At 41.3% G+C, this 56101-nt stretch carries 68 protein-coding genes and 2 tRNA genes (2 of these 70 only partly in view); 43 read left to right on the top strand and 27 right to left on the bottom strand.

Annotated elements, in window-relative coordinates:
• From rpsO to KSMBR1_RS11155, 10 genes are all read left to right on the top strand, one after another.
• Positions 1-65, top strand: the end of a protein-coding gene (rpsO, locus tag KSMBR1_RS11115; RefSeq protein WP_419470088.1) for a 30S ribosomal protein S15. 199 nt of this gene lie to the left of the window's left edge; 65 of the gene's 264 nt are visible here — the last part of the coding sequence; the start codon falls outside the window, past its left edge; its stop codon occupies positions 63-65.
• Between the two features lie 117 nt (positions 66-182).
• Positions 183-2300, top strand: a complete 2118-nt coding sequence (gene pnp / locus KSMBR1_RS11120) for a polyribonucleotide nucleotidyltransferase (protein WP_099325398.1) — start codon at positions 183-185, stop codon at positions 2298-2300.
• A 200-nt stretch (positions 2301-2500) separates the two neighbouring features.
• Positions 2501-2707: a cold-shock protein gene (locus KSMBR1_RS11125; protein ID WP_099325399.1), complete on the top strand. Its 207-nt coding sequence runs from the start codon at positions 2501-2503 to the stop codon at positions 2705-2707.
• Between the two features lie 79 nt (positions 2708-2786).
• Positions 2787-3533 (top strand): two-component system sensor histidine kinase NtrB, encoded by a 747-nt coding sequence (locus KSMBR1_RS11130; RefSeq protein WP_099325400.1) that lies wholly within the window; start codon positions 2787-2789, stop codon positions 3531-3533.
• Positions 3508-3609 carry a hypothetical protein gene (locus KSMBR1_RS23445; protein ID WP_420886564.1) on the top strand — a complete coding sequence of 34 codons (102 nt, stop codon included), beginning with the start codon at positions 3508-3510 and terminating at the stop codon, positions 3607-3609. Before KSMBR1_RS11130 ends, KSMBR1_RS23445 begins: the two co-directional genes overlap by 26 nt.
• Entirely contained in the window at positions 3596-4957 is a 1362-nt protein-coding gene (locus KSMBR1_RS11135; protein ID WP_099325401.1) for a sigma-54-dependent transcriptional regulator, read from the top strand. The genes KSMBR1_RS23445 and KSMBR1_RS11135 overlap by 14 nt, the downstream gene beginning before the upstream one ends.
• Positions 4958-5187: 230 nt before the next feature.
• Positions 5188-5565, top strand: coding sequence for a hypothetical protein (locus tag KSMBR1_RS11140; RefSeq protein WP_099325402.1), 378 nt, complete (start codon positions 5188-5190; stop codon positions 5563-5565).
• Positions 5566-5665: 100 nt separating this feature from the next.
• On the top strand, positions 5666-6181 hold the full coding sequence (locus KSMBR1_RS11145; protein ID WP_419470089.1) for a peroxiredoxin: 516 nt from the start codon (positions 5666-5668) through the stop codon (positions 6179-6181).
• A 344-nt stretch (positions 6182-6525) separates the two neighbouring features.
• A complete protein-coding gene (locus KSMBR1_RS11150; RefSeq protein WP_099325404.1) occupies positions 6526-7062 on the top strand; it encodes a hypothetical protein in 537 nt (178 codons plus the stop codon).
• Positions 7063-7064: 2 nt separating this feature from the next.
• A complete protein-coding gene (locus KSMBR1_RS11155; protein ID WP_099325405.1) occupies positions 7065-8327 on the top strand; it encodes a carboxypeptidase regulatory-like domain-containing protein in 1263 nt (420 codons plus the stop codon).
• An 83-nt stretch (positions 8328-8410) separates the two neighbouring features.
• Here the strand turns inward: KSMBR1_RS11155 and KSMBR1_RS11160 are convergent, their stop codons facing one another.
• Positions 8411-10540 carry a molybdopterin-containing oxidoreductase family protein gene (locus tag KSMBR1_RS11160; protein ID WP_211436267.1) on the bottom strand — a complete coding sequence of 710 codons (2130 nt, stop codon included), beginning with the start codon at positions 10538-10540 and terminating at the stop codon, positions 8411-8413.
• A gap of 154 nt (positions 10541-10694) precedes the next feature.
• On the opposite strand from KSMBR1_RS11160, the gene KSMBR1_RS11165 reads away from it, so the two are divergent.
• Positions 10695-12251: a hypothetical protein gene (locus KSMBR1_RS11165; RefSeq protein WP_099323647.1), complete on the top strand. Its 1557-nt coding sequence runs from the start codon at positions 10695-10697 to the stop codon at positions 12249-12251.
• Between the two features lie 196 nt (positions 12252-12447).
• Here the strand turns inward: KSMBR1_RS11165 and KSMBR1_RS11170 are convergent, their stop codons facing one another.
• Together KSMBR1_RS11170 and amrB are read right to left on the bottom strand one after the other, a co-directional pair.
• Positions 12448-13422 carry a glycosyltransferase family 2 protein gene (locus KSMBR1_RS11170; protein WP_099325406.1) on the bottom strand — a complete coding sequence of 325 codons (975 nt, stop codon included), beginning with the start codon at positions 13420-13422 and terminating at the stop codon, positions 12448-12450.
• 45 nt (positions 13423-13467) lie between these two features.
• Positions 13468-14271: an AmmeMemoRadiSam system protein B gene (gene amrB / locus KSMBR1_RS11175; RefSeq protein ID WP_099325407.1), complete on the bottom strand. Its 804-nt coding sequence runs from the start codon at positions 14269-14271 to the stop codon at positions 13468-13470.
• 261 nt (positions 14272-14532) lie between these two features.
• Between amrB and KSMBR1_RS11180 the strand changes: the two genes are divergently transcribed.
• Positions 14533-14609 (top strand) — tRNA-Met (locus KSMBR1_RS11180).
• Positions 14610-14709: 100 nt separating this feature from the next.
• Here KSMBR1_RS11180 and KSMBR1_RS11185 read toward each other — a convergent pair.
• Both KSMBR1_RS11185 and KSMBR1_RS11190 read right to left on the bottom strand, forming a co-directional pair.
• The gene (locus KSMBR1_RS11185; RefSeq protein ID WP_099325408.1) at positions 14710-16149 is read right to left on the bottom strand and encodes a UDPGP type 1 family protein; all 1440 of its coding nucleotides are present in this window, start codon (positions 16147-16149) and stop codon (positions 14710-14712) included.
• A gap of 629 nt (positions 16150-16778) precedes the next feature.
• Positions 16779-17573 carry an MBL fold metallo-hydrolase gene (locus tag KSMBR1_RS11190; RefSeq protein ID WP_099325409.1) on the bottom strand — a complete coding sequence of 265 codons (795 nt, stop codon included), beginning with the start codon at positions 17571-17573 and terminating at the stop codon, positions 16779-16781.
• Positions 17574-17695: 122 nt separating this feature from the next.
• Here KSMBR1_RS11190 and KSMBR1_RS11195 point away from each other — a divergent pair, with 122 nt between their 5' ends.
• Positions 17696-19864, top strand: coding sequence for a tetratricopeptide repeat protein (locus KSMBR1_RS11195; RefSeq protein ID WP_099325410.1), 2169 nt, complete (start codon positions 17696-17698; stop codon positions 19862-19864).
• Between the two features lie 91 nt (positions 19865-19955).
• Here the strand turns inward: KSMBR1_RS11195 and KSMBR1_RS11200 are convergent.
• Together KSMBR1_RS11200 and KSMBR1_RS21590 are read right to left on the bottom strand one after the other, a co-directional pair.
• Positions 19956-20029, bottom strand: a tRNA-Ile gene (locus KSMBR1_RS11200).
• The gene (locus KSMBR1_RS21590) at positions 20007-20255 is read right to left on the bottom strand and encodes a hypothetical protein (protein WP_099325411.1); all 249 of its coding nucleotides are present in this window, start codon (positions 20253-20255) and stop codon (positions 20007-20009) included. Before KSMBR1_RS21590 ends, KSMBR1_RS11200 begins: the two co-directional genes overlap by 23 nt.
• Positions 20256-21107: 852 nt before the next feature.
• Between KSMBR1_RS21590 and KSMBR1_RS11210 the strand changes: the two genes are divergently transcribed.
• On the top strand, positions 21108-22037 hold the full coding sequence (locus tag KSMBR1_RS11210; RefSeq protein WP_099325412.1) for a methylenetetrahydrofolate reductase: 930 nt from the start codon (positions 21108-21110) through the stop codon (positions 22035-22037).
• On the opposite strand, the gene KSMBR1_RS20990 is transcribed toward KSMBR1_RS11210, so the two are convergent.
• The 17 genes from KSMBR1_RS20990 to aroB form a co-directional block, all read right to left on the bottom strand.
• Positions 21956-22615, bottom strand: a complete 660-nt coding sequence (locus KSMBR1_RS20990) for a hypothetical protein (protein WP_157820538.1) — start codon at positions 22613-22615, stop codon at positions 21956-21958. The genes KSMBR1_RS11210 and KSMBR1_RS20990 overlap by 82 nt on opposite strands.
• 335 nt (positions 22616-22950) lie before the next feature.
• Positions 22951-23454, bottom strand: coding sequence for a ferritin-like domain-containing protein (locus KSMBR1_RS11220; RefSeq protein WP_099325414.1), 504 nt, complete (start codon positions 23452-23454; stop codon positions 22951-22953).
• A 33-nt stretch (positions 23455-23487) separates the two neighbouring features.
• Complete coding sequence (locus tag KSMBR1_RS11225) at positions 23488-24747, bottom strand: Glu/Leu/Phe/Val family dehydrogenase (protein ID WP_099325415.1); 1260 nt, start codon at positions 24745-24747, stop codon at positions 23488-23490.
• 560 nt (positions 24748-25307) lie between these two features.
• Positions 25308-25832 (bottom strand): cysteine dioxygenase, encoded by a 525-nt coding sequence (locus KSMBR1_RS11230; protein ID WP_099325416.1) that lies wholly within the window; start codon positions 25830-25832, stop codon positions 25308-25310.
• Positions 25833-25962: 130 nt separating this feature from the next.
• The gene (locus KSMBR1_RS11235; RefSeq protein WP_099325417.1) at positions 25963-26727 is read right to left on the bottom strand and encodes an SDR family NAD(P)-dependent oxidoreductase; all 765 of its coding nucleotides are present in this window, start codon (positions 26725-26727) and stop codon (positions 25963-25965) included.
• A 54-nt stretch (positions 26728-26781) separates the two neighbouring features.
• A complete protein-coding gene (locus tag KSMBR1_RS11240; RefSeq protein WP_315850555.1) occupies positions 26782-27792 on the bottom strand; it encodes a DUF6529 family protein in 1011 nt (336 codons plus the stop codon).
• A 31-nt stretch (positions 27793-27823) separates the two neighbouring features.
• Positions 27824-28927, bottom strand: a complete 1104-nt coding sequence (locus tag KSMBR1_RS11245; protein ID WP_099327037.1) for a 6-phosphofructokinase — start codon at positions 28925-28927, stop codon at positions 27824-27826.
• Between the two features lie 276 nt (positions 28928-29203).
• A complete protein-coding gene (locus tag KSMBR1_RS23450) occupies positions 29204-29290 on the bottom strand; it encodes a c-type cytochrome (RefSeq protein ID WP_420886565.1) in 87 nt (28 codons plus the stop codon).
• Between the two features lie 13 nt (positions 29291-29303).
• Positions 29304-29510, bottom strand: coding sequence for a c-type cytochrome (locus KSMBR1_RS11255; protein ID WP_099325420.1), 207 nt, complete (start codon positions 29508-29510; stop codon positions 29304-29306).
• 111 nt (positions 29511-29621) lie between these two features.
• The gene (locus KSMBR1_RS11260) at positions 29622-29963 is read right to left on the bottom strand and encodes a c-type cytochrome (RefSeq protein WP_099325421.1); all 342 of its coding nucleotides are present in this window, start codon (positions 29961-29963) and stop codon (positions 29622-29624) included.
• A gap of 100 nt (positions 29964-30063) precedes the next feature.
• Positions 30064-30258, bottom strand: a complete 195-nt coding sequence (locus KSMBR1_RS11265; RefSeq protein WP_099325422.1) for a hypothetical protein — start codon at positions 30256-30258, stop codon at positions 30064-30066.
• 27 nt (positions 30259-30285) lie between these two features.
• On the bottom strand, positions 30286-30651 hold the full coding sequence (locus KSMBR1_RS11270) for a class II SORL domain-containing protein (protein WP_099325423.1): 366 nt from the start codon (positions 30649-30651) through the stop codon (positions 30286-30288).
• 379 nt (positions 30652-31030) lie between these two features.
• Positions 31031-31207, bottom strand: coding sequence for a 4Fe-4S binding protein (locus KSMBR1_RS23455; protein ID WP_099325424.1), 177 nt, complete (start codon positions 31205-31207; stop codon positions 31031-31033).
• Positions 31208-31293: 86 nt separating this feature from the next.
• Positions 31294-31698, bottom strand: coding sequence for an Hsp20/alpha crystallin family protein (locus tag KSMBR1_RS11280; protein ID WP_099325425.1), 405 nt, complete (start codon positions 31696-31698; stop codon positions 31294-31296).
• Positions 31699-31718: 20 nt separating this feature from the next.
• On the bottom strand, positions 31719-32168 hold the full coding sequence (locus KSMBR1_RS11285) for an Hsp20/alpha crystallin family protein (protein ID WP_099325426.1): 450 nt from the start codon (positions 32166-32168) through the stop codon (positions 31719-31721).
• 540 nt (positions 32169-32708) lie between these two features.
• The gene (dprA, locus tag KSMBR1_RS11290; RefSeq protein WP_099325427.1) at positions 32709-33767 is read right to left on the bottom strand and encodes a DNA-processing protein DprA; all 1059 of its coding nucleotides are present in this window, start codon (positions 33765-33767) and stop codon (positions 32709-32711) included.
• 114 nt (positions 33768-33881) lie between these two features.
• A complete protein-coding gene (gene aroB, locus KSMBR1_RS11295; RefSeq protein ID WP_099325428.1) occupies positions 33882-34970 on the bottom strand; it encodes a 3-dehydroquinate synthase in 1089 nt (362 codons plus the stop codon).
• Positions 34971-36487: 1517 nt separating this feature from the next.
• Between aroB and atpD the strand changes: the two genes are divergently transcribed.
• From atpD to KSMBR1_RS11405, 26 genes are all read left to right on the top strand, one after another.
• Positions 36488-37852, top strand: a complete 1365-nt coding sequence (atpD, locus tag KSMBR1_RS11300; RefSeq protein ID WP_099325429.1) for a F0F1 ATP synthase subunit beta — start codon at positions 36488-36490, stop codon at positions 37850-37852.
• Positions 37849-38253: a FoF1 ATP synthase subunit delta/epsilon gene (locus KSMBR1_RS11305; protein ID WP_099325430.1), complete on the top strand. Its 405-nt coding sequence runs from the start codon at positions 37849-37851 to the stop codon at positions 38251-38253. Before atpD ends, KSMBR1_RS11305 begins: the two co-directional genes overlap by 4 nt.
• Positions 38253-38531, top strand: a complete 279-nt coding sequence (locus KSMBR1_RS11310; protein ID WP_099325431.1) for an AtpZ/AtpI family protein — start codon at positions 38253-38255, stop codon at positions 38529-38531. The genes KSMBR1_RS11305 and KSMBR1_RS11310 overlap by 1 nt, the downstream gene beginning before the upstream one ends.
• The gene (gene atpB / locus KSMBR1_RS11315) at positions 38528-39193 is read left to right on the top strand and encodes a F0F1 ATP synthase subunit A (protein WP_099325432.1); all 666 of its coding nucleotides are present in this window, start codon (positions 38528-38530) and stop codon (positions 39191-39193) included. The genes KSMBR1_RS11310 and atpB overlap by 4 nt, the downstream gene beginning before the upstream one ends.
• Before the next feature lie 12 nt (positions 39194-39205).
• Entirely contained in the window at positions 39206-39472 is a 267-nt protein-coding gene (gene atpE, locus KSMBR1_RS11320; RefSeq protein WP_099325433.1) for an ATP synthase F0 subunit C, read from the top strand.
• Positions 39469-40209 (top strand): F0F1 ATP synthase subunit B, encoded by a 741-nt coding sequence (gene atpF, locus KSMBR1_RS11325; protein WP_099325434.1) that lies wholly within the window; start codon positions 39469-39471, stop codon positions 40207-40209. The genes atpE and atpF overlap by 4 nt, the downstream gene beginning before the upstream one ends.
• On the top strand, positions 40210-41706 hold the full coding sequence (locus tag KSMBR1_RS11330) for a F0F1 ATP synthase subunit alpha (RefSeq protein WP_099325435.1): 1497 nt from the start codon (positions 40210-40212) through the stop codon (positions 41704-41706).
• A 2-nt stretch (positions 41707-41708) separates the two neighbouring features.
• On the top strand, positions 41709-42548 hold the full coding sequence (locus KSMBR1_RS11335; protein ID WP_099325436.1) for a F0F1 ATP synthase subunit gamma: 840 nt from the start codon (positions 41709-41711) through the stop codon (positions 42546-42548).
• Between the two features lie 234 nt (positions 42549-42782).
• Positions 42783-43574, top strand: a complete 792-nt coding sequence (locus KSMBR1_RS11340) for an LOG family protein (protein WP_099325437.1) — start codon at positions 42783-42785, stop codon at positions 43572-43574.
• Positions 43571-44977 (top strand): MBL fold metallo-hydrolase RNA specificity domain-containing protein, encoded by a 1407-nt coding sequence (locus KSMBR1_RS11345; RefSeq protein WP_197705176.1) that lies wholly within the window; start codon positions 43571-43573, stop codon positions 44975-44977. Before KSMBR1_RS11340 ends, KSMBR1_RS11345 begins: the two co-directional genes overlap by 4 nt.
• The gene (locus KSMBR1_RS20995; RefSeq protein ID WP_157820539.1) at positions 44974-45120 is read left to right on the top strand and encodes a hypothetical protein; all 147 of its coding nucleotides are present in this window, start codon (positions 44974-44976) and stop codon (positions 45118-45120) included. The genes KSMBR1_RS11345 and KSMBR1_RS20995 overlap by 4 nt, the downstream gene beginning before the upstream one ends.
• A 500-nt stretch (positions 45121-45620) precedes the next feature.
• A complete protein-coding gene (locus KSMBR1_RS23460; protein WP_099327039.1) occupies positions 45621-45782 on the top strand; it encodes a UPF0175 family protein in 162 nt (53 codons plus the stop codon).
• A 252-nt stretch (positions 45783-46034) separates the two neighbouring features.
• Positions 46035-46253, top strand: a complete 219-nt coding sequence (locus tag KSMBR1_RS11355) for a DUF4258 domain-containing protein (protein WP_261341100.1) — start codon at positions 46035-46037, stop codon at positions 46251-46253.
• A gap of 10 nt (positions 46254-46263) precedes the next feature.
• A complete protein-coding gene (locus KSMBR1_RS11360) occupies positions 46264-46548 on the top strand; it encodes a type II toxin-antitoxin system MqsA family antitoxin (RefSeq protein ID WP_099325439.1) in 285 nt (94 codons plus the stop codon).
• Positions 46549-47016: 468 nt separating this feature from the next.
• Positions 47017-47370 (top strand): hypothetical protein, encoded by a 354-nt coding sequence (locus KSMBR1_RS11365; protein ID WP_099325440.1) that lies wholly within the window; start codon positions 47017-47019, stop codon positions 47368-47370.
• 37 nt (positions 47371-47407) lie between these two features.
• A complete protein-coding gene (locus tag KSMBR1_RS21000) occupies positions 47408-47575 on the top strand; it encodes a hypothetical protein (protein WP_157820540.1) in 168 nt (55 codons plus the stop codon).
• Positions 47569-48507 (top strand): ISAzo13 family transposase, encoded by a 939-nt coding sequence (locus tag KSMBR1_RS11370; protein ID WP_099325441.1) that lies wholly within the window; start codon positions 47569-47571, stop codon positions 48505-48507. The genes KSMBR1_RS21000 and KSMBR1_RS11370 overlap by 7 nt, the downstream gene beginning before the upstream one ends.
• 158 nt (positions 48508-48665) lie before the next feature.
• Positions 48666-48830: a type II toxin-antitoxin system RelE/ParE family toxin gene (locus KSMBR1_RS11375; RefSeq protein ID WP_230405822.1), complete on the top strand. Its 165-nt coding sequence runs from the start codon at positions 48666-48668 to the stop codon at positions 48828-48830.
• An 801-nt stretch (positions 48831-49631) separates the two neighbouring features.
• Positions 49632-49943 carry a hypothetical protein gene (locus KSMBR1_RS21005; protein ID WP_164995626.1) on the top strand — a complete coding sequence of 104 codons (312 nt, stop codon included), beginning with the start codon at positions 49632-49634 and terminating at the stop codon, positions 49941-49943.
• Positions 49940-50116 (top strand): phosphoheptose isomerase family protein, encoded by a 177-nt coding sequence (locus KSMBR1_RS21010; RefSeq protein ID WP_157820542.1) that lies wholly within the window; start codon positions 49940-49942, stop codon positions 50114-50116. The genes KSMBR1_RS21005 and KSMBR1_RS21010 overlap by 4 nt, the downstream gene beginning before the upstream one ends.
• Positions 50117-50277: 161 nt before the next feature.
• A complete protein-coding gene (locus KSMBR1_RS11385) occupies positions 50278-50739 on the top strand; it encodes a PIN domain-containing protein (RefSeq protein WP_099325444.1) in 462 nt (153 codons plus the stop codon).
• The gene (locus tag KSMBR1_RS11390) at positions 50723-50914 is read left to right on the top strand and encodes a hypothetical protein (RefSeq protein ID WP_099325445.1); all 192 of its coding nucleotides are present in this window, start codon (positions 50723-50725) and stop codon (positions 50912-50914) included. Before KSMBR1_RS11385 ends, KSMBR1_RS11390 begins: the two co-directional genes overlap by 17 nt.
• A 73-nt stretch (positions 50915-50987) precedes the next feature.
• Positions 50988-51122 (top strand): DUF433 domain-containing protein, encoded by a 135-nt coding sequence (locus tag KSMBR1_RS23465; RefSeq protein ID WP_099325446.1) that lies wholly within the window; start codon positions 50988-50990, stop codon positions 51120-51122.
• A 251-nt stretch (positions 51123-51373) separates the two neighbouring features.
• Positions 51374-51673: a transposase gene (locus KSMBR1_RS22005; protein ID WP_197705178.1), complete on the top strand. Its 300-nt coding sequence runs from the start codon at positions 51374-51376 to the stop codon at positions 51671-51673.
• 21 nt (positions 51674-51694) lie between these two features.
• Positions 51695-51985 carry a hypothetical protein gene (locus KSMBR1_RS22010; RefSeq protein ID WP_197705179.1) on the top strand — a complete coding sequence of 97 codons (291 nt, stop codon included), beginning with the start codon at positions 51695-51697 and terminating at the stop codon, positions 51983-51985.
• Positions 51986-52301: 316 nt separating this feature from the next.
• The gene (locus tag KSMBR1_RS11405) at positions 52302-52505 is read left to right on the top strand and encodes a hypothetical protein (protein ID WP_099325447.1); all 204 of its coding nucleotides are present in this window, start codon (positions 52302-52304) and stop codon (positions 52503-52505) included.
• 378 nt (positions 52506-52883) lie between these two features.
• Here KSMBR1_RS11405 and KSMBR1_RS11415 read toward each other — a convergent pair whose 3' ends face one another.
• Complete coding sequence (locus KSMBR1_RS11415) at positions 52884-53030, bottom strand: transposase (protein WP_099325448.1); 147 nt, start codon at positions 53028-53030, stop codon at positions 52884-52886.
• Positions 53031-53337: 307 nt separating this feature from the next.
• Between KSMBR1_RS11415 and KSMBR1_RS11420 the strand changes: the two genes are divergently transcribed.
• Positions 53338-53538: a hypothetical protein gene (locus KSMBR1_RS11420; protein WP_099325449.1), complete on the top strand. Its 201-nt coding sequence runs from the start codon at positions 53338-53340 to the stop codon at positions 53536-53538.
• 9 nt (positions 53539-53547) lie between these two features.
• Here the strand turns inward: KSMBR1_RS11420 and KSMBR1_RS23470 are convergent, their stop codons facing one another.
• Both KSMBR1_RS23470 and KSMBR1_RS22020 read right to left on the bottom strand, forming a co-directional pair.
• Positions 53548-53958, bottom strand: a complete 411-nt coding sequence (locus tag KSMBR1_RS23470; protein ID WP_197705418.1) for a transposase — start codon at positions 53956-53958, stop codon at positions 53548-53550.
• Positions 53949-54584, bottom strand: a complete 636-nt coding sequence (locus KSMBR1_RS22020; protein ID WP_197705180.1) for an IS630 family transposase — start codon at positions 54582-54584, stop codon at positions 53949-53951. The genes KSMBR1_RS23470 and KSMBR1_RS22020 overlap by 10 nt, the downstream gene beginning before the upstream one ends.
• Before the next feature lie 767 nt (positions 54585-55351).
• On the opposite strand from KSMBR1_RS22020, the gene KSMBR1_RS11435 reads away from it, so the two are divergent.
• Positions 55352-55615: a UPF0175 family protein gene (locus KSMBR1_RS11435; protein ID WP_157820543.1), complete on the top strand. Its 264-nt coding sequence runs from the start codon at positions 55352-55354 to the stop codon at positions 55613-55615.
• Positions 55615-56101, top strand: partial view of a PIN domain-containing protein gene (locus KSMBR1_RS11440; protein WP_099325451.1) — the 5' portion only. 17 nt of this gene lie beyond the right edge of the window; only the first 487 of its 504 coding nucleotides appear in the window; its start codon is at positions 55615-55617; its stop codon lies off the right edge, out of view. Before KSMBR1_RS11435 ends, KSMBR1_RS11440 begins: the two co-directional genes overlap by 1 nt.

The raw sequence follows: 56101 nt of genomic DNA on the forward strand, positions 1-56101 counted from the left end.
ATTTATCAAGAACAGACCGCGAAAGATACAAAAAACTAATAAATAAACTAGGTTTACGCAAATAAATCTAAATTCATGGAGGAATCAATATACATACCCACACCAATGCATAAGACAATTAAAACTAACCATTCCTTTGCTGGTCAATGGAAAATTTAAAGAACATAGATTGAGAGGTCAAAATGGCACAATTTAAAGTGGAGAAGTTGATCGGCAATAGAGCGCTTAGCATAGAAACAGGCCGGGTCGCAAGGCAGGCTGATGGTGCCGTATTAGTGCAATATGGCGAAACTATAGTATTGGTTACAGCGGTTTCTGCATCAGAAGAAAAGGGAAACGTAGATTTTCTTCCACTTACCGTCGATTACCGGGAAAAGACATACGCTGCCGGGAAATTTCCTGGCGGTTTTTTCAAGAGAGAAGGAAGACCTTCTCAAAAAGAAATCCTCACCATGCGGTTGATAGACCGCCCTATCAGACCACTCTTTCCGGATACGTACTTCCGCGAAGTGCAGGTTATGTCAATAGTGCTTTCCGCAGATAAGGAAAATGATCCTGATATACTTGCGATGGTGGGCGCTTCCGCCGCATTATCCATTTCAAGCATTCCCTTTAGCAAACCTACTGGCTCGGTAAGAGTTGGGCAAATTGAAGGGAAATTTATTATCAACCCCACACATGCCGAGTTGGCACAAAGCAGCATGGATATTGTTGTCTCCGGGACAGAGGATGCCGTTATGATGGTTGAGGCGTCTGCAAAGGAAATTCCCGAAGAACAGATGGTGGATGCCATTATGTTTGGACATGCGGCTATAAAAGAAATCATAACTCTTCAACACGAACTTATTGAAAAATGCGGAAAAGAAAAGCAAATTGTTGCTCCTTCCATGATGAATAAAGAACTCATGGAAGAAGTTAAACAAAAATATTATACCGCTATTGTAGAAAAGAATCTGACTCCTGGAAAAGGATACCGAAAAGAAGCGCTTGATGAAATACTTGCGGCCATAATTAATGAATACTGTGTAGAAGGCGTCGAAAATGCACCTACACCAAAAGAAATTAAAGCAATATTTGAGACAGTTGAAACAATTGTAGTCCGGGAACAAATAGTGTCTAAAGGATTGCGACCCGATTCCCGCGGATTGAAGGATATAAGACCTATTACCTGTGAGGTTGGCATTCTCCCCAGAGTACATGGCTCTGCTTTGTTTACAAGGGGAGAAACACAGGCAATTGTTGTGGTAACCCTAGGTACCACATCGGACGAACAAAAAGTGGACGGACTTGAAGATGAATATTCAAAGAAATTTATGCTGGATTACAATTTTCCGCCTTTTTGTGTTGGTGAAACAAAGCCGTTGCGAGGTCCTGGCAGGAGAGAAATCGGGCATGGCGCATTGGCGGAGCGGGCACTGGCAGAAGTCCTTCCACCACCGAACAAATTCCCTTACACAACCCGTGTGGTGTCTGATATAACCGAATCTAACGGGTCTTCTTCGATGGCATCAGTTTGCGGCGGGACGCTTGCTTTAATGGATGCCGGTGTGCCTATAAAAGCTCCTGTAGCCGGCATTGCTATGGGTTTGGTGAAAGAAGAGAACAGTGTATGTATTTTATCTGACATATTAGGGACCGAAGATCACCTGGGAGATATGGATTTTAAGGTTGCAGGCACCGCGCAGGGCGTAACTGCTTTGCAAATGGATATAAAAATTGCTGGAATTACTGAGAAAATAATGCGTGATGCACTGGCGCAAGCCAGGGAGGGCAGGCTTCATATTCTTCAGGAACTGGAAAAAGTCATTGAAAAACCGAGAGAAAAAATTTCTGTATACGCGCCAAAAATTGTACAGATTAAAATTAACCCGGAAAAAATCGGAATGATTATTGGCCCTGGCGGAAAAAACATAAAGAAAATACAGGAAGAAACCGGGGCAAAAATTGAAATTGAAGATGATGGAACGGTAATCATTTCCGCAACCCTTGGTGAATCGGCAGAAAAAGCAAAAACATGGATTGAAAATATGACGAAGGAAGTTGAGGTTGGAAAAACGTATAAGGGAAAAGTTTTATCAATAAAAGAATATGGGGCGTTTGTTGAGATAATTCCCGGGCACGATGGCTTGGTACATATTTCCGAGCTTTCTTACGAATATGTTGAAAAGGCGGGTGATGTTGTGGAGGTAGGCCAGGAAATAATGATAAAAGTAATCGGCATAGATGACCAGAAGAGAGTCAAATTAAGCAGGAAAGCTGCTTTAAAGGAAAGCGAACAACCCCTTACTCCTAAGAATTAAAATTAACTATAATTGGGTATAATATTTGAGAAAATTTCAAAAAGGAGGACGTATTAGAGATTCTGTAAACAAATAATATATCTATTTTATATCTTTTTTATCTTTTTAGGAGGATGTAGAATCGTACGGTAAAGAAAAATGTTGCTAAGTTTGTTCGTTTTTTTAAAGTGGTAAGTATTAAATATAAGGAGAATGAGATAATGGCGATTGGCAAAGTCAAGTGGTTTGATGCAAAAAAGGGTTTTGGTTTTATCGAGCAAGATGGCGGAGGAGACGTCTTTGTTCACTATTCCAATATTGGCGGTGACGGATTCAAAACACTCGAAGACGGAGAAAAGGTAGAATTTGAAGTCGTCGAAGGAGCGAAAGGCCTGCAAGCCCAAAAAGTTAATCGCGTAGCTTCTTAAAAAATATATAAAATATCATTTAACGAGCCGGGAGGAAGCACATTCAGCCATCTTCCTGGCTCTTTTTTTTAATAAAAAAGTGATTCAATATCTGATCGGCGCTATTGCATCTGTAATAATCGTAGTTCCGTTAGCATATTACTATTATAACAGGGGAATAATCCGTAAAACAAAAGAACTGGAAAAACGCACGATTGATTCTGAACGATTGGCGTTTGCCGGAACGTTGGCAGGGGGACTTGCCCATGAGATTAAAAACCCGCTAAGCACCCTAAACATTCATCTACAACTCCTAAAAGAAGACCTGCAAAATATCATTGGCGCTTCAGGAGACGACACCCGGAAAGTTTATAGAAAAATAGAGATTATCCAGAAAGAAGCACTAAGATTAGAAGAAATCCTGAATGATTTTCTCCGGTTTGCCAAAGGACAAAAACTGGAATTAGAATACTGTGCTGTTAATGAAATTCTGGATGAAGTAATCAACTTTGCAACACCGGAAATTAAACAAAAAAATGTCGTTGTTCTTAAAAGCTATCATCCTGGTTTGCCTTTATGTTATATTGACAGTAAACTTATAAAACAAGCCTTTCTTAATGTTATTATCAACGCGCAGCAGGCTATGGAGCACGGAGGGGAACTTATGATTCGAACCTCAAAAGTAAAAAAGTCGGTACAGATAGATATCACCGATACAGGCCATGGCATTTCCAACGATTCGCTCAATAAAATTTTTCAGGTGTACTATTCTACAAAAACTGCCGGGACCGGACTCGGGCTTCCTACTACGAAAAAAAATTATAGAAGAACACAGAGGCACAATTAGCGTTCAAAGCCAGGAAGGCAAAGGTACAAATTTTACCATACAATTACCCATAAACCTCGAAAATGTCTCAGTATAATACGACAATTCTGATCATCGATGATAACGAAGAACACGCGAATGCTACGGCGGAAGCAATACAAAAGGTAGGATATAAATGTATTGTTGCTACCAGTGGCAAAGCGGGATTGAAGATTATTGAAACAGAAGAGATAGATGTCGTAATTACCGACCTGATTATGCATGATTTCAGCGGCATGGAAATTCTTAAAGCGACTAAGGAAAAATTGCCCGAAGCGGAAATTATTTTGATAACAGGATACGGCACTGTTGAAACAGCCGTTGATGCCATGCAAAAAGGTGCCGCTACCTTTCTTCTGAAACCAATTAATATTAACCATCTGCGCGCAGAAATTAATAAACTCGTTGAAAAACAAAATCTGGTAAGAAATAACATATTGCTCCAGAAACAGCTTGATGAAAAATATGGCCTTACAGGAATTATTGGCAACAGCGCCAGTATGCAAAAGGTATTGACCATGGTAAATCAGATTTCCGGAACGAATGCCACTGTATTGATTACCGGGGAAAGCGGCACAGGGAAGGAATTGATAGCAAAAACCATACATAATAACAGCCTGAGGAAACACAATCCTCTGGTAATTCTTAATTCTGCCGCAATTCCGGAAAATATTCTGGAAAGCGAATTGTTCGGACATGAAAAAGGGTCATTTACCGGGGCGTTGTATCAGCGGAAGGGGAAGTTTGAATACGCACACCGCGGCACTTTCTTTCTTGATGAAATAGGCGACATGCCTCTTTCCGCACAAGCGAAACTGTTGCGTGTGTTAGAAGACGGAATGATTACGCGCATCGGCAGCAATGAGTCCATTGAAGTAGATGTGCGCTTAATCGCTGCCACGAATCAGGAACTTGGAAATCTTATAAAAGAAGGAAAATTCAGGGAAGACCTGTACTTCAGATTAAATGTTATTCGCATCAAACTGCCTCCTCTCCGCGAACGGCTTGAAGATATTCCATTGCTCCTTGATGCATTCATTCGCGAATTTTCCAGATTATATAGTAAGGAAATTTTGCAAATTACCCCTGAAGCCAGAAAAATATTATTAAGATACCAGTGGCCGGGCAATATCAGAGAACTAAAGAATTGCATAGAAAGCATGGTAGTTATTACCACAAAAAAATATTTAGATGTAGAAGACCTGCCCGATCATATCGAAAAAAAGAGCGACGAGATGCCAGTCTCCCATGGTTTGATGGCGGGAATGACTATGGAGGATGCAGAAATAGAACTCATTAAATGCACATTAGCCAGTGTGGGAGGCAATAGAGAAGAAGCCGCCAGAATGCTTGGGATTGGCGAGAGAACTCTTTATAGAAAGCTAGACCTTTACCGCTTGAAATAAAAAAGATGACAACAATTCAGTACCTTATCGATAACTTCTTTGCACACTTCCATTCGTCAGTGCGTGCTTTTTGGCAAAATATTTAATTGTCCCTTCTGCAGTCGGCAATCTACAATCGGCAGATTGCAGACTGAGGAATGCTGGCTATGCCAGTTTAGGTAACACTTGAGTCTTTTTCAAAAAACTAAATTGTTACAAAATATGAAAACCTTTCGAATAATTAATCCCCTATGTTAGAAATCAGAGTATGCGCCAATTGCAAAAGAAGTCTTTCAAAAATTGATATTGAATCAGGAAATGCATTGTATCAGGAAGGTGGAACGGTAATCTGCGGCGCTTGCTTTGCCGGACAAACAAAAACGGAAGAAAAATATGAAGAAAATGACTATATCATGGAATCTATATTACGCGAAGTAAAGAATATTAACCGCACTCTTACCTATGAACCCGCCTCCTGGCTGCCAATCCTGGCCTCTGTAATACAGTGCTTTGTATTTGGCTCCCTCATTTTTGCCTACCTTCACCGTAACGGAGATGTTCATTCCTATCTATTACTAGCCATTGTTTTTCAAGTAATGGCACTGACCTTTTTCGTGATAAAAAAATAAGAACGAAATATTACTTGACTTTCATATTCAGTGTTATATAATCAGCAATCATTATTGAATGGTAATATTTTCATATTAAAGAATGGAGGGAAATATGGGTATACAAGTAGGACAATGTGCGCCTTGTTTTACACTGCAAGGTGTTGTGGGTGAAAAATTTGAGGATTTTAGTCTGGATAATTATAAGGGTAAGTGGGTGGTGCTGTTTTTCTATCCCTTGGATTTTACCTTTATTTGTCCAACGGAAATAACAGAATTTTCAAAGAAAGACGGAGATTTTAAATCGCTCAATGCCCAGGTATTCGGGGTAAGCATTGACAGCGTATTCTCACACAAGGCCTGGCTTAAGGATCTTGGTAAACTTAATTACCCGCTGCTCAGTGATATCACAAAAGAAGTCTCTAGAAAATATGGAGTGTTGATTGAGGATAAAGGTATTGCGTTAAGGGGCACATTTATTATTGATCCTGAAGGAAAAATAAAATACCAACTTGTTCACGATTTAGGTGTTGGAAGAAGTGTTGAAGAAATTCTGAGAGTGCTTAACGCTTTACAGACCGGAGAACTTTGCCCGGTTGAATGGAAACCGGGAAAGAAGACCTTGGGTAAGGGTTAATATAAATCTAAAGGCAACTATTCAGTGCAAATATATTGCGTTGAATAGTTGCCAAATATTTTTCAATGCACGATTTTTGATGAAAGCTCCGTTATCTATAATGTTCAATACCACGAAGAAAAGTCTTTTGTCGTTCCTCATACATCACGCCTCTTTTTTTACCTTTTCAAGATTATTGATGGTCGCCTGAGATACCCTTGGATTTCATAGTTAATGTAACCTGATAAATATCTTTTGCCTGGCATGTTCATGCAGAATAACCGCTCCAATATTATTAGGTATGATGTCGCTATGATTTTTTTGCAGATATCGAAAAAATATATTTAACCTGTCAGGAGGAAATTATGATAAAAACATCTTTTGCCGCAGTACTCGCAGCCGTACTATCTATTTGTGTTTTCACGAATCATGCACATGCCGTTATGACCGGACTCAGTACGGAAGAACTCACAAAATCATCGCATGCCGTTATCACGGGCACTGTTGAGGATGTTCAATCGTACTGGAGCAGTGACAGAAAAACTATTTTTACCACCGCCTCAATAAAGATAAGTGAGGTTATCCGCGGTAAAGCCGTTCAAAACACCATTACCGTTGAATATGAAGGGGGAGAAGTGGACGGCATAGGACTAAGGATATCGGATATGGCTGTTCTCAGCAAAGGAGAAAAAATACTCTTATTCCTTAAAACAGTGAAAAGCAAAAAGGCGGAACAGAAAGAAGACGTATTTCGCATCGTCGGAAAGGCACAGGGAAAATATCATATCGACAACCAGGGCATAGCGAGAAAAAGCGGTTTCTCTGTTATTGATGGTAAAGAGGTAATCGACAATGAAGTGTCCGTAGAAACCCTCATAAACAAGATAAAAGGAGTCGAATAATTATGACAAAAACAAGATGGAACTATATTATTCCCTTTATCGTAATCATAGCATTAAATCTTTGCTGTTTAAAAATATATGGATTTGAAGTCAGTACCACAAACAGTGGAAAAGAAATAAAATGGAAAAAAGATACGGTAACGTATCTTATCAACACTACTGACGGTCCTTCCGGCAGCCTTGACGCTCTATTGGCGTCAATGCAGACGTGGACAGACGTTGACACCTCTTCTTTTACTTTCGTAGACGGTGGAACAACCTCAAAAAATAGTCACGGAGAACAGGATGGCATTAATATTATTGATTTTGGGGTTATTAAGGATGAAGGGGTATTGGGGCAAAATTCTTTCTGGTTTTATACGTCTGGAGAGATGATTGACAGCGATATACGTTTTAACACCAAAAATACCTGGAGTACAGACGGCTCGTCAGATAAATTTGACGTGCAGAATGTAGGCACGCATGAACTCGGCCATTCCCTCAGCCTGGAGGATCTCTATGATAAAAGCGATTCGGAAAAAACTATGTATGGCTACGGTTCTCCCGGAGATACCAGCCAAAGGACGCTGCATCAGGACGACATGGATGGGATTACTTATTTGTATCCTGCAAATACATCAGGTCAAAATCCGACACCTGTGGTATTGCCAACGCCTGGCGTAGCAACCGGTACGCTGGCAGGGTTTGTAACGGATAATGATAGAAGGTTGAGAGTAGCAGGAGCAACGGTGCGTAATCAGTCCGGGATGTTCACCGCTACGACAGGTGCGGATGGATATTATCAGATTGATAATATCCCCGCCGGAAGTTATACGTTCATTGCATTAGCTACCGGATACACTTTGAAAACAGTAACGGGTGTAACGTTAACGGCGGGAGAAACAGCCACGCTTGACTTTGCGCTGTCGGCTGTCGTTGTTCCAACACCGCCTCCATATGAATGCCCCGATACTTTAGAGGTTATGGCAACGTCTGCGTCTGTTGATCCGGATACCTTGATTCTTTCAAAAGGCAGCAGCGAAGAAGTTACAATTATTGTAACTGATAATGATGGATGTACGGCAGAGGGCGTGAAAGTAACACGGAAGCTTTCTTCGGCTAACAGGAAAATGATTAACGTAAAACCTCTCAGCGCAAAAACAGATGCAAGTGGACAGGCAACGTTCACCATAAGGGCGAAGAAGGATAAAGGAAAAGCCGATGTGAAGTTTAGCGTAGGCGGTGTGAAAGATAAACCAAAAGTAAAGATTGCCCTTACGAAGTAAGATAGCGCCAGGACAAAGTTTTTCTCTGTAACACTTTAGATTTTTCAAAAAGCTAAAGTGTTACAATTATTCAGGATTGTTTCTCATGTTTTTTCCTTTTCAATAGCGCACAACAAACCTCTTAGTTGATAAGACCCAAAGGCGGGGTCGTAAGGGGGTTTGTTGTTTGTTAATACGTTGGCGTTCGATTCCCAAACACCGAATTCCGGACCCGCTTTTTCAGGAAACCACCATCCATGTTCCACGCTTATCACCCGTGGATGAATATCTTCCGTTACCTGCGCCTTCATACGGATGCTTCCCCGCGGAGAACTCACAATGACCCAATCACCATGGTTTATTCCCTTTTCTGCGGCAACCTCCCGATGCATTTCTGCCTGGGGATGCGGCCTCCGTTTTCTCAGAGAGGGTATCTGTCTGTGTTCGCTCTGGAAAAATTCTTTCTTACGGCATCCCGTAATGAGCACATAGGGAAATTGTTCCACCAGTTCAGGCGATTGCACCGGGCTTTCCGGGGGTTCTTTGTATGTTGGCAGAGGATCGTACCCCAATCTCTGTAATGATTTTGAATAAAGTTCTACCTTTTTCGAAGGAGTTCTGAACCCTTTTTCCTCATACCTTTTGTATTGATGCGGCGGATAAAAGAATCCTGAGGTTTTTAACTTCTGATAATCTATTCCCAGAGGTTCCAATTGATAATTCATTACGTCTTCCAGGCTTTCTTCGCTTCCTGGCAGGTGAAGCCGTTTGGAGAGTTCATTGATTATCCATTCGTCCTGCCTGCATTCTGCGTGTTGCGTGATTTTTTGTTGAGCCATGACCATGTTTTCTACCACCAGGGGATATCCAATTACCTGTTCAACTTCAGGCCAAAATGCCGCGGGAAGGACATAATCCGCCAGTGCAGCAGTAGGCGTCATAAAAAGATCAGTAACCACCAATAGTTCCAGCCTTTGCAAGCTTTCATATACCTCTCCCGGATTTGCTACTGTAGTCAAAGGGTTGTTTCCAAAGATAAGAAGCGCCCTTATTTGATAAGGATCGCACGTTCTCATTGCCTTAAATAATGCAGGGATGTGCGCAGACGGCATGAACGCCCTCCAGCCACCCAGGAGTTTAAATGTATCCGCCCCTAAGCGCTTTTTCAACATGCCTTCCGGTAATTTCTCTTTGAGGGTAGGGTAACTGCGGATGATATTTTTACCAATAATATCACCGCCAGGGTTGTCGATGTTGCCTGTTAATGCGCGTAAAATGGCAATGCTTCTGACGGTTTGCAGGGAGTTTGTATTCTGTTCAATGCCCAGCCCCCATTCTAATATTGCAGGTTTATTCAGGGCATATGTCCGCGCAGCATTTACGATGTCACATGCAGCTACCCATGTAATCGTCTCCGCCCATTCAGGGGTGAACGCTTTTACATGTTCCCTAAGCTCAGAAAACCCATGCGTCCATTTCTCCACAAATTCTTTATCATAAATATTTTCCTTTATAATAACGTGTATCATTGCCAGTGCTAATGCAGCATCAGTTCCTGGTCTGACAGGCAGCCATTGCTTGCAGCGTTTTGCAGTCTCCGATCTCCTGGGATCAACGGCGATGCCGATTGCCCCCTTATCCAATGCCCTTTTGACGGAAATTGCCAATTCACCGTCCGGCCCCGATACCAGTGGATTGTGCCCCCAGAATAAAATACATTTTGGCGGTACGTCTCCATAGTAATCCCCGACAACAAAACCGCCATACATAATATTGCTAACTGTAATTCTCGGGATAAAACACTGCGCTAAACCAGGTTCATACCAGTTAGGCGTACCCAGCGCATTTGCGAACCGCACGACATGCATGTAATGGTGTCTTCCCGTTCCTTGTCCCAGTGCAATCGATTCCGCACCGTGTTCTTTTTTCAAGGCGTCCAGTTTACGGGCTATCTCTTCCAGCGCCCTTTCCCATGAAATGCTTTCCCACTGCATGCCCCCTCTTTTGCCTTTACGTAAAAGGGGAGTCCTTAATCGGTCGGGATGATTTGCTATTTCGGGAGTCATTACTCCTTTAATGCACATCCAGCCCTTGTTCATCGGTGACGCCGGATCGCCCTTTACCTTTACCACCTTGCCATTTTGGACAGATACAATGACGCCGCAGCCGCCGTGACAGATTCTGCAGATACTTTTATAGGTTTTTTCGATATTGTCTGTCAATGTTATCTCCATAACCCTCCAAGCCGGAGAGGTTGGAATAAAGGAGTAAAACCACGGAACACCTAGCGCGGCCTTTGGCCGCAACCAAAAAGGTGATTTTTAGTTTATTATAAAGTATAGTAGTATCCTCGTAAATAGTAATCAGACAATTTGGAGGACACTACTTATGAATAAGTTGATGGAATTATATCGAGACAGGATCGTGGGTGCAATAAGCGGTCTGGACAGGATTCGTTTTCGCGGGACATTGCGGTGGTTGGCCAGTGAGCGTGGGATGGGAACATTCATGAACCAAGCGAGAATTCTGCTTAAGGATTTTTCCGGTTGGGTCAATGGGCTTACGGCACAGGTGCGAGACAGTTGTGAATCGCGGGCGAAAGATTTGGGTATCGAGGTGCGGTATTTGATGAGCAGCGGTGTTGATAAGGAGAAGTTGGCTCGCCAGATCGCGGCGGATAAGAGGATTACGGAAGGTTCCATCTGCCTGTTGAGTGTGGTAGAGCCTTGTATTGCGCCGATGGTCAAGGGCAACAAGGCCAGCAAGAAGCTCGAGTTGGTAATGGCGCCCCGCAAGTGTGTCTTTGTGTATCATTATTTTAACGATCCAGTGTTTGGTTTTGGTCATGTTCGTATCCAGAGTTGGGCGCCGTTTAATATTTTCATTTGTCTCAATGGTCGTCATTGGCTGGAGCGGCAACTTCAGAAGCAAGGTATTGATTATGTTAAGGACGGCAACTGTTTTGTGCGTATAGAGGATATTGCGGCTGCGCAGGTTCTGCTCCATGAGCAGCTTAAGACTGACTGGGCGAAGCTGCTGAACGGGCTTGCGTTGGGCAGTTGCCCGGCATTGTCGCAGATTCTTCGTCCGTTGGAACCGGAGTATTACTGGTCTGCGGATGAGACGGAGTGGGCGACGGACATCATGTTTAAATCGGTTGAGGCATTGGAGGAGTTGTTTCCATCGTTTGTTCATCATGCGATGCGGGTTTGCGACAGTTCTTCGGTGATGAAGTATTTGGGTAGGCGTAACCTTGCAGGCGCTGCCCCTGATGAGGTTATCAGCGACTATCGAAGACGCTATGAAGGTATACGGGTCAAGCACAGTGTGAATTATAATTCAGTGAAGATGTATAACAAGAGCGGTAGTCTCTTGCGTATTGAGACAACGATCAATAATACGCGGGACTTTAAGGTCTTTCGGAGTCCCAATGATGATGAAGGCAAACCGGCGTCATGGCAGAAGATGCGTAAGGGCGTAAGCGATCTTCATCGACGGTGTGAGGTGAGCCAACAATGCAATGATCGTTATGGGGATGCTTTGGCGGCGGCTCAGGTAGAGGAGAAACTGAAAGAAGTGGTGAGCAGCGCTTGTAACAAGGTTGTCAAAGAGGGCAAGAGGTATCGAGGTTTGAATCCCTGGCAGCAGGATGATTACCAGATGCTGATGTTCCTGTCCAAAGGCGAAAACGCGATAAATGGATTCCGCAACCATGATTTGCGTAAGTGGCTTTACCGGGAATCCGAACAATCCGGCAAGGATCAGCAAAAGAAATATTCCGGACGAACGACCCGACGGATAAAGATGCTGCGGGCACACGGTCTAATCCGCAAAGTTCCGAGGGCCAACCGCTATGTTTTGACGGAGAAAGGCCAGAAGTTCTCTTGTTCACTGATGACCGCTTCAGCCCTTGATATTAAAGCACTTACGGAAATGGCGGCATGAAAAACACGCATAAAAAACAAGAAATTGATGGATAGTAGTACGGAATACACGGAAATTTATTTTACAATACATTCTCATATAACCTCATTTAGCATACGATTCTTCTTCCAACAAAATTTTCTCCATTCTCACTCATCATCCTCTTCCAAATTCTTTTTTTCCGTGTATTCCGTGGTTACCATATTTTAATTATAATTTAATAAAACCGTGTTCGCACCATTCCCCATAACATTCCAAATCCCAGAGCACCTGCCCTGAGAACAAGTAAAAAAGGAACACATAATCCAACGAAGTAATCTTTTCTGACGCCCAATATCATTAAAGGCAGAGATAGTATGAAGAAAAATACGCCTGCGCCAAATGCCGCATACAAGCCAGTGGGGGAAAAAACAGAAAAGGAAATGCTCATTAGGAATAAAAACAGAAAAAGAATCTGTAATTTTAATGTTTGAGGGGTGTAGGTATCTTTAAGCATCTTGCCGGGAAATTTTTTATATACTACCGTCCGCCAGTACCCCCTCCAGAATTTAAGCCTTGCATACCTTTTTACCGAAGCGGGATGGTCTAAATGAAAAACAATGGCGTTTGGATTGAACACCATTTTAAATCCCCGCGTTGACATGCGGTACGACAATTCCGTATCTTCATTGTTCGCAACGGGAAAACTCGTATCAAAACCGCCAAGCTGAAGAAACGCATCTTTACGAAAACCCGCGGAATACGTGTCAACCATGTCGATTGATGCAGCCTTTTTCAGCATTTCAAACCGCTCTTCAAACTCAAGCTGGGCGAAACGGGCTACAATACTTTTCTGCCTGTTCCTATATGCCCCTTTTACCGCCATTACGCTTTTATCGTTGAACGGCGCAGCCATTTCCCTTATCCAATCAGGTTCCGGCACACAATCGGAGTCGGTAAATAAAATAATTTCTCCCTTTGCCACTATTGCTCCCTTGTTCCTTGCCGTCGCAGGCCCGCTATTTTCCTGCCGGAGATATTTTATATCATACGTCCTTGCAATTTCACCCGTTGCATCTTTTGAACCGTCATCTACCAAAATTACTTCATATGAAGCGGATGGATAATTTTGTTGTTTCAGGGCATGTAAGCATTGCCCGATTGTTTTTTCAGCATTATAAGTTGGTATTATGACTGATATGGAAAATGGCATACAATATTTTCGTCTCTGAATGATTTTCAAAGGGCTAACCAGAAGCTATCGAATGATAATTCCCGCATACCCTACCACCTGATCATAATCGCCGGTGACGTCCCCGCTCGTTGCGTAGCGTACGAGTATTGCTTCTTTTGCGCCACGTTCTTTGGAGCAAGTAAGCATAATCACTGCAGGGTATATTCCGCACATGGAAATGCGTAATTCGCGCACCTTGTTGTATAAGCCGTCTTCGTTAAGCGCTAAAATTTCATTGATGGCAATGTTATCTTTCTTGTTTGCAGACGCCTGCGGCTCGTGATGCGTCATATCGGAAGATGCCACTACGAGCGCATCGGGGTGCAATTTCTGCAGCATCTGGGACATGCACTTCCCTATGGTTTTCAAGTCCTGAATTTTTCTGGAGGCTATGGTCATTACAACTATCTCTGTTTTCTGATTAAAATATTGAATAAAGGGTATTTGTACCTCTGCAGCATGTTCATACAAATGAGCCTCCTTGTCTCTTTCTATAAGGTGGCAACTATTAACCAATTCATCCACCGCTTCCTCATTTACTGCTATCTCTCCAAAAGGGGTTATCCAGGAACCTCCTGGCCAAATTGAATAGGGCTTGCCATATCCGGTATGATTTGGTGACAATATCACTACCAAATCCGGTATCGTAATGTGCGAATATAAACTTCCGGCAATACTGCCGGAGTACATATAGCCCGCATGAGGAGAAACTGCCCCCAGAGCAGATTGTTTTTCACAATCCTTGATGATAAAAGTATCGATCTCATGTTGTAACCGGCTTTTATCCCCGCTGTAAAAAGACCCCGCTACTGCTGGTTGACGTATCATTTTATTTCTCTATTAAATTTAGTTGTTAATAAAAATAAATTGTACAAAAAATATCAAAAACACGTTAGCTTTTATGGGGCAATGACGTATGTTACTGCTTTTCCCCCGGTTGGCTAAATAGTTGCCATAATTAGAGAAAATTCCTTGAAAACGATGATAACAGATGTTATCTTTTTTATATAAATACCATTTCGATTCATCTGTTCCACAATTCTTCTTAAACAACCCTTCCCAAATCAGATTTGAAGAATCTAAACAAATGGCGGTGTAGCTCAGATGGTTAGAGCAGCGGACTCATAAGCCGCAGGTCGGGGGTTCGATTCCCTCCGCCGCTACCATACTTCCGGTCTTATGCGATGGAACATTGAGCATTAACTTCCAAAACCGTGTAACTCATGTTACGCAATAAGAAAAATGTTCAATATTCAAATTTCAATACTAAAGATTCAAAAAACCTCTAAATTCCAAATCCTTATCCACATTTTTTATTAAGTCCTCCTCATTAAATGCAAAACAGGGATTGATTTCAATAAGTCCCTTTACATTATCATTAGAATCCTTCGGGATGGCAACCCCCGCCTTTCGCAACCATTGGCCAAATATATTTACCATGTCTTGTTGCGCTGTTGCGGGAGAATCGTCTCCTTCTGCATTTTTTACCGGAGAAAATTCCTCCTTGCGGATAACTTCCATAAGTACACCATTTTTCACGTGCTTTAAAACGTCAAATATAAATGTTTCAAATTTAATGGCGTTATTTTCTTTCGGGGTAATCAAATTGCCGTTCAAATCAATAAAAGGAACCTTTTTTATTGCGATATGATACGGAAGGTAGGTTTCCATTTGAAACAGCTTTTCAAGAAAGGCGATGCTGAATATGTGAATCGCAATATTTCCTGCATTATATTTTAAAGTGCCATCATTGTTTTTTGCATATTTGTCCTCCTGGCTCAGTTCCGAATACTCAACCACGTGCAAGTGTCCGTCAAGAGAAACAATCACTCCTACTTTTTCATCAGGGCTGCGTTTTTTAACCACCTTTGATGACACATCCGCGCCATCCATAAGATGATAGCCAATAAATACAGGGTCTGCCATTTTTATAAGCACGTTATCCACCTGGTGATAAAAGATGTGCCTGACCCCCCGTTCTTTTATATCATTTATAATACTTTTTTCCTGAAGCGCAATAATTGTGCCCCCATGACCGTTCGGGCTCATTACAATATTTGACTTTGCATTCATCAAAATTTTTCCGTTCATATCTACTGTGGGAATCATTCGTTGGGTAAAGAAATATACCCGTTGTTGGTCAAGCCCGAAGAATTTGTTTGAACGGAAAAACTCCTGCGTGTCGTGATCATTTGTTTCGCTTGTCATAATATACCAGGGAAACATTGCGTTGTATTTCGTTTGAAGAGCGCGTATTTTCTCGGCATGAAGTTGAAAAATGCTTTTTTTGTTGATTGGCGATATGGGGAGCATGCCCTTTGGTCCATCGATTCCCAGCCGTGTTCCCTGTCCCCCCGCAACGGTAAGGATGGCAATTTCTCCATTGCACAAGGACTCCTCCCCCACCTGTTTCGCCTTTTCAGCAGCTTTTTTTCCAGTAATATTTTCCGGAATGCCAATAATCGGTGGGGGTTGTAAATTTTTCTGAAACATGTCAGAAGCTGAAATAAAGCTTTCGTGAAAAAGTTTTTGTAAAAGCGTAAAATCTATTGAAGATATCTGTTTCAAAAGATGCAGCTTTTCGGCAGTAGTAATCTCGTTCCACCAGCTAAAAATGTGGGACTGGCCAGTTTGAAATGCCTTTTCTATAAGGTGTTTATAATCAGGATATGCTTTTTCAATATGGTCTTTGTTTACGGTATTCATAATTTAATAGTAAAGGAATTTTCATTTTGCATGTGAGTTTTCAGGGTGGTGCAAACAAGAGAAAAACGCAGGATTTAGTGTCCCTGCTTAGTGCCCCTCCTTCCGGTTGATTAAGTCGTCCATGACTGAACCGAAACGTTTTGTATGTTTCATAATGCCTGTCGGCAATCAAAAACGACAGACCAATGAAACAATGAACTTTATTATACGCTATTTTTTAAAATGTAAAATATTTATTTTCCCTCATTTTTTCTGCTTATGATTTATTATTTTTTATCCTCAAAGGTATAAGCAAAAAGATGAAGGAAAAGTAACATTTTAGTAACACTTTAGTCTTTTGAAAAAGCAAAACGTTCGTTCCCTAGCTTCCCAGACTGGGCCAAATGAACTCTGTTATCTCAAAAGTAAGGGGTAACTCCTCATATTTTATGGGAATGTAATTGCATTGGAAGCTCCTGCATCCACTCTATAAGAAATATGGAGGATCTTTCAGGCGGGTCCATGTTTATAACCTGAACACGCCTGGCGTAGCGATATGCTTTCTGTCCTTCAGGCCTGTTGTAGGGGCGAAGCATTTGCCATAAATCTTCATAAATGCGTTCTTACCCAAACCGGCAGATGCTTAGCCCCTACTTTTTTAAATTAAATCGCATCCCGTCGCTTGCGGCTATAATGTTGAGTCCTGTTTCCGCTGATAATTGTTCGGCAACCTTGTGGGGGTGAGCCTTGAGCATGGTCATTCCAAAATGATTCAATAATGTAGTTTTTGGTTTTAGTGTGGTAACTATTTCTCTGACGTCTCTTATTGTCAGGTGATACAGCCACTTTCTTGTATCGCGGTCAGCGTTATAGCGGACAACGTTGATAATCAATGTGTCGCCATTGTAGCACTTCAATAAATCCGGAAAGTAACGGGTATCGACGATGTGTGAAATGGTATATTCAGGGGTAATGAAATTAATGCCGTATGTTTCACTTGGATGCTGATGTTTAAGTGGTGTTTCAAAGTAGACACCGTCTGACAGTTGATAACGCCCGCCTTCCTTTATGATAATTATTTTAGTGATATAGTTTCTTACATAGTGGAAAACAACCGGATCTTCCGTTAATGCATCTTCGGGGGCGTAGAGTGTTCCTCTTTTCTTAAATCCTCCTTCAGTCATTGCTTCAATCATAACATTCACATCTGCGGCATGATCCAGATGCCTGTGGGAGAGGATAATTGCATCCAGTTGCATCGGGTCCATTTTTGGCCTGCTTGAAAGGCATCTTACAAGGCATCCAGGACCCGGATCTACCAAAACGTTGAAACCGTGCAATGAATACCAAATGCCCCCTGATGCGCGGAGTTGTTTCGATACGACAATCCTCGCCCCGGCCGTACCGAGGAATTTTATAAAATCTGTTTGAATGGTCGTTTCCATAGTATATTTAAGAGAGTTTGTAAAAATATTTTGTTTCCGATATTTTCATATTATATTATAGGAAGACGTTTTTTGTAGCGTAATGTTGATATATTTTTATTAAATGATAGGAAACGCCTTTTTTGTTCATCAAATCAAATTCAAAACGTACCTCCCTTTTTTCCTGTATTCTTGTCTTAATACCGGTCTTTTCCCTTCTGCTTTATATAAATGCCACTCACGGGAAATTTGTTTATGATGATTTCAAGGTTATCGTGGACAACGGTTTTATCAAGGACTGGAAGTATTTTCCCGCATTGTTTTCTGCAGATTATTTTATCATTTCAGGGGAGATGAGTTACCGGCCATTTGTGACCTTTTCTTATTTTGTTGATTATAGCCTCTGGCAGCTCAACCCTTTTGGTTTTCATTTGACAAACGTTTTATTACATGCAGTAAATACCACGCTTTTTTATCTTTTCTTCCGCCAGGTGATAAAAAATAAAAAGATACTGTGGCTTTCCACACTTTTTTTTATCACACATCCGATTCTTACGGAAACAGTAAATGCTATTGGATATCGCGAGGATCTTCTTTCTGCAACATTTATGCTTATCTCTCTCATCTGTTTTGTAAAATCTGACACATTGCTGTTTGAAAGCAATGGGGAGAAAAGACGTTTTATCATGTATTATTGCCTCTCTCTCCTTACGTATTTTCTTGCGCTTTTTTCAAAAGAAATGGCCATAACCCTGCCGGCTATTTTATTCTTATTTGTTATCTTTTCAGGCCAAGGCATGCGGCAAGGCATTTTGCGAAGGCTTAAAGGTATTTATATTGGATATTTTGCCGTTTCACTGTTTTACATCGTGATACGATTTGTAGTATTAAGAAATCCGGCAGTGCAGGCGGAGTATCAGCCTGGGGGATTCTGGCTGAATATTTTTACGATGCTTAAGGTGCTGGCATCCTATATCAAGGCGTCTTTCTTTCCGTTTAACCTGAATGCGGACTATGTGGTGCCCCTTGTAAAATCTTCTCTGGAGTGGTCAGGCATTCTCTCCGTCTTGTTTTTATGTGCCGTTTTTGTCATCCTTGCGAAACTATGCAAAGTGAGGCATTTCTTTGCCTGCTGGATGGCCTGGTTTTTCATCACGCTCCTGCCGGTTATGAATATTGTTCCTATCGGAAATATTATGGCGGAAAGATATCTGTATCTTCCCGTTATGGGCTTTTGTGTGGTAAAGGGGATACTTATCTACCGTATTACCGATACAACGCTGTCTTCCCGTGCTATTCCTTTAAGAAAAGTGGTGCAACTGGTCATCATAATTTTTATGGTAGGCAGCAATGGCTTTTCTATTATAAGGAAAAACGGAGACTGGCGGGATGAATTTTCATTGTGGACAAAGACCCTGGTAAGGTCTCCGCAAAGCCATCGTGCGCATTGCAATCTTGGAAACGTTTATTTGGAAAAGGGGAATATTGAACGGGCCCAAAAGGAATATCAGGCCGCATTGCTCTGCAATGCTGAAGACGCCAGCATACACAGCAATCTTGGCATAGTATATACGAAACAGGGATTAGAACAAAAGGCAGAGGCAGAATACATAGAGGCAATCCGGCTTGACAGATATTACGCGCAGCCGCACAACAATCTAGGCAATATTTATTACAACCGGGGGCAGCTTGATAAGGCAAAGGAGGAATATCTTGAGGCGCTCAGGATAAAACCGGATTATTCGCATGCGCACAATGGGCTTGGCAGTGTTTACAATTCAATGGAAAAGCTTGATGAAGCCCTTGAGGAGTTTCGAGAATCCCTTCTGTACGACAGCAAATATATCCTTGCCATAAATAATGTAGGGGTAAACTATGCAAAGCGGGGGAAGATGCATGATGCTATTGAGTATTTTGAAAAAGCGGTTGCGTTAAACCAAAATCAGCCGCAGAGTTATTACAATCTTGGCTTTGCTTATGAAAACCTGGAAGAGGGAGAAAGGGCTGTTCAGGCATACCGCAGGGCGGTTCAGTTAGACCCGGACAATTTTAATGCCCTCCTTGCGCTGGGCAATCTTTGCTACAGGATGGGTATGGCCGATGATGCGATAAACGTATTTCAACATATGATTGTTCGTTACCCCGGTGAGGTAAATGCTTATAAAAGGCTTGTATTTTTGTATCTTGTCAATAAGCGGGATGCCGAAAAATCAAAAAGTTATTTACTGGAACTCTTAAAAATAGACCCCGGCCAGGCCGCGCGGGAGGACATGAAGCAGGTTATCGAGTATTTTAAGCTGTCGGGAGAGTAAGCGTGCAGTCCGGCAATCGGCAAATTGCAGATTGTAGACTGCTGATTGCCGACTGGAAACTGTAGACTGTGAATGGGTTGGAAAGTAAAAGTGGGCCCACAAGGATTCGAACCTTGGACACGCGGATTATGAGTCCGCTGCTCTAACCAACTGAGCTATGGGCCCCTTTATTGATGTTTGGAATTATACCACAAATTACTACCATTTCAATTTCAAATTTATAGTCAAACAAATCGTAACTATTCAGCGTAAACATTACACGACTCCTGGCGGGTTCAGGTTTGTAACCTGAACCTATGAGTTTATGCGTATAATGGGGCCATGTACTGTGGTAAAATGCCAATTCCCAAATCACAAAATCCCTGTTTGGAATCTGGAATTTATTTGTCATTTGTTCTGCTAATAGAAGGCTGGATTGAAAGTATAAAACGTTTGGTTAAGGTTACAAACCAATGTCATTAAGTTAAGCAACCTGCCTGAAGAGCCTAAAAAACAATGTAGCCCCTTTAGGGGCGGTCTGTTTGTAGCGCAATAAAATTCAACAGGTAAATAGCTCCATAGGAGCGGCCTGTATATGATTGACAGGAAGACAGGCCGCTCCTGACGGAGCTAATATCTGTTATGGTATCCTATCTACTACTACAAACAGGTTGCTCCTACGGAGCTTATCGGTAATACGTTTTTTTTAAACCAAAGTGTTACAATAATTCTTAACTTAATGACATTGGGTTACAAACCTTAACCCGCGAATGTAGTTTCCCTTGCCATTACGTTCCCAAACAGATACTTCACTATGTTCAGTACAAGGTTTGAGAACGAGTTGTGCTTCGATAGTTTAATAGATTACGCTGAATAGTTACAACAAATCATGGTATTAGAAAGATGAATAATTAAGTATTATTGTGGTGGATTCGGTGCAAAAAAGCCGCATCTTAATCCACCCTGGATGTTTGAAGCACCAAGAATGGAACAAGGAAAAGATGCTTGTATAAAATAATTGCTTACTGGTATAATCTCAAAGTTTTACAGTGGAAAAGTAACTTCTCAATAAGTTGAGGCAAAGAACTCTCTTACAGTCGGCAATCTGCAATCTACGATCGGCAAACTGCAGATTGCAGACTGTGGAAGGTAGAAATTATTATAAAAACCTCAACTTATTGAGAAGTTACCGTGAAAACAATTACGCCCTGGCAATGTTTTTGTAAATAGGTATTGTTAACTATATTAGGAAATGAGCGAAACCATGAAATCTGGAAGCAATCTGGAGAAATTACTTCGTGACGGAAAATTTGCAGTAACAGCGGAACTCGGCCCTCCAAGGGGTGCGGACAGAACGGTAATTGAAAAAAAAGCGGTGATGCTGAAGGGATATGGCGATGCCTTTAACATTACCGATTGCCAAACCGCCGTGGTAAGGATGTCAAGCATCGCTGCAGGCAGAATTGTGCTTGATTCGGGTGTGGAACCCATTGTTCAGATGACATGCCGGGATAGAAACCGTATTGCCATACAGAGCGATCTTTTGGGCGCTGCGGCTTTGGGGGCAAAAAACGTGCTTTGCCTCACGGGAGACCATCAGAAATTTGGCGACCATCCGATGGCAAAAGGCGTATTTGACATTGATTCCATTCAACTTATTCAAATCGTAAAAGCACTTAGGGACGAAAGGTTATCCCAGTGCGGACAGGAATTGAAGGCGGGGAGTCCCGCGTTTTTTATTGGTGCAGCGGAGAACCCATTTGCAGACCCTTTTAAATATCGTGCGGCGAGACTTGGTAAAAAAATTAAGGCAGGTGCGGATTTTATTCAGACTCAAATTATCTACAACGTAAACAAATTTAAAGAATGGATGAAAATGGTTACTGATATGGGACTTCACGAAAAGACCTATATACTTGCCGGTGTAGCGCCCCTCAAATCAAAGGGCATGGCAAAGCATATGAAATATAACGTACCCGGCATGGATGTGCCTGATGAAGTTATGGAGCGCATGGACGCTGCTGCTGAAGCGAAAAGAGGGAAAGAAGAAGGGATAAAGATTTGTCTGGAAGTAATTGAGCAGGTGAGAGAGATAAAAGGCGTTGCAGGTATTCATATTATGGCCGTTGAGTGGGAAGAAGCGGTGCCTGAAATTGTAAGGCAGGCAGGATTGTATCCGAGGCCTTCAGTATAAACACACGCTGTCAAGCAAGAGTACATCCGATGTTTAACAACCTTCTCAAACATAGAAACAATCAGGATGTTTAAGCCGTGCTTGACGGAAAGGCGTTTTTTTATTAAATAGCAATCTTCCCACTCTTTCCGTAATTCATCCGCCTTCGTACGATCAATCGCGAGGGCGCCTACATCATACATAACTCCCGTTATATCAGAACACTCGATGACCCTTCGTACCTCTGCATAAATTTGCTTTTGTGTTCTCTTGTACAAAAGATTGTCATCCACGTTGTTTGTTTTCTTTGCTGTGTAATACACCGTTCTCTGTATGTCTGTGCCGTCTTGTGCCTGTTGGATTTTATATGACAAATAAAAGGTGATTATTAGTATTGTAGAAGGGATAAAGGGTCTTTTGGAGGTAAAATGTATTCCATGTTTAGAAATGTCTTTTATGAGAATGGGGACCTCTTCATGCATAAAATCGATTTGATCCCTTCTTACTGCAGAACAGAAACCTTCCGTGTCTAAAACAAACCTCTCCTCTGTGCGCTTCTGTCTGGCGTTTGTTCCTTCTTCAGGTTGGAAGAAGATCACAGGGTTTTCATCGTCCTCAAAAGATCCTTGTTTTGTTTCCGGCGCCTTCCTTTTAAGCCCTTTTTGCCTCTTTTTTTCTTCCTGAATTAATCTGGCGATTATGCTTTTCGCCTCTTGAAGCTCTTACATGGATAATTCCGAAAGAGTTTCTTTCCATGATTTTTGCATACTGTATGCCGCCGTAAAAAAAAGGAGATAATAGTTTCAATGCATTTTTGAAGGATAAGGTGAATGATAAAAAGATGATTTGTTCGCTCAAATCTATTTTTATGCGATGGTCGGCAATGATTCAACAAATGTGTAGCTTGTGTATTACAGAAGACATTGTTGCGCTTCTATGCCGCGCACTCTTTCAAAAGAATCATTTGTTTTGCCAGTAAATGAAGGTGGGTTTTTTCTTCGTTTAATAATTGTTCAAAGGCTTTCCGTCCGTCATCGTTTTTTGTATGCTGTATTGCTTCGCGGTAGTAGAGGATTGCATCCTTCTCTGCTTGTATGCCGATTTTTAAAGCGTCAACATCGCTTTTTATCTGCAAGGCAAGTTCTTTTGCCGAGTCTTTCCTGGTAAAGACACCTGTATCCACAAGGTGCTTCAAATATTCATCTGCCGTGTAATCCTCGCCGGCGTATATTTGTTCCTGTGGCGAAGGCAAAGAATCATAAATCCTCTGGAAGGTATCCATATGATCTTCTTCGTCCTGCGCGAGCTTTGCAAAGATTTCTTTTACCCTTGAGTCTTTTGCGTTTTCTGCCAGGGTAGTATAAAAAACCTTGCCTTCTTTTTCCATGTTTATTGCGATTCGAAGGACTTCATGGTCATTAAAGTTTTCGAACTCCATTGTAATAACACCTTTCTTTTGTAGTTATAAAAGTTACGGATACAATCCCCTCACGGTAAAAACGTCAGCGACTTTTTTAATTGCCAGCATCATGGCAGAGGTGCGTAGGGAATATTTGTTTTTTTGTGCGAAAGCATAAACGTCATTAAATGATCTTTCAAGAAGTATTTTAAGTTTGGCGTTTACCTCGTTTTTGCACCAGAAATAACATTGCGCATCCTGCACCCACTCGAAATAGGAAACAATCACACCCCCCGCATTTGCAAGGATGTCCGGTACGATCTTTATTTTCCTGCCGGAGAGTATTTCGTCCGCCTCCGGGGTTGTAGGGCCATTTGCACCCTCTACGATCAGTTTTGCCTTTATTTTACCGGCATTCTTCTTTGTGATCTGGCCTCCCATTGCTGCGGGAATCAGCACGTCACAGGGTAGTTCCAGTAATTCAGCGTTCGTAATATTTTCTGCAAGGGGAAAATACCGGAATCCTCCGGTTTTTCTGTAATGTTCTATAATAGCGTTATGAGACAACCCCCCCGGGTTGTATATTCCACCGGTTGAACTGCTGACAGCTACTATCTTACACCCCATTTCTTCTAAAAATTTTCCCGCGGCAGACCCGACATTGCCATATCCCTGTATGACTACGTTGAGGCCCTTTAGTGTTTTTTTGTTTTGACGCACCGCGCTTGCGGCAATATAGGCAACGCCAAGCCCCGTTGCATCTGCCCTGCCCAGAGAGCCCCCAATATTCAATGGTTTCCCCGTGACGATGCCGGGGGAACAAAAGCCTTTATTCATGCTGTAGGTGTCCATGATCCATGCCATGATTTGCTCGTTTGTATTGACGTCCGGCGCGGGAATATCGATGTCTGGCCCGATGATTGGCTGAATAGCATACGTATAGCGCCGGGTAATTCTTTCAAGTTCGCCGCGTGAGAGTTTTTTGGGGTCGCAAACGACGCCTCCTTTTGCTCCGCCAAAAGGAATATCCACTAGGGAACACTTCCATGTCATTTCCATTGCCAGTGCCTTTAAGTCGTCCAAAGTAAGGTCCGGATGATACCGTATGCCTCCCTTATAAGGCCCTTTGGCAGAACAATGCTGAACCCGGAATCCTTCAAACGAAGCTGTTGATCCGTTATCCATCCGAACTGGAACAGACACGGTAAGGATTCGGGAAAAATGTTTCAATATCTGATGAATATCCTCCGGGAGGTTCATCCGCTTCGAGACATTATTGAATTGTGTTAGCGCCGTTTGCCACGGGCTATTCTCTTCCATCTTTTCCGGCATTTTAGAATATCTTTATTAAGGGATTTGGAATTTTCCAGTAATTTCAAAAAACTAAAGTGTGGTAACATTTTAGCTTTTTGGAAAATTCACGGGATAGAAAAAATACCATGTAGCCCCGTTAGGGGCGGTCTGTTTGTAGTAGCACAATAAAATTCAATAGAGTAAATAGCTCCGTAGGAGCGGCCTGTCTGTATTCAGGTAGACCTGTTTATATGGATTTACAAGAGACAGGTCGCTCCTAATTGTAGTAGAGACAGGTTTCAAACCTGTCTCTACGATCTGTTACAATATCCTATTTTGATACAAACAGGCTGCTCCTGCGGAGCTTATAGGTAATACATTTTTCAAAAAACTAAAGTGTTACAAAGTGTGACGAAATTTCTTTGCACACTTCCATTCGTCAGTGCATGCTTTCTGGCAAAATATTTAATGGTGAAATCCGAAAATGCTAAATTTCAATCCTAATCCTCCCCCATGCCCCTTTCCAATGGGAGAAAATGTCCCCCGCTGGCGGGGGTGCAGGGGGTGGATTCGTATTTCGTATTTCACAATTAAAGTTACTAAGAATATTGTTTCCTCTGTGCCGCCGCTGTCCATTTCTCAACCAGGGTATTTTCCGTGTTATAAATATTCATTGCAACAAGAGGCGGGAAATAGACAGTAATAACAACTAATCCATCATCATGAACATTTGATACACGATGAATTGTCGAAAGATCAATGCAGGACACTTCATTTGCCGAAACCGAATTCTTTGCAAACGGTGCGATCATACCCGATGATTGCTGTTTTTCAAATAATTCTTCCGTCATAGTCCCTTTGTAAACAAAGGCAATCCCAACAGAACCTCCGTGGTCATGAATTGAGGTGTATTGTCCCGGCTTAAAACACAATGCAATTAACTCACATGTGGCACTGGCATTAATAACATTTCGTTGATACCCCGTGCCGGAGAAACGTGTATATTCCTCAATAGACAATTGTTCCTGGTGCAATCCCCCGAAACTATTTCTTAATTCCTCTTCGGAAGGTATTCCCTGCAATGATTCAAAACGGGCAATGTATTTTTTTAAGGAAGCGTTCATGGTTAAAAATCCATTGGTAGATTTGGAAACGTTAGCAATTCAAGTTCATACTCATATTTTATCTGACAAAAACTAATTTCAAGTCCCTTAGCGGTTCAACCCTTCTAAATTGCGGCTTTGCAGCGCCGGGTTATTGTACAGAAAACCCGCCATCTACGAATATAACCTGTCCGGTTATATAGTCAGACGCCTTAGAGGCAAGGAAGACAACAGTTCCGGAGAGATCGGAGGGTTGTCCAATCCGCTGTAAGGGGATTTTTGAAATAATCGCCTGCTTTATTTTTTCGTCTTTCAGCATTTCCCTGGTAGTTTCAGTTTCCATCGAATAGGGGGCGATTGAGTTGACATTTATGTTGTATTTTGCCCATTCAATTGCCAGGGCCTTTGTGAGTTGTATTACCCCTCCCTTACCGGAACAATATGCTGAAGACCGGTTTGCACCAAATATTCCAAGGGCGGAACTCATGGTGATTATTTTGCCGCATTTTTTGTCGAGCATGTGCTTGCCTACCGTTTTTACACATAAATAGGTGCTTGTAAGATTTATTTCGATCATTTTATGCCAATCGTCTAAGGAAATATCCTGTATTGAACCGCCAATGAAGGCGCCGACATTGCTCACAAGGATGTCGATAGTTTTGAATTTTGACAAAACCATTTCAACCATTTTTGTCACATCTTCCGGCTTTGTTACGTCAGCGGCAATAGGAAGTGATTTTACCCCGTTTCCCTCTATTTCCTGCGCCGTTTCTTCCACATCTGAAAAAGTACGGCTTGCCACCGCCACATGTGCGCCCGATTCTGACAGGGCTAACGCCATTGATTTTCCAAGCCCTTTTCCTGCGCCTGTCACCAGGGCGACTTTATCATGCAAATTAAATAGTTCTACACACATACACACCGCCTATATCTGTATACGAAAAAAAGAAATAAAACAAGGTGTTTTCTCTCAGGAATCTATTTTTTGTTTTAGAAGCATCTTGCTCAAATAATAATGGACTTGCCGGGCTTCGGAATCACTCAGCAACTGCGGATCAAATGCCCGCATTGTTTCTATTACCTTTAGCCAATCTGATTGCGTCCTCTTCTGTTGGAACACGCGTTCTAGTGTGTGACAAAGATGGCATTTGTTTAAAATTATCTTCATGCCTACCTGTGCATCCATTTTTTGCTCATCAATGCCAAGGTTTTTTATCAGAAATCCCAGCGCCTGCAATTCTTCCAGATCGCTCAGGCGAAGCGGGTCCTTTGCCCTCATGCGGGCTACATAATCCCTCCATTCCGCCGCTGTTTTAAAATGTGAATACACCCTTTCTAACGAATGACAACTGGAGCATTTCGTCTGTACTACCTTCCTACCTTCACTCGCATTCACCTTTACCGGTTTGCCTTGTTGTAAAAGCACAATGTACTGACTGCGGGCTAAAGTGAGGAGAAAATACCCGCCGTTCATAATAACCGTCAGGTATACGGCAACCATTACGATCATGCCGTATATTGGCAGGCGCGGATAATATTTTTTAAAACCGCGGGCAACGCATATTTTTGCAACGAGCAGCGGGAAAATAGCAAGTCCGAGATACGCATGAATAGCATCCTTTGCCGACCAGGTAATAGGGTCGCGCGTGATTTTCAATGACATTAAATAACATATGAATATATAAAGCACAAAGAAGGCATAGCCGGCAATACGATGTCCCTGCCGGAAAAAATCCGGATAGTGTGTCTTTTTATTTCTGCCAGGCAGAATGATAATGAAGAGAACCGCAACAATACCGATAATGAGCAGGCCGAAGGCAAGTGAAGTTGTTATTTTGGGGTTCATTGAAATTGCTTGCTCTACGTCCAGGGGGGTAATTAACTGGTGAAACCTTGTAACATTTTTAATAACGATATTTACCGCACGATGTAGGGGCGAAGCATTTGCATGCTTGAGTATGAACGCATGTATGCCAGTTATCGCAAATGCTTCGCCCCTACGGTTTCAGGTTTTACGCTTTTCTGCCGAAATTAACGCCAATTTCCTCCGCCGTTATTACCAATCCTGTTTCCGTAGGCACTTTTTTTTGTCCGCCTGCCACACTGCTCAGCGGAACAGATTCAATGTCCTGTCCTTTCAGACACACCATGCGTCCAAACTGATTATTAATAATTAGCTTAACCGCAGCGGCGCCAAATCTGGTGGAGAGTATCCGGTCTGTGGCATTGGGAGTCCCGCCTCTTTGCACGTGCCCCAGCGTTGTGACCCGCACATCTATGCCGGTGTTATTTTTGATGTAAAGTCCAGCCTTTTCGCCAGCGCCCCCGAGTCGTTCCGCACTCCCGCCTTCTTCTGCCGACTGCAAAATGCACAATGCGCCGTCTATTTCTTTTGCACCCTCCGATACAACAACAATACTGGAACGGCAACCTTTCTTCTGCCTGCGGAGAATTTTCTGGCAAATCTCTTCCTTATCATAGGGTATTTCCGGGATGAGTATTACGTCAGCGCCACCTGCAATCCCGGACGCCACGGCGATCCATCCTGCATATCTTCCCATTACCTCCATTACCATCACCCGGTGGTGGCTTTCTGCGGTGGTATGCAAACGGTCCAGCATTTCAGTGGCAATCTGTACTGCTGTACTGAATCCGAAAGAGACATCTGTGAAGAGGATATCGTTATCGATCGTTTTGGGTACGCCTACCACCGGGCAGCCCATGTCATAAAGATGAGATGCGATGTTCAGCGAGCCGTCCCCGCCAATAACGATAAGGGCGTCCAATTCCAGAGATTTTGTTTTTTGTATAACTTCCGAGGAGACGTCTCTTATCTCCGTTTTACCGTTTACCGTTATTCGATATTTAAATGGATTTGCCCGGTTTGAAGTGCCAAGTATGGTTCCCCCGACATGAAGAATACCCCTGCTGTTAAATGGGGTCAACTCTCTTGTTTTGTTTGGTAATATCAGCCCATCATAGCCATCTTCTATTCCTGTTATGGCAATATCATGTTTTTGGACAGCGGACTTCACGATAGCCCTGATGACTGCGTTCAGTCCGGGACAATCTCCTCCACCTGTTAACACACCAATCTTTTTTACATTATGTGACATAAGAGATATTGCCCCCGGTGGGAAAAAAAACACGCCTTCATTTTTTCGCAAATTAGGTTGTATTTTAAAAAGACAAAAAACCCAACGACATTCATTTTTACCCACCCCTAACTCCTCCTAAAAGGAGAGTTTGATAAGTCCCCTCTTGGGAGGATATTGAGGGGTGGGTTTGTTCATTGTTTAACTAAAAATATTAAAATTCCTAAACATGAACATAAAAGAGAACAAAGTCGTAAAAATTTATTAACGGTAATTTTTAATCTGCAATGGCGTTCATCACCGTTGCTTTTTTGATAATTTCCTCACGTACCTGGCCAGGGCCTCAATTTCTTCAGGTGTCAGCCTTTCATTCCATGCCGGCATTTTGTTCTTTCCGTTAGTGATGGAATGAAGAATTTCTTTCGTCTGTTTTTGAATTTTGCCATCCAGGATCACATAAATCCGGCGCCTTTAATGCCTTTCCCCTTTTGTTTGCTTCTCCTGTCAATCCATGGCACTTGGCACAGTGATATTCAAAAAGATTTCGTGCGTCTATGGCCTTTTCTTCCCCACGGGAAGGAAAATGGAATGACGGAACCTGCAAGCAAAAATAAGGCTGAAAAGATAAAAACGATTCTCAACATACTTGTTTTCTTATGTGCCATAATTATGGTATCCTCTTCCCGGTGTAAAAATTTTCAGCACAACTTACTTTTTAAACCCTCTGACAACAGGCACCAAAGCCTTCACTTCTTCCGGGAGTCAGTTTTTCCTTGAAAGGCATCATCATTTCCGGCGTGCCTTCATTTATCTGCTCAATTATTCGCTCATCACTCGTCTTTGCCTGCCACTCAGCGTCTGCAAATTTACGGGCGCCCAGGCCTACGCCAAGATCTGTAGGGTTTCCATCCACGCCGTGACAGGTTTTGCAGTGTTGTAAATATAATTTCATACCATCAATGTTCGAGGCTTTTGAAACAGACGTTCCGAAAAAAAAGGCGCTTGCGCCAATGGTAACGGAAAATAATGCAAGGGTTAAAGTGCTTTTGTTCTTCATTTTTTCTTCTCCTGAAAAAAAACCAATAGAATAAATAATAGCGATTCGTTTTTAATACCGGTCTTTAGAATAATCCTGCGAATAGATTCATTCACGGTATTTAATACTCATAAGCAAGTACACGTATTATTCCCATAGTATCGCCGCCGGTATTTGTTGTGCTGTCAGAAACCGAGACTACCTTTGTAATATTGTTTTGTTGTAAGAAATCGTTCACCTCCTTATCCAGTTCAACTAGTTCATTATGAACATGAAATATCTTCAGAGTGGAAGTAAATGTTTTTACCTTTATCATAATAATTACTCCTTGTGAAAAGAAAGATTATGTCATTACATTTACTTCCCTCGTACCTTCCCATATACCGTGGAGATTGCACCGGCTGAATGCCCTGAGTGTTCTGGAGCCTTCATGTTGCAGTACAATGGAAAAAGAGATATCCGGCTTTGTCATAACTGCGGTAAAATCCACACGTGAAAGATAGATATGGCCGCAGTATAAATCGATAAATTGTATAAAATGCCCGTTTTCCATCACATGCGGGGCTTCACCGACTTTGATAGTTACGGTAAATGGTTCTCCCGCTTTTACCTTTTCGGGCAATGTTATTACCGGTACATGTTTTTTCACAGTCTCCGCCGGGCCGGTCGCTGCAGTGTTTATTTGACAGAACAATCCAGGTTCAGACATAGTTTTTCCCTCCATAAATCAGGTTTTAAAAATAATAAAAATGATTGCTACAATTATTTCACCCATACGCTGGCATAACCAGAACGAAACAAGCACCAAAAAGAAAATGCTAAATTCGAAACAAAATATAAAATCCTCCCCCGACCCCTTACAAGGGGGGACAACTATCCTAACACTCCCCGCTAGCGGGGGACATTCTCCCTCTTTGAGGGGGCAAGGGGGGAGGATTAGGATTGAAATTTAGCATAAGGGAAGCGGGAGCTTCCAAGGCCACTTGCGTTCCCAAGCCGGAGCTTGGGAACGAGCGTTTTTACTTTTTCAAAAATCTGAACTGTTACAAGAAATTACTGCTACAACACTAAAGGGTTGTTTTTCCAACTTATTCCGGTACATTTTTTATTGCCTTTACAGGACATGCGTTAATGCACAGTTCGCATTGATCACATTTGTGTTGAAGTATCTCTGCCTTGTCCATATTCATGATAATTGCCGCGGGGGGGCATGCATATAAACATTCTTCACATCCAACACATTCAGTTTTCTCCACAATAATCATTGTTTCTGAGCCATAGTTAATTAATACCCCTGGCGCTTAATCATACGCCAGATTCTCATATTGCCCGCGAATGGTGCGAATCTCTCTTATGCTTCCTTTACCTGAATCTTTCGTGGTTTTACATGCTCCGCCTTTGGGAGTATTATCGTTAAAATCCCATCAGACATCTTTGCCTCGATTTTATCTCTGTTTACGGCATCCGAAAGGATAAAGTGCCTGTGATAATGTCCTATATTGTATTCGCTGTAAAGTAATTTCTCATCAGTGTATGCTTCCTGAGAGATTTCTCCATTAACTATTAATTCATTGCTTTGCATATCTACCGTAATGTTGTTAGCTCCCACCCCGGGCATATCTATTACGACTGTGAAATTATCCGGTGTTTCATAAATATCCGACAAGGGATAATACCAATTGCCTTTTCCCGTCACAATACATCTGTCCGGCGCAAGTTTCTTTTTTTTAACGACAGGGTACTCTGTATTACTCATTGTAAAAATCTCCTTTTTCTTTAAGATTTTTTTATCTCAATTTGTTTCGGTTTTTTTTCTGCTGCCTTAGGCAATGTGATGGTTAGGACACCATTTTTGTATGATGCCACAACTTTTTCTGCATCGACTTTTTCCGGCAACATAGTAGAACGGGCAAATGTACCGAAGTTTCTTTCCCGGCGCAAATAAGTTATATGTCCTTCGCCCGTGTTTGGTTTTCTCTCTCCCTTAATGGTTAAAATATCATCCGCAACCTGAACGTCCAGATCGATAACCTTAATGCCAGGAAGTTCTGCCCTTACAATAACGTTATCTTTATTCATAGATACCACCATTTGGGGGAATTCTGCGCCCACATATCCTTCCGTCTTAGATCCGGAACTGAGAAAATCAATCAAATCACCCATTTCACGTTGAATATGAGTAAAGCCTTCTAAAGGATCTGTATTCTCCCAACGAATTAAATTCATTACACCCCTCCCTTACCAATAAAAAAATGAATGTTAAATTAAAACATGGAACAATATGATTTTTCTAAAACGATAGATTGCGCAATCTATCGTTTTAGACAAGATATCATTCCATAACAGCGTATTGTTTATATTGCTGGCAATGTTTTACAATCGTTAGTTCCGGAATAATAAAAGATTACAACCGCCCGGCAATGCAAATGCAGAAAACAGATTGCTTGAAAAAGGAATAATTATTTTCCTTGTATATTTTAAGAGCGCAATAAGAATGCCACTGAAAAGACCAGTACACGTCGTTATATATTATCCTTATATTTTGAGCGTCGTCAATGCCCTCTTTTGGGTAGTGATAAAATAAAGGGTGGATCAGCTCAAACGTTATTTATCCTCAGTGCACTGGTCCAATTTAAAGGTTCAATTTAAAAGATAGGAATTATTATAAAAACATCAGCTTATTTAGAAATTACGTATATTCAAATGAATTTGGCAGGCAATCAGGCTTTAACAAACCGTTTGCCTGAAAGTTGTTTTACCAGTTTTTTAATTTCGAGGATCATTAATGTACTTGAAACAATAGATGTTGGGTAGTTTGGTGGATTGAATAATCTCATCAATATATATTGGAGTGCTGGATAAAAGGGAAAAAACCTTTTTCTCATGTGAGTTGAGCAATAAATCTCTTGGGTCATTTAAGGCTGCATCTTCGCCGGCAGGGCATAAACTATCTGCAACATGCCCTAATTCCTGGATAATATCGGTAATGTCTTCCGTTAGTTTTGCGCCTTCTTTGATCAATTTGTTTGTGCCCTGGCTGTAGAGACTATCAACGTTTCCCGGCAATGCAAAGACCTCCTTTCCTTGTTCCAATGCCCATTGAGCAGTGATGAGGGAGCCGCTTTTCAGCGTTGACTCGATAACCAGTACGCCAAGCGATAAACCGCTGATAATTCTGTTGCGCGGCGGGAAATTCCGATAGTCAGGAGGCGTGTTTATCGGGAATTCCGAGATGAGTGCGCCATGCTGTATTATGTTTTCTGATAATACGGTGTTTTCTTTGGGATAGACTGTCCCTAATCCGCAGCCAAGAACGGCTATCGTTCTTCCATTTGAGCTGATCGCTCCCTTGTGGGCTGCTGTGTCTATTCCGCGTGCCATCCCGCTTATTATGCAGAAACCTTTTTGCGCCAGTTGGCGGGCAAACCGTTCTGCCTGTGACAGCCCGTAATAGGTGCAGCGTCTCGATCCAACAATCGCAAGGGCTATAAGATCCGTTTCCAGCAAATTGCCTTTTACGTAAAGGACTAGAGGGGGATCGTAAAGATTCTTCAGGTGTTGCGGATAATCGGCGCTTGTATAGGGGATAATTTTTATATTGTTTTTTTCTGCTAAATCAATTTCCTGGTGTATATCAACGCGTTGCGATTCTTCCAGTATTGCGTTTGCTATTTTCCCGCCTATGCCGGGTAACTTTTCCAATTCGGGTTTCACCGCCTGAAATACCCCGGCGATAGAACCAAATCTTTCGACAAGTGTCTGGTATGTCCTCGCCCCGATGCCCTTTGTCATATGAAGGCGCAGAATGGCTTCAAATTCAGTCAAGTTGCTTATCCTTTATAAAGAAAGGGAATGATAAGGTTTTTAAAAGAAACATACTCCATCGAAAAACCAAAATACCCGGCACGCATTGCGGGTGATGTTTTTTCGAGTCCATGGTTAGAAGGCTAAAAGGGGTTTATCTAATACGCGGTAGAGCATTTCATCATTTACTTTATCAGAGATAATAACCTCGCCGATTTTTGTAGGGAGCACAAAACGGAGTCTTCCGGAGACCGTTTTCTTGTCAGTGTACAGCGCCTTTATAATATCCTCTGATTTCAGTCCGGTTTGAATGGATAAGCCCAGGTTTTTCATTATGGATAGCTGCCGGTCGAAAACGGAGGTATCCGCGATGCCAAGTTCAATTGCTATTTTTGTGGCATAAAGCATGCCTATGGCAACGGCTTCTCCGTGACGATATTGTTTGTAATGGGTAACCGTTTCTATGGCATGGCCTATGGTGTGTCCATAATTTAAAATGGCGCGAAGATCTTTCTCCTTTTCGTCCTGTTCTACAACATTGGCCTTTATCTGACACGACGTGGCAATAATTTTAAGCAATGCTTCATCTTGTAATTGAAGAATAGCATCCATTGATTTTTCCATAAACGCAAATAATTCCGCATCCCTTATAACGCCGTATTTAATAACCTCAGCGATTCCGGCAACCATTTCTTTCGACGGGAGGGAAGAAAGCGTGTTTGTGTCTATGAATACTGCCTTTGGCTGATAAAAACACCCGATCATGTTTTTCCCTTTCGGGTGATTGACGGCTACCTTTCCGCCGATGCTGCTATCAACTTGCGCAAGCAGCGAGGTGGGAATTTGTATATAAGGAATGCCGCGCATAAAGGTTGCTGCAATAAAACCGCTTAAATCCCCGACAACGCCTCCTCCAAGGGCTACGATGAGGGATTTTCTGTCAAGTTTATGGGCAAAGCAGTTGTCGTAAAGCAATAATGCATTTTCGATATTTTTTTGTTCTTCTCCCGGCGGTAAGGAAAGTAATTTTACATCAAAATTGTTCTGTCGGAAACTTTCTGCAACCACGTCTCCATAGATTTTTTCTATGTTTTCGTCGGTTATTAAGAGCATTTTGCATGGTTCTTTGTCTTTTGCGACAATCTCCCCTACTTTCGCAAGGATATCTTTTCCTATGTAAATATTGTAACTATCTGCGGAAAGATTTACATGAATAGTCTTCATACATTTTTGTCCATTTTTTAAGGTTTGTGTCGGTAAGAGGATAGATCACCATTTTGCCCTGGGTATGCAGGTATTTGTGCAGCATCTTAAAGCCTTTTCATTTGTTTCTTATATGTCCCCTGGATTTTAAAAAAAACGAGACTGTCGCCAATTCTCAAGTCTCTTATCCCTTGAAGAGACTACCATTTTTTGCCAAATTCTGCAACAAGGCTTTACCTTCATTTAGACCTTCAGCAGTTTTCTTACGTCACGAAGACTTCAAGGTACAAATTAAAAAGCTTGATGATTTTGTGACTAGTATAGCGTTTCATTAAAATATCTACATTGATACCGTCATTGCGAGCGACAGCGAAGCAATCTTAAGTCTTTTGGGAACAAGAGATTGCTTCGTCGTTCCACTCCTCGCAATGACATTTTTTTACGTACACATTTTAACGAAACGATGTACTAGTTTGAAATTCATGGACGTTAAATCCTTGTTGACGGAATAGCCTATTTTATTATACATTAATTTTCGACCCGGCAAATATACAACAAAACCAAAACACCACCACAGCAAGAGATTCCATTATAAACAATATAATCTCGGCATATTCCCAAGCTTTTAATATACTCTGGAACTACATAGCCTATGGCATAAGTAAATCTGTAGATTTTCAGAGAGTGGAAAATGAAGCTCGCACAATGATCCAATACGTAAAAGACAAAAACAGAGGAAATTACGCAAAAATTAAGGAATAGTCAAATACATTACTTTGTTAAAAACCATTGAAACCGTTCGTAAAGTAATATGTTTTGCATGTCTTCACGTTCGGCGTCATACTTAATTTTGTATGGTAATTAATCAAGAATCTTTCAAAACATAAATCCTTTTAAATAGCGGCAATTAAGATAGTTTTGCATATTATTTTAACAAAGTAATGTTTATAGAATACTTATTGCAAAAAATGAGTTCGAAGAGTAAGGTAATAACATAATGGTGTATCGACCTTTAAAGACAAGGGAAAAATTGCTTATCTGCTTTACTCCTGTGATATTAATGACTTCTTGAATTCAACGGATATTGCTTAAAATTTCCCTCATGGAACAAGAAAAGTCATTAATTCCTGTCAGAATATGAAAATTTTTGGTAACACTTTAGTTTTTTGAAAAATGTATTACCTATAAGCTCCGTAGGAGCAGCCTGTTTGTAGCAAAATAGAATATTATAACAGATCGCAGAGACAGGCTTGAAACCTGTCTCTGCAATTAGGAGCGACCTGTCTCTTGTAAAAATCCATATAAACAGGTCTACCTGAATACGGACAGGCCGCTCCTACGGAGCTATTTACCCTATTGAATTTTATCGTGCTACAAACAGACCGCCCCTGACGGGGCTACATGATATTTTTTCTATCACGGGAATTTTTCAAAAAACTAAAGTGTTACAAATTTTTGGATAATTTTCGAAACCTAACATAGCGCCAAAGTATAATTTTTTGTAACATGAGTAAGACAGATAAGCAATAGAGATAATTATGGAAGGTATCATAGCGGCTATTCATGGCGATGTTGTAGAAATTGAGTTCAGCGGGGGACTCCCCAATATATACGATTCCCTCGTTGTAAAGAAAACGGATGGGTCACATATCATCCTTGAGGTACATGACCACATAAGCAGCACAATGGTAAAAGCTATTGCGCTTGGATTCACACAGGGCCTGAAAAGGGGCATGGCAGTTGTCCCTTCAGGCAGTTCGCTCAAAATCCCGGTAAGTAAGAATTGTCTGGGAAGGGCGTTTAACATCTTTGGTGAGCCGATAGATGGGAAACCCCCGGTTGAAGACCATACCTTGATACCCATTCATAAACCACCTCCAGGTTTACAAGAACAGATACCTGCTTCAGGTATACTGGAGACTGGTATAAAGATAATAGACCTACTTTCGCCTTTTCCCAAAGGAGGCAAAATTGGTCTTTTTGGCGGTGCGGGGGTTGGGAAAACCGTGTTGCTTATGGAATTCATTTACAAGGTGGTGAAGGTTTATTCAGGGATATCCATATTTTGCGGTGTTGGAGAAAGAATGAGGGAAGGGCATGAACTCTGGAGAGAAATGGAAAGGCAGGATATCTTAAGCAACGCAATACTCGTATTCGGCCAGATGTGTGAATCCCCTGGGATTCGGTTTCGGGTGCCGTTAACGGCAATTACCCTGGCGGAATTCTTCAGGGATGAATTGGGAAGTGATATACTTTTCTTAATGGATAATGTCTATCGTTTTATTCAGGCAGGCAACGAGGTCTCTGTCCTTTTGGGAAGGCTTTCCTCTCGGGTAGGTTACCAGCCTACACTTCTTTCTGAGCTTGCCGAAGTGGAGGAAAGGATTGTGTCAACTCAAAGGGGTTCTATTACTTCTGTACAGGCGATATACGTGCCGGCTGATGATATAACAGACCCCGCCGTTGCGAACGTATTCCCCCATCTTGATACGACAGTTGTTCTTTCCCGTGAAATAGCATCAAAAGGGCTTTATCCTGCCATTGATCCACTCCTTTCTACCTCAAAATTACTTAGCCCTGAAGATGTTGGAGAGAGACATTATCAAATCTCAAGGTCTGTAACGGAGCACCTTTCCCGGTATAAGGAACTCCTTGATATTATTGCTATGCTGGGCATAGAAGAGCTTTCTCCGTCTGACAGGCTCATTGTTAAGCGGGCAAGGAAACTCGAGATGTTCCTCACACAGCCATTTTTCCTTACAAAGGAATTTACTGGCAGAGAGGGGAAGCATGTGCCTGTCGGTAAGACCCTTGACGGTTGCGAAACAATACTATCGGGGAAAATGGACGATGTCCCTGAAAATGCATTTTTTATGATCGGAGACATTGAGGAGATACGGTGAGCAATTCGTCTTTTAAATTAAATATTGTAACTCCCACAAAGATCATGGAAAAAAACATAACCTATATCAGGTTGAAAGATGAGACAGGCTTTTTTGGTATTTTAAAGGGTCACACGAATTTCTTAACCGTCACAGTACCCTCTCTTTGCTATTATACAGATGTTAATGGCAAGGAAGTTTTTCTTGCAGTTGATGAAGGAATAGTAAGCGTAAGGGAAGGAATCGTGACCATCACGTCCAGGGAGGTATTCGAAAATGACAATGCTGAAGAACTTGCAGAAATCATTGAAACCAACCTTGCTAAAAGAGACAAATCTGAGATGGCTTTTCGTGAGATGTTTGAGGGGATCGAAAGGTCATTTATGGAAAAGACTATAAAATTGGTAAAAGGAAGCCTTTGATGGAAGATAAAAAATTTTCAATGGATATAGAGAGATCTGCGAAAGAACTACTGAGTGCCCGAAAGGAGAAATCAAACTTCTGGCGCTATGCCAATGTTCTTGGCGTTGGTGGATGGACTTTCGTTATCCCGGTAGTTGGAGGGGCTTATCTGGGAAGGTATCTGGACAAAAAAATACACGGGGAAGGCATTTCGTGGACAATAACACTTCTTATGATTGGCATAGCCGTTGGTGTTTATAATGTCTGGTATTTGTTCGTTAGGAAACATCGGCAATGAAGGTATTTAATGTTTTTCCGGAAACAATTTTTTCAATTGGTCGTGTTCAGGTTACAGACACAGTTACTACCACATGGTTTGTCATGGCGGCTATAATAACAATCTGCTATCTTTCTACAAGGAAACTCTCCATAAAGCCATCCTTTTTCCAGGAGGTGTTAGAGGCTATCTTTGAGTTCATGGAAAAAACGATAAAAGATGTCCTGCCATTGAATCCGTGGCTGGTTGTTCCTATATTGGGTACCATTTGGATACTTATTGGTTTCTCCAATATGGCCGGTCTGATACCAGGATTGAAGACGCCTACCGCAGACCTCAATACAACCCTTGCGTTTGCGTTAATATCTTTTTCCATGACTCACGTTATTGGTATTGCAACACAAGGGTTTAAAGGATATCTTTTACACTATAAAGAACCAACATGGATATTGCTCCCGTTCCACCTTATAGCAGAGGTTACAAGAACGGTTGCGCTTGCCGTAAGGCTTTTTGGGAATATGTTAAGCGGCGATATGATTGCCATAATACTTCTCGGTATCGTTGGGTTGCTGGTACCGATTCCGTTTAGCCTGCTCCACATAATTATTGGTATTATACAGGCATATATATTTGGTGTTTTAACGCTTGTATTTATAGCCGGTGGCATTAAAACAAAATCTTAATAGGAGGCTTATATGGACGCCAAAACCGTAGTTATTTCTGTTTCGATACTGGCAGCGGCCTTTGTAATGGCTATCGGTGGTTACGGGCCGGCAAAAGCGCTTGGAAATGCCCTTACCGAGGCCCTTGACGCCACAGCAAGACAGCCTGAGGCGTCCGACAAAATTATGAGGGTGCTTTTTGTCGGAATGGCGCTGATTGAATCCATTGCCATATACGCATTTGTTATCGCTTTGATTGTCCTTTTTGCAAATCCTCTTATCGGGTATATTTTAAAATGAAATTCAATATCTGGACACTTTTATTTCAGATAATAAACTTTGTTGTTTTGCTCTATATCCTTAGAAGGATACTGTACAAGCCCATACGTGAAATTATTGAAAAACGAAGAGGGCTTATAGCAAAAACGGTAGAGGATGCCGAAAAGACAAAGAAAGAGGCGCTGGAACTTAAGGAAAAAAACCAGAAAGAATTGAACAAGGTAAAGGAACTTCAAAGCCAAATGCTCGAACAGACGAGGGAAGAAGCCCTTAAAGACAGGAGTAAGTTACTCGATGAGGCAAATAAAGAGGCTGCCAAGATAAACGAAAAAGAAAAGGCTTTGATTGATGCAGAAAAAATAAGGATAGAATTAGAACTGAAAAATAAGACCCTTGAGATGGTCTCTGTTTTCGCTTCAAATCTTTTAAAAGACATTTCAGACGAAGAGCTTCATAGGTCTATATTTAGAAAGCTCTTGAAGGAGAACGGGAAAATTGTTTCTGATATTTCCAAAATAAAAGGAAAAGAGGAGATATTAAATATAGAACTCTTTACCGCATACCCATTACCTCTGGATGATGTAAAAACATTTAAAGAAACACTTGAATCACAGCTTGCAAAAAAAGTAAAAATGAATACGACCATTGATGAGACTCTTATCGCAGGAGTAAGGATAAAGGTCTACGATATGATTTACGATTCCTCACTGGCAGGCCAGGTAAATGCACTTGCTTCACAGCTCAGAGAAACCAGGTAAATGGAAAAAGAACTAACGGCTTTTTTTGAAAAAATAAGAGAAAAAGCCAAAACCAGCAGATTCTCTATTGGGTTCACTGAAGAGGGAAAGGTACTATCTGTAGGGGATGGTATTGTACATATTGCCGGTTTGAGAGATGCAAAACTCTACGAACTTATACTGTTTGAAAGTGGCGATGAGGGGATATCATTTGATCTCGGTGTTGATAGTATAGCAGTAGTGTTGCTTACCGGGCGCAATGGGATACGGGCCGGTGATACGGCGTACAAAACTGATAGGATTGCCTCGGTAAATGCAACTGAAGGGCTTCTGGGAAGGGTGCTGGGCGCCCTTGGAAATCCCATTGATAATGGGCCGGAATTGAAAGAATGTCTGTCCTGTCCGGTAGAACGGGATGCCCCTTCTTTGCTGCAAAGAGACTTTATTACCGAACCTCTTTATACGGGTATTAAAGTTATTGACTCTATGCTTGCCATAGGTAAGGGACAACGAGAATTGATTATCGGAGATCCCTCAACAGGGAAGTCATCCATTGCTATTGATACCGTCATCAATCAAAAAAACTCCCGTGTAATTTCTATTTATGTAGTCATTGGACAGAAAAAGTCTCACGTATTAAAAATCATTGAAGAAATAAAAAAATACGGTGATTTCTCGAGGACTATATTCGTAATTGCCGATGCTTCAAACTCTCTGGGTCTCCAATTTATTGCACCTTACAGCGCCACCGCCATAGCCGAGTATTTCCTCTACAAGGGTAAAGACGTCTTAATCGTTTACGACGATCTTACGAAACATGCCGATGCGTATCGCTCGTTAAGCCTTTTATTAAAGAGACCTCCTGGTAGAGAGGCATATCCTGGAGATATATTTTTTATACACTCAAGACTCCTCGAAAGGTCTGCAAAACTGAATCAAAAGAACGGTGGAGGTTCCATCACCGCCCTTCCAATAGTGGAAACCCAGCAAGGCAGGATATCGTCATATATCCCCACAAATCTTATCTCGATAACAGACGGGCAGATATATTTAGATACATTACTGTTTAACAAAGGTATTCGACCGGCGGTGGACGTCGGCAAATCGGTATCAAGAATAGGGGGGAAGGCCCAGGTAGAAGCGATGAAAGCCGTAGCCGACAGGCTGAAAATAGACTATTCAAGATTCATTGAGGTGGAGGTATTTACGAAATTCGGGGCGCATTTAGAGGAAGAAACCGCAAAACTCATCAGACGCGGAGAACGGTTAAGGGAAATCCTTAAACAGCCGCAGTTCCATCCATTCACCCTTGAACATGAAGTATTAAGCTTCATCATTATAGAATCTGGAATACTTGATAATGTAACAATTCCATCGGTAAGAAAAGTGTGTGATGAAATAATTAAAAAGATTACGCCTGCATTCCCGGAAATTATAAATCGTATTATTCAGGATGGATTGCTCGGGAAAACAGACTTAGGAACATTAAAAGATTTTATCGCAAAGGAAAAGGTATAAATATGCTTTCTTCCTTAGATATCGAAAAAAAGATACGGGCATCATATATCATTGGAGACATAGTCGGTGTTATGAAAGCATATGCCGGAGTCACAATGAGGAGAACAGAGGATCTTGTTCAGAATATAAGGGCATATGAAAAAAATATGCTTTTGGCAATGGCCGATATCATAACGCATTATCCTGGAATTTCATTGAAGGAACAAAGTAAAGGGAAAAAAATTCTCGTGGTCTTCGGTTCCTCGCAGGGGTTATGTGGTTCCTTTAATGAAAAAATGGTTGATGTCGTTTCTTCTGTAATTACCGGCAATGATATCCTGTTTGTTATAGGGAAGAGATTAAAATCGTCTTTTGAATTAAAACATGTACCTTATGAAGATTACAGCGATTCCGTAGCGAGCATTAACGGTATACGGCCAGCTTTAAAAGAGACTGTTTCGAAAATAATGAATATTTACAAAAAGGAGGAATACTATAAGCTTACCTTTGTCTTTACCTATATTTTTGAAAAAAAGGCTGAAATTTCTGTGGAACAAATCCTCCCTCCTGATATTAATAAAGTAAACGCTTTAAGCCCAACCAGAATTCCACCGTTTACCTACCTTAAACCAAAGATTATTTTTAATAAAATCTTAGAAGAATTTTTATTTATCAGTCTTTACCGATGTTATATGGAGTCGCTCAGAAGCGAGAACTGGTATCGGCTGAGAAGCATGGACGGCGCATCAGAAACTTTAAAAAGACAGCTCTCGAACCTTAATTCTGTTCAGATGTACACCAGACAGGAAGAAATTACGGAAGAGATGCTTGAGATACTGGGAAGCGGGATGTTCTATAAGTGATACGAAGAGAGTCTGTTGTAAAAACCATTTTATTTTTTGAAATAAATATTTATTCTGCTTTCTATCTGGTACATCGTTTCGTTAAAATGCGTACGTAAAAAAATGTCATTGCGATGAGTGGAGCGACTAAGCAATCTCTTGTTCCAAAAGGACTTAAGATTGCTTAGCTGTTGCTCACAATGACGGTATCAATGTAGATTTTTAATGAAACGCTATACTAGCCAAGGAGGAACTATGAACCACCCTGATAGACCAATTGCTGCTGAACCCGCTTATCATAATCAAATATTTCTAGACAGCGACGACGGAAGGCCTCTTCGCATCCTGGCCGAGTACCTTGAACCTCTTTACCGGCTTCGGCGGGAAGGGATTCAGGACACAATTGTTTTTTTCGGATCTGCAAGAATGAAGGAAGACGGGGCGCTCGGACAGTACTACAAAGATGCTCGCCTGTTGGCGCAGCTTCTGACCGAATGGTCATGCGGCCTTTCCGGTTCAAGGCGATTTGTGATCTGTACCGGTGGAGGCGGCGGCATTATGGAAGCGGCAAATCGAGGCGCTGTGGATGCAGGTGGTAGCACTATCGGACTCAACATAGGTCTGCCTCACGAACAGCGCCCTAACCCTTACGTCACCCCATCGCTCTTATTTGAGTTTCACTACTTTTTCATGCGCAAACTATGGTTTACGCATTTGGCACGGGCACTCATTGTGTTTCCTGGGGGATTCGGGACGCTGGATGAGTTTATGGAGATGCTAACACTGGCTCAGACGCAAAAGCTTGACCGGGACATTCTCATTTTTCTCTACGGCTCGGAGTATTGGAAAGAAGTGATCAATTTCGATTCGCTCGTGAAGCATGGGATGATCGACAGGAAAGACTTAAATCTTATTCATCACGTAGACGATGTTCAAACAGCATTTGAACTGCTCAAAAATCGCCTGCCGAAAGAAAAAGAAGCGGTTTGCCCCGCGATCGCTAAGGCGAAGTTTTCAAAATGTCGAATTAAGGAGGATGCACGATGATAGAACTGGAATTTATAGGCGCAGCGAAGACCGTCACCGGATCTAAACATTTGATCCGCACATCACGCGCATCTGTATTGCTGGACTGCGGTTTGTTCCAAGGCCATCGCAAGGAGGCCGACGAGAAAAACCGAAATTTCTCTATAGATGGTAAACAGCTCGATGCCATCGTATTATCCCATGCCCATATCGACCATTCGGGCGCTCTGCCATGCATTTTCAAAAATGGCTATCGAGGCCCTATCTACGCTACTCCAGCCACTCGGGATCTTTGCTCGCCCATGTTGATGGATACAGCATGGATCATGAAGGGTGATGCCGAACACATTCAAAAACTCATATCACGCGGCGCTAAGCATCTCGATCCCGTCGAACCTCTTTATGGCGAAAGAGATGTGGCCGGCACGCTGTCGCAGTTTATAGGAATTCCCTACCATAGAAAACAGACCATTGCCCCAGGCATTTCATTGTCATTTTTCGATGCAGGCCATGTATTGGGAAGCGCTATATCCGTTATCGATGTCGAAGACGATGGTCAAAAAGTGCGTCTCGCTTTTACGGGTGACTTAGGCCGCAAGCATCTTCCCATTTTGCGGGACCCGGAAATTCCAGATGGGATTTCATGTCTCCTGACGGAAAGCACCTATGGAGACCGACTTCACGCTCCTATTGAATTGACGATTGAGGCACTGGCTGAAGTGATTAATCGCACCGGTAAAAAGGGCGGGAAAATTGTCATTCCATCCTTTGCTCTGGAACGTGCCCAGGAGATCATCTATGCACTCAAGAAACTCCATGACCAAAAGCGGATTCCTTCAATTCCGGTATACATTGATTCTCCTCTCACCGTGAAACTGACGGACGTCTTCAAACTGCACCCGGAGTGTTACGACACGGAGGCCTTCGCTCTACTTCATAGTGAGAATTCGCCCTTTGAATTTCCAGGTCTAAAGTATATTTCAAGTGTCGAAGACTCAAAGAAAATCTCTTCGTCTACCGAGCCCTCCATTGTAATTTCAGCAAGCGGTATGTGCGAAGGTGGCAGAATCCTGCATCATCTTGCTGCCACGATCGGGGACGCCAGGAACACCGTTATTATCGTTGGATATCAGGCAGAACACACCTTAGGGAGAAGATTGGTGGAAAAGCGGCCTGAAGTTAAAATTTATGGAGTCATGCGCCGCCTCGAAGCCGAAGTGGTTGTTCTGAACGGTTTTTCCGGCCACGCAGATCAGAATGGATTGCTTCGCTTCGCTGATGCCCTCCGAAGTAAAGGGCATCTGGAGAAGGTCATTCTTGTGCATGGAGAACCAAAATCTCAGGAGACTTTGAAAACGAAACTTAGTGACCATGGTTTCCAATCCGTTGATATCCCAGGGCCTGGAGACGTAATAAAACTATGATTATTGATTCGCAGATGCCCACTGAAGATACAAAGCACTTTAAAGTAGAAGAACAATGCATTATGAAGTCGGAAGAAAAATATCTCCTCGCTGTGAATGGTGGCTCTTCCAGCATCAAGTTATTCATAAGTACCGCAATATAATAAGTTACACATATAATATCCATGTAACAGAGAGGGACGGAGTCCAGGCACTGTTTTTCTTTTTACCAAAACGAGTGATATTGACATAGCTTACGGCGACAAGGAGTGTAAGGGACATTATCTTATAGAAGAAGAGATTCGGAAGCTTCCGATCATCGTATCGGCGTGAAGAATATTGTCTTTGATGTAGAGAGTAAGATGTCATCCTGATTTTTAATAAATATTGCATGCTTGTCCGCTTGTCAGCCTGTTTTGACCTTTGACCGCTCACTGCCAACTGTCTATTATCTAATCAACCATTTAACGTCTTAACGACTCAACCGTTCTAATGCAGACCTCTGACCTCTGACCTTTGCCAGTTTTCCGCCTTACTTTTTATAAATGGGGAATGTGCTATATGCCTATTAAATATGATATAGAAATACCAGAAAGAGTGATAAAAGCGCTTGGTTTGCGTGAAAGTGAAGTAAGTGAAACGCTAAAAAAAGAACTTTCAGTTTATTTTTTTTGAAAAAAAACTTTTAAGTTTTGGTCAGGCAAGACAATTTTCAGGGTTATCAGTATGGGACTTTCTGGAATTTTTAAGAGAAAGGAAAATCCCTTTGCATTATGATTTGGCTGAGTATGAGGAAGATTTAGAAACAATCAGGGAATTATCATAATGCCTGTTGTTATCTCCAAAGGCTGTGTATAAGGAAGTTGTTGTAGAAGGAAGAGGAAAACAGGGAGCAAATGTAATAGCGGAGGCATGTAAAGAATGGTACACTTTACCCTTATAAAGAAATAGAAGAACTTTCATAGGGCAAGATGCATCAACATACTATGAAACATTTATTTTCTAAACAAAAGGGTCGTTCCTGAATATTATTCATAAGATTCGACAAAAGGTTGTAAAGCAAGAATACGAGTTTACTATCCCCCATTTTTTTGAGGAAATGGGGAATGACAACCTTATCTTTGCAGATATCGAAATGGCAATTGCTAATGGTAAAATAAGACGTAAATTTACTAGAGACCCAAGAGGCACACGTTATGAAATTGTCTGTCCTGCAAAGGATGGGAGAGAAATAGCAGTTATCTGCAGGATTAAAAGCACAGGAAAGTTGTTATTGATTACAACGTACGCACTTTAGAGGTGATAACATGAAGATAAAGAATAGGAAAAAGGAATATGATTATGGAGAATGTGAAATTTGCAATACATCTATGGAAGAAAAATATATAAAACAAGATTTCTGGATTCGAGGTGAACTTATTGTTGTGGAAGATGTGCCGGCAGGTGTATGTCCCCAATGCGGTGAAAAAGTAGTAAAAGCGGATGTAGGACGACGGATAACAAGATTATTAGAAAATACTGAACGGATTGCAAAAGCCCCCAAAATTTCCGTTCCTACTATTAAATTTGATAAAGAAAAAACAGAGGTTTAGTTCTATTAGATTGCATAAGATAAAAGGAAGCTGTTTTTTATGAAAAGCACAATTAAAAAATCAAAAATACATCCTTTGGGAGCGACCACAAATAACATGGTATTGTATAGTACCAATAGTATCGTTGTAGTGTCTTTGTGTATGTCACGGTAATAGCCGTTACAACTAGTAAATATAGGCATTGACACCCTCCAGCCATTATGATAGCATTAGGATTAAGCGGTATTTTATCCGGCGCATTAATCCTAATAGGTGTCATTATGCGTTTAGCTAAGTATTCTCATCGCAAGCTCTTGGGACTATTCCAGCAGAGGATGTCGTTTTAACTCTGGACAGTATCAAAGAAGCTTTGGGAACGACTTCAAAAGCAACGGTTTTCAGGAAGCTAAAATCGCTCGGACATCGTGCGAGTTATTCCCATGCAGGGCAAATACCATACACTGGATACACTTGCAAGCTATAATAAATATGGCATTTGGAGTTTCAATCAAATATATTTTTCTCAACAAGGAAGTCTTGTATATACTCTCGAGGCCATCATTAATAAATCTCATGGAAGGTTGTTTTGCCTCGGAGCTTCAAACGCTGGTACATGTGCGAGTCTTTAATGCACTGACTCAATTAGTGGTATCTGGAAGAGTCTTGCGCGAGCAGATTGCCGGAGAATATTTGTATATCTCCAAGGTGTTAGGTACGGATCAACTCGCCAGACGTAAACAGTCAATCATGTTGTGTGCTTGTAAGGAAGAAAATGTATTAATTCCCGGCTTTGGGAGTGAGGCGGTTACGGATTGCCTGCAGACATTTCTTTCCTATACTTGATGAAAGGCAGAAACGGCTTTATCTTGGTTTAGAATCAATGAAACTGGGATATGGCGGCGATTTAAGACTTTCACTGCTAACCGGCATAAATGTAAAAACAATTGCCAAGGGGCGTCGGGAACTTTCGAGTAAGAACATTACACCGGGACGGATACGTAAGGTTGGTGCAGGTCGTTCTTCGATTAAAAAAAAACTGATGTGGTAAAACTTCTTGAAGAATTGATGGAGGGCGATACTGCAGGAGACCCAATGGGTAAAGGAAAAATATGGACGAGAAGAAGCACACGTACTCTAAAAAAAGAATGCGGTGATAGAGGTGTAAGCGTATGTGCAACAACAGTTAGTAAGCTTCTTAAGGACATGGATTATTCTCTGAGAGTAAATCGCAAAACGATAGCAGAGACACGTCATCCGGACCGTAATAGACAGTTTGAAATTATTAATGAGACAAAAAAGTATTTTGAAGATTCTGGTCAGCCAATAATCAGTGTTGACAGTAAGAAAAAGGAATTGATAGGTAATTTCAGAAATGAGGGCAAGGCGTGGACAAAAATAGTAAATGAAGTTTTGGCCCATGATTTTCGTTCTCAGGCAATTGGTGTTGGATGTCCGTTTGGTATCTATGAATTGCTGACTAATTTAGGGACAGTTATTGTTGGTACGTCCTATGACACACCGGAATTTGCAGTCGAGTCAATTAAGATTTGGCTGGATGAATTTGGTTGGAAGAGGTATCCATGCGCAAAAGAACTCCTTATTCTTTGTGACGCAGGAGGGAGCAACGGATTTCGTCCCCGGTTGTGGAAATATGCGCTTTATCAAAATATTTGTAAAGTTTACGGACTCTCCATCAGGATTTGCCACTATCCCTCAGGAGCATCAAAATGGAATCCGGTAGAACATCGTCTGTTTAGTTTTATCAGTAAAAATTGGGAGGGGAATCCTTTGAGGTCTTATGATGTTATGCTAAGTTTAATTGCTGGCACTACAACAACAGCGGGTCTTCTCGTACAAACCATTCTTAACGAGAAAGAATACCAAAAAGGAATCAAAATCACTGATGACCAAATGAAAGAAATAAACATAAACAAACACAGTGTCTTGCCAGATTGGAATTATACAATTTCACTTAACTAAATTAATAAAAATACCAAATTATTTTTGGACAGTGTCTAAATGGCATACAATATAAAATGGTCTCCACGGGCTGCCTCCGATTTTGAAGAAATTTGTGAGTACATCGCAAATATTATGCTGCTCTTTTTGCGAGAAAAGTAAATGTCATTGTTAAATCAATTCCTCAATTTCCCAAGTCTGGACGAATGGTTCCTGAGTATGGAGATGAAGATTTACGAGAAAAGATTTATGAGAATTACAGAATCGTTTATCGTATTAAAGGAGAACTTATTGAGGTTGTTGCCATTTGTCATGGCTCAAGGCTTTTGGGAAATGTATTGTAATCGGAGACGGAACCTCATTTGACAAAAAATTTTTATAGAACATTCTAATATTGAAGCGGATGTTCTTTTACGTGTTCTTTGTGATGACCCTCCAGTTGATGCGATTGAAGAATCAGGAGGGGTAATCGTGAGTTACGAAGAAGATAGAGAACCTGTCAGTGTGGCTCAAGTTCCGGGGCACCATACATAATTATTGACTTCATTATTAAAATAGTTAAGAGGTGTTCATGTCCGGAATTGCTCGTGTGGTAGTTCCGGAAACGCCACATCATATTACTCAACGAGGAAGTCGACGTATGCAGGCATTCTTCTGCGACTAGGATTGTGAGGCTACATAGACTTGACGTTTCAGTGGTGTAGGCGCTCAGACATTGAAATATGGGCATATTGCTTGCTGCCAAACCATGTACACCTGATTAGGTTCCGCCCTCTGAAAATGCGCTTAGCCAGGCGATTGGAGAAGCGCATCGACGCTACACACATCGCGTAAATTTCCGGGAAGGCTGGAGAGGCCACCTGCGGCAAGGACGTTTTGCCTCTTTCCCAATAGACAAAACCCATTTGTGTTTAGCCTAGTGGCACATTTTGCCTGTGCGGAATACAGGCAGGAATGCCTGTACCACCCTTGCAATAAATTTTATTATTCATCTTCCGAAAACCTTATTTTTTTGACTATATTTACAAAAAATCGGGAATGCACCCTTGCTGGGAGAGATGATCGTCTTGTGCATGGAGAGCCGTTGCTTGAGATGTTTGGCAAGTGGGACGAGTTTCTTTCCAGAGGTCTATCGGAAGGAGAAGTTGAAAAGGACCGATGTCATGAGCGAGCCGGAAGACCTCTTAGCGCCGACAGTTTTGGGAGCATTCCCGATTTTTTGTAAGTGTTCATGGAGTTGGGGCAAAACAACCCTGACAGGGTTTCAAACCCTGTCAGGGTTAACACTACTGTACGTTTTATTAAAACATGGCGGAAGTCACAAAAAATCGGGAATGCACCCCTACAAGACCTCTAAACCAATCTCAAAAGAAAGGGCTCAGGACACTTTATCTGATGCTGTTTATTTTGTAAATGCCATAATGAAATATCTGGAAGATGATATGAAGAAATCATGAAAGCTGTGCATCCGGATAAGGCATACAATCTTGAAATGCCGATTGAAATGTTCGCGGGCGAAGGAGATGTGGTTTTTGCTATCAGCAGTTCCGGCAGATCCGAGAACATCCTCTGCAGGGTTAGGGTAGGCATATCTAAAAAGTGCAGAGTAATTACACTGTCTGAAGTTTGAGCAACAAAGGCCTCTTCCTTTTGAATACAAAAGCGTCAAGCTTGATTGTGAACATAGAATTGATATTTATAGTTGAAGAAAAAAGGTTATCCTCAACAAAGGCTCTTCCTGGGCCAAAATTTTAATAGCAAGCCTCTTATAATCAGTCTGGATTATGGAGTATGATAAAAGTTTATTTTGATAACTGCGTGTATAACAGACCCTTTGATGATCAGGGCAATGAGAGGGTTTTGATTGAGGCAAGGGCTTTTTATATTATTCTTAAGTGGATTGAAGATGGGAAAATAACGAGTATCAACTCCGATGCCCTTGAATATGAAAACGGTATGACGCCTGATCCTGACAGACGAATCAGGATTAAGACATACCTTGCCATGACAAAGGCGCATGCAAAGTTTTCTGAATCTCTGGCTGAGAGGGCGAAAGAGATTGTTGGTTTAGGTATGAGGGGGATGGATGCCGTGCACATAGCTATGGCAGAGCATGAGAATGCCGAATACTTTGTTACCTGTGATGATGGTATAATAAAAAGAGCCAAAGAATTCTCAGAAATGCTTAGAGTGAAGGTTTGTAGTATATTGAAATTTCTGGAGGAGGTAATGCAATATGGCGAAGACAATTAGTGAGGTTAAAGAGATAGGATGGGACGCCCTCGTTGAACGCTTAGGAGCAAGCGGCGCAACGCTATTCATTTTGGAATACGAAAAAGGTTATGGAGATTACACCAAAGACAGAACAAAGATATTCGACAAAAAACCCCTTGAAGAAATTATAGAAGAAATCAAAGGAGAGGATTAACATAAAATGAAAGATTCACCTTGCAGCGAAAATAATGAAAGGAGGAGTGAGGAATGAACTTACATGAAAGGATATGTTTGGGAAGTCTGTAATTAAAGGTACTCGTATTACTGTGGAACATATACTCCGTAAATTAGGCGGTGGTATAACTCCTGATGAAATTATCGAAGACCATCCTCATCTAAAAAAAGGTAACTATTCAGCGTAGACGATACACGGCTCGTTCCCAAACCTTGTACTGAACATAGTGAAGTATCTGTTTGGGAATGCATTTGTTCGAGAAACTCCGGTTTCTCGCCTGTTTGCTGATAGATAGGGAATAAAATCACAGGGTTAAGACAGTTTGTAATTTGTCAAGTCAGACCCGCACTGGAAACAAAGTTTCCAGTGCAATTGATAGTTCTGGGGACATCATACATAAATTATTGACTTCATTATTAAAATAGTTAAGAGGTGTTCATGTCCAGAATTGCGCATATGGTAGTTCCGGAAACGTCACATCATATTACTCAACGAGGAAAACGACGTTTGCAGACATTCTTATGCGACGAGGATTATGAGGTATACATAAACTTGACGTTTCAGTGGTGTAGGCGCTGGGACATTGAAATATGTGCATATTGCTTGCTGCCAAACCATGTACACCTGATTGCGGTTCCGCCCTCTGAAAATGCGCTTAGTCAGGCGATTGGAGAAGCGCATCGACGCTACACACGCCGCGTAAACTTCCGGGAAGGCTGGAGAGGACGCCTGTGGTAAGGACGTTTTGCCTCTTTCCCAATGGACAAAACCCATTTGTACTTAGCCGCACGCTATGCTGAACTGAATCTGGTGAGAGCAACATTAGTTAAGAAACTGCAGGGGCACCGATGGGGTAGCGCATCCGCGCACATTGCTGGGAGAGATGACCGTCTTGTGCCTGTAGAGCCGTTGTTTGAGATGTTTGGCAAGTGGGACGAGTTTCTTTCCAGAGGTCTATCGGAAGGAGAAGTTGAAAAGGCCCGATGTCATGAGCGAGCCGGAAGACCTCTTAGCGCCGACAGTTTTGGGTGTATTCCCGATTTTTTGTGATTTCCGCCATGTTTTATGAAACGTTGCAGTAGTGTTAACCCTGACAGGGTTTCAAACCCTGTCAGGGTTGTTTTGCCCCGACTCCATGAACGCTTACAAACAATCGGGAATGCACCCGACAGTTTTTTAGTCCAGCTTGAAAATGCTCCTGGAAGAATACTCCATAAGCAAGAATCTGGCCCAAAGAGGTCTCAAAAGGAAAAGAAGCATCTCCAAAATTGAGTATGGCGTCCCTGAATTCGTCAAAGGTTGATAAGTATGATTGCCTTAGTGTTAATTGACTTGATGGTAATAAAAATTTATTGGAGAAAAAACGATGAAAACAAAAACCCTTCCATTTGCAAAAGAATTTATAACAGATTCTAAAGGGCACATTACCAAAATAATTATGGATTTTGATGATTATCAACGTTTTCTTGATTGGGTTGAAGATGAAGGATTAGTTCTGGCAATGAATGAGGTTGAAAATGAAGCGTCTATGAGCCTGGAAAAGGCATTAAATGAACTTGAAAAGAAATGAAGACGGAGTATATATCAAGTTTTATAAAGGATTTGGGAGCGCTAAAAGGTTCCCATTATTATGAGAAGATTAAAACTATGGTTTTCGAAGATATTCCCAAATTACCTGATATAGACAAAGTGAAGAATTTAAGAAAGTTAAAAAATAACAAACCATATTACCGGATTCGTATTGGGGAATATAGAATAGGAGTTAGATTGAATAATAATACACTGGTTTTATGCGTAACACGTAAATATACAGATTTTCGAAATTTGCTCGCCAATAATTTGAAAATTTTCAGTTAAAAGAGTAGACAATTCATCTGTATACTCGTTAATATTTTTGAAAAAACTTAAACATTTGTTTTTAAACTTCTCATAAGTATCATAATACTTGTTATACAATATTTTCCATAATTTGCGAATAGAATTTCCATAATCTTTCAATGAGATTTAAATTGGGCGAATAGGAAGGGAGAAATTTGATCTTTATTCTCGAATTTGCAAGGTATTCTTTGACCAACTGACCTGTAATATTTAGCATTATTGCACCGTCTTGTGATTAGATGTTTGTAACGATTTTCTTACCAGCGGTCTATCGGAAGAAGAAGTCGAAGAGGTTCGATGTCATGGGCGAACCGGAAGACCTCCTGGCGCTGACAGTTTTTTAGTCCAGCTTGAAAATGCTCCTGGAAGAATACTCCATAAGCAAAAACCTGGCCCAAAGAGGTCTCAAAAGGAAAAGAAGCATCTCCAAAATTAAGTATGGCGTCCCATGAATTCTCAATAAGTGGGATGTGTCTCCTTTTTCCAAGATAAAATTAAATAAGATTAACGGGAGGATTAGCTTCATGAAAGTTATTACAGAAAAAGAAGAACTTTATAAACTTATTAAAGAAGCGGTAAGAGAGGTTTTGCACGAAGAAATTGTGGAGATATTTCTTAAAAATATACCTTTGATTTCAAAGGAAGAAATGAAAGATATTGAAAATTTGTACGGGAAGCCATCGTTAGATAAAATAGCGGCGTTTAGCGAGACAATAGAGATATAGTCAAACAAATCAGATTTTCGAAATTTGCTCGCCAATAATTTGAAAATTTTCAGTTAAAAGAGTAGACAATTCATCTGTATACTCGTTAATATTTTTGAAAAAACTTAAACATTTGTTTTTAAACTTCTCATAAGTATCATAATACTTGTTATACAATATTTTTTTGCGAAAGAATTTCCATAATCTTTCAATGAGATTTAAATTGGGCGAATAGGAAGGGAGAAATTTGATCTTTATTCTCGAATTTGCAAGGTATTCTTTGACCAATTTAGACCTGTAATATTTAGCATTATCAGAGATTATGTAAATAGTACCGGCTTGAGCATACCTTGACTCTATTTCATGGAAAAGCTTTATTGTTGATTGAGCATTGATGCTTTCATCTTCCCGGATTGTTACTTCAAAGGTTTCTATGTCAATAGCCCGTTTAAATTTATTCTTTTCCTGCCGGTATTAGAGGGTATTTCCTTCTTTTTGCCTTTCTCTATCCAGCAATATGCAGACGTAGAATTGTGCTGTGGATGAACTCCATCCATAAAAAGTATCTTATCTCCGGGGGCTTTCTCTTCTTTGAGTTGTTTGTAGTTTTCGATAAATTCTTTTTGTTTTTCAGGGTTTGCTTTGCCTGGAACTATTGTAGTTTTCTTGTAAGTAAAGCCTAATCTATCGAGGGTATGTACCATTCCTTCGGGTGTATAGATTTTATTGAATGTCTGTTTTACATATTCAACAATTTCTTTTGCCGCACTATAGTTGTTTTTCCTGATATGATCTTTTAATTGTTCTTCTTGTTCGCAGGTGAGTTTTGGCACACAGCCAATATAATTGTCAGATAAAAGCCCGTCAAAACCTTTATCTTTGTATAGTTTTTCGTAATTCCTGATTGTTTGATCGTCTAACAAGAGCGCCTCTGCTACTTCTTCATAACTCCATCCTGAATCAAGAAGAAGTATAGCTTTGATTCGGTCGGCATGACGTCTATGAGGCTCTTTCTTATGTGCTTTTTTAAATTCTATTCGGGTTTTTTCACTGAGAAATGGATTCATGCAGAATTTAATACTCTAGAAACAATTCAAATGCAAGAAAAAAACAGGTTCTTCTAAAAATAAATGCTTTTTACTATCGCTACTCAATTTGTCCCAGACCTCAGACTTCAACTATTTAACAAGTTTTCCCATTTCTGGATTGACAATCCCCGAAGAAGTGTTTATTATGCCAAACGTTTGAAATTCTAAACGTTTAACAATTCAAACAATTCTTTACTGCCACGCGCATAGGTAAACGGACTGTAAGGGTGACGTCTAACATGGAGCGACAATCTCGTTTCACTGGCAGGCGGGCAAGTTATTCATAAGTACCGCAATATAATAAGTTACACATATGATATCCATGTAACTGAGAGGGACGGAGTCCAGGCACTGTTTCCTTTTTACTAAAACGAATGATATTGACATAGCTTACGACGACAAGGAGTGTAAGGGACATCACCTCATAGCGGAAGAGATTCGGAAGCTTCCGATCCTCGTATTGACGTGAAGAATATTGCCTTTGATGTAGAGAGTAAGATGTCATCCTGATTTTTAATAAATCTTGCATGCTTGTCCGCTTGTCAGCCTGTTTTGACCTTTGACCGCTCGCTGCCAACTGTTTATTATCTAATCAACCATTTAACGTCTTAACGAATCAACCGTTCTAATGCAGACCTCTGACCTCTGGCTTCTGACTTCCGATCTTTGCCCACTTACCTCGAATTTGAACTATTTACCCTTTGCCAGTTTTCCGCCTTACTTTTTATAAATGGGGAATGTGCTATATGCCTGTTAAATATGATATAGAAATACCAGAAAGAGTGATAAAAGCGCTTGGTTTGCGTGAAAGTGAAGTAAGTGAAACGCTAAAAAAAGAACTTTCAGTTTATTTTTTTGAAAAAAAACTTTTAAGTTTTGGTCAGGCAAGACAATTTTCAGGGTTATCAGTATGGGACTTTCTGGAATTTTTAAGAGAAAGGAAAATCCCTTTGCATTATGATTTGGCTGAGTATGAGGAAGATTTAGAAACAATCAGGGAATTATCATAATGCCTGTTGTTATTTCCAATGCTTCTCCATTAATAGGACTTGTGGGAATTGAACAACTGCATATCTTAAGAAAATTATGGTCGGAAATAGTTATTCCTGAGGCTGTGTATAAGGAAGTTGTTGTAGAAGGAAGAGGAAAACAGGGAGCGAATGTAATAGAGGAGGCATGTAAAGAATGGATAAGAGTTGTTTCTGTGAAAAACAGGCCAGAAGTTGAAGTATTGCAGACCATTCTTGATGAAGGCGAAGCCGAAGTTATAACGCTGGGACAGGAGATTAAAAAAAGCATTCTTTTACTTGACAACAGAGAGCCACGTAATTTTGCAAGGACTGTTAATCTGAAAATGATTGGCACAGTTGGTGTTATTAGATTTGCATGGACGAAAGGCTTAATAAAAGAACCAATCCATGAGATAAATAAGTTACGGTTGAACGGCTTCTGGATAGGCGAGAAACTTATTGAGCAGTTTAAAAAAGATGTAGAGA

Source organism: Candidatus Kuenenia stuttgartiensis (assembly GCF_900232105.1).
GTDB lineage: Bacteria > Planctomycetota > Brocadiia > Brocadiales > Brocadiaceae > Kuenenia > Kuenenia stuttgartiensis_A.

What these genes read in the sequence shown, in the direction of transcription:
- pnp (WP_099325398.1), top strand. Translation starts at nt 183, where the DNA reads ATGGCACAATTTAAAGTGGAGAAGTTGATCGGCAATAGAGCGCTTAGC.
- KSMBR1_RS11125 (WP_099325399.1), top strand. Translation starts at nt 2,501, where the DNA reads ATGGCGATTGGCAAAGTCAAGTGGTTTGATGCAAAAAAGGGTTTTGGT.
- KSMBR1_RS11135 (WP_099325401.1), top strand. Translation starts at nt 3,596, where the DNA reads ATGTCTCAGTATAATACGACAATTCTGATCATCGATGATAACGAAGAA.
- KSMBR1_RS11140 (WP_099325402.1), top strand. Translation starts at nt 5,188, where the DNA reads ATGTTAGAAATCAGAGTATGCGCCAATTGCAAAAGAAGTCTTTCAAAA.
- KSMBR1_RS11150 (WP_099325404.1), top strand. Translation starts at nt 6,526, where the DNA reads ATGATAAAAACATCTTTTGCCGCAGTACTCGCAGCCGTACTATCTATT.
- KSMBR1_RS11155 (WP_099325405.1), top strand. Translation starts at nt 7,065, where the DNA reads ATGACAAAAACAAGATGGAACTATATTATTCCCTTTATCGTAATCATA.
- KSMBR1_RS11160 (WP_211436267.1), bottom strand. Translation starts at nt 10,540, where the DNA reads ATGGAGATAACATTGACAGACAATATCGAAAAAACCTATAAAAGTATC.
- KSMBR1_RS11165 (WP_099323647.1), top strand. Translation starts at nt 10,695, where the DNA reads ATGAATAAGTTGATGGAATTATATCGAGACAGGATCGTGGGTGCAATA.
- KSMBR1_RS11170 (WP_099325406.1), bottom strand. Translation starts at nt 13,422, where the DNA reads ATGCCATTTTCCATATCAGTCATAATACCAACTTATAATGCTGAAAAA.
- amrB (WP_099325407.1), bottom strand. Translation starts at nt 14,271, where the DNA reads ATGATACGTCAACCAGCAGTAGCGGGGTCTTTTTACAGCGGGGATAAA.
- KSMBR1_RS11185 (WP_099325408.1), bottom strand. Translation starts at nt 16,149, where the DNA reads ATGAATACCGTAAACAAAGACCATATTGAAAAAGCATATCCTGATTAT.
- KSMBR1_RS11190 (WP_099325409.1), bottom strand. Translation starts at nt 17,573, where the DNA reads ATGGAAACGACCATTCAAACAGATTTTATAAAATTCCTCGGTACGGCC.
- KSMBR1_RS21590 (WP_099325411.1), bottom strand. Translation starts at nt 20,255, where the DNA reads ATGACAAATAAATTCCAGATTCCAAACAGGGATTTTGTGATTTGGGAA.
- KSMBR1_RS11210 (WP_099325412.1), top strand. Translation starts at nt 21,108, where the DNA reads ATGAAATCTGGAAGCAATCTGGAGAAATTACTTCGTGACGGAAAATTT.
- KSMBR1_RS11220 (WP_099325414.1), bottom strand. Translation starts at nt 23,454, where the DNA reads ATGGAGTTCGAAAACTTTAATGACCATGAAGTCCTTCGAATCGCAATA.
- KSMBR1_RS11225 (WP_099325415.1), bottom strand. Translation starts at nt 24,747, where the DNA reads ATGCCGGAAAAGATGGAAGAGAATAGCCCGTGGCAAACGGCGCTAACA.
- KSMBR1_RS11230 (WP_099325416.1), bottom strand. Translation starts at nt 25,832, where the DNA reads ATGAACGCTTCCTTAAAAAAATACATTGCCCGTTTTGAATCATTGCAG.
- KSMBR1_RS11235 (WP_099325417.1), bottom strand. Translation starts at nt 26,727, where the DNA reads ATGTGTGTAGAACTATTTAATTTGCATGATAAAGTCGCCCTGGTGACA.
- KSMBR1_RS11245 (WP_099327037.1), bottom strand. Translation starts at nt 28,927, where the DNA reads ATGTCACATAATGTAAAAAAGATTGGTGTGTTAACAGGTGGAGGAGAT.
- KSMBR1_RS23450 (WP_420886565.1), bottom strand. Translation starts at nt 29,290, where the DNA reads ATGCCGGCATGGAATGAAAGGCTGACACCTGAAGAAATTGAGGCCCTG.
- KSMBR1_RS11260 (WP_099325421.1), bottom strand. Translation starts at nt 29,963, where the DNA reads ATGAAGAACAAAAGCACTTTAACCCTTGCATTATTTTCCGTTACCATT.
- KSMBR1_RS11265 (WP_099325422.1), bottom strand. Translation starts at nt 30,258, where the DNA reads ATGATAAAGGTAAAAACATTTACTTCCACTCTGAAGATATTTCATGTT.
- KSMBR1_RS11270 (WP_099325423.1), bottom strand. Translation starts at nt 30,651, where the DNA reads ATGTCTGAACCTGGATTGTTCTGTCAAATAAACACTGCAGCGACCGGC.
- KSMBR1_RS23455 (WP_099325424.1), bottom strand. Translation starts at nt 31,207, where the DNA reads ATGATTATTGTGGAGAAAACTGAATGTGTTGGATGTGAAGAATGTTTA.
- KSMBR1_RS11280 (WP_099325425.1), bottom strand. Translation starts at nt 31,698, where the DNA reads ATGAGTAATACAGAGTACCCTGTCGTTAAAAAAAAGAAACTTGCGCCG.
- KSMBR1_RS11285 (WP_099325426.1), bottom strand. Translation starts at nt 32,168, where the DNA reads ATGAATTTAATTCGTTGGGAGAATACAGATCCTTTAGAAGGCTTTACT.
- aroB (WP_099325428.1), bottom strand. Translation starts at nt 34,970, where the DNA reads ATGAAGACTATTCATGTAAATCTTTCCGCAGATAGTTACAATATTTAC.
- atpD (WP_099325429.1), top strand. Translation starts at nt 36,488, where the DNA reads ATGGAAGGTATCATAGCGGCTATTCATGGCGATGTTGTAGAAATTGAG.
- KSMBR1_RS11310 (WP_099325431.1), top strand. Translation starts at nt 38,253, where the DNA reads ATGGAAGATAAAAAATTTTCAATGGATATAGAGAGATCTGCGAAAGAA.
- atpB (WP_099325432.1), top strand. Translation starts at nt 38,528, where the DNA reads ATGAAGGTATTTAATGTTTTTCCGGAAACAATTTTTTCAATTGGTCGT.
- atpE (WP_099325433.1), top strand. Translation starts at nt 39,206, where the DNA reads ATGGACGCCAAAACCGTAGTTATTTCTGTTTCGATACTGGCAGCGGCC.
- atpF (WP_099325434.1), top strand. Translation starts at nt 39,469, where the DNA reads ATGAAATTCAATATCTGGACACTTTTATTTCAGATAATAAACTTTGTT.
- KSMBR1_RS11330 (WP_099325435.1), top strand. Translation starts at nt 40,210, where the DNA reads ATGGAAAAAGAACTAACGGCTTTTTTTGAAAAAATAAGAGAAAAAGCC.
- KSMBR1_RS11335 (WP_099325436.1), top strand. Translation starts at nt 41,709, where the DNA reads ATGCTTTCTTCCTTAGATATCGAAAAAAAGATACGGGCATCATATATC.
- KSMBR1_RS11340 (WP_099325437.1), top strand. Translation starts at nt 42,783, where the DNA reads ATGAACCACCCTGATAGACCAATTGCTGCTGAACCCGCTTATCATAAT.
- KSMBR1_RS11345 (WP_197705176.1), top strand. Translation starts at nt 43,571, where the DNA reads ATGATAGAACTGGAATTTATAGGCGCAGCGAAGACCGTCACCGGATCT.
- KSMBR1_RS20995 (WP_157820539.1), top strand. Translation starts at nt 44,974, where the DNA reads ATGATTATTGATTCGCAGATGCCCACTGAAGATACAAAGCACTTTAAA.
- KSMBR1_RS11360 (WP_099325439.1), top strand. Translation starts at nt 46,264, where the DNA reads ATGAAGATAAAGAATAGGAAAAAGGAATATGATTATGGAGAATGTGAA.
- KSMBR1_RS11365 (WP_099325440.1), top strand. Translation starts at nt 47,017, where the DNA reads ATGGCATTTGGAGTTTCAATCAAATATATTTTTCTCAACAAGGAAGTC.
- KSMBR1_RS21000 (WP_157820540.1), top strand. Translation starts at nt 47,408, where the DNA reads ATGAAACTGGGATATGGCGGCGATTTAAGACTTTCACTGCTAACCGGC.
- KSMBR1_RS21010 (WP_157820542.1), top strand. Translation starts at nt 49,940, where the DNA reads ATGAAAGCTGTGCATCCGGATAAGGCATACAATCTTGAAATGCCGATT.
- KSMBR1_RS11385 (WP_099325444.1), top strand. Translation starts at nt 50,278, where the DNA reads ATGATAAAAGTTTATTTTGATAACTGCGTGTATAACAGACCCTTTGAT.
- KSMBR1_RS11390 (WP_099325445.1), top strand. Translation starts at nt 50,723, where the DNA reads ATGGCGAAGACAATTAGTGAGGTTAAAGAGATAGGATGGGACGCCCTC.
- KSMBR1_RS23465 (WP_099325446.1), top strand. Translation starts at nt 50,988, where the DNA reads ATGTTTGGGAAGTCTGTAATTAAAGGTACTCGTATTACTGTGGAACAT.
- KSMBR1_RS22005 (WP_197705178.1), top strand. Translation starts at nt 51,374, where the DNA reads ATGTCCAGAATTGCGCATATGGTAGTTCCGGAAACGTCACATCATATT.
- KSMBR1_RS22010 (WP_197705179.1), top strand. Translation starts at nt 51,695, where the DNA reads ATGGACAAAACCCATTTGTACTTAGCCGCACGCTATGCTGAACTGAAT.
- KSMBR1_RS11405 (WP_099325447.1), top strand. Translation starts at nt 52,302, where the DNA reads ATGAAAACAAAAACCCTTCCATTTGCAAAAGAATTTATAACAGATTCT.
- KSMBR1_RS11415 (WP_099325448.1), bottom strand. Translation starts at nt 53,030, where the DNA reads ATGCTAAATATTACAGGTCAGTTGGTCAAAGAATACCTTGCAAATTCG.
- KSMBR1_RS11420 (WP_099325449.1), top strand. Translation starts at nt 53,338, where the DNA reads ATGAAAGTTATTACAGAAAAAGAAGAACTTTATAAACTTATTAAAGAA.
- KSMBR1_RS22020 (WP_197705180.1), bottom strand. Translation starts at nt 54,584, where the DNA reads ATGAATCCATTTCTCAGTGAAAAAACCCGAATAGAATTTAAAAAAGCA.
- KSMBR1_RS11435 (WP_157820543.1), top strand. Translation starts at nt 55,352, where the DNA reads ATGCCTGTTAAATATGATATAGAAATACCAGAAAGAGTGATAAAAGCG.